Below are 55,595 nucleotides of genomic sequence, written 5' to 3' on the forward strand. Positions count from 1 at the left end.
ATTGCGAGGTCGTCGTGGCTGCTCTCGACTCTCTGGACGTGTCCATCCTGCGAGAACTCCTGACCCGGCCCCGAGCGGGGATGCGCGAGTTCGCGCGCACGCTCGGCATAGCCCGGGGAACGGTGCATACGCGGATGAGTCGCCTGGAGCGGCTCGGTGTGATCACCGACTACGCGCCCCGGGTCTCACCTGCGCAGCTCGGCTTTCCCATCCTGGCGTTCGTCCATCTCCACCTGGCGCAGGGCCAGCTGGCACGGGTGACCCGGGCCCTGGTGCTGGTCGACGAGGTCCTGGAGGCGCACACGACGGCCGGGGAAGGTGACGTGCTGTGCCGTGTCGCCGCCCGGGACACCGAGCACGTCGAGGAGATCATCCAGCGTTTCCTGCAACTGCCCGGTGTGGTGCGCTGCCGTACGGAGATCGTCCTCAGCGAGCGGCTGCCCAGCCGCGTCACCTCGTTGCTGTCCCTGGTCGCCCAGGATCTGGCGTCGAACGACACGAAGGCGGCTCCTCAAAGGCCGGACGCACCTCTGTCCTGAGCCGATGGATCACGTGGCCCAGTAATGGTGAGGTCGTTCTGATCCATCGGCTCAGTTCTCGGCGCTGCGAGCGGGCCACGGGCCCATGCTGGTGCAACTGTGCCCAGCGCAGCCATCTGCGCTCCTCAAGCATGAACAGGAGGCGAGATGACGACCTTCGCCAGTGCCGAATCCCGTTCGCACGAAGGTGAACGCGACGGGGTACCGGTCGACCCGCGACGGCGTTACCAGGCCACGGCCGGTCGCGTGCAGCTCACCGGCATACAGGCACTGGCGCGGCTGCCGATCGACCAGCACCGGCGCGATCTCGCCGCCGGCAAGGACGTCGCCACCTTCATCTCCGGTTACGAGGGTTCGCCGCTGGCCGGCTACGACCTGGAGCTGGGCCGTCTGCGATCCCTGCTGGACGCCAACGACGTGCGGCACGTGCCGGGCCTCAACGAGGAGGCCGCGGCGACCGCGGTGCAGGGCAGCCAGTTGGTCAACACCCTCGACGGCGCCACACGCGACGGCGTACTCGGCATCTGGTACGGCAAGGCACCCGGCCTGGACCGGGCCACCGACGCCCTGCGGCACGGCAACCTCATGGGCGCCCACCCCACGGGCGGCGCCCTGGTGCTCGTGGGCGACGACCCGGCCGCGAAGTCGTCCAGCGTGCCCTGTTCGTCGGAACTGGCGCTGATGGACCTCGCCGTCCCGTACCTCTACCCGGCCGACTCACAGGAGGTGCTGGACCTCGGACTGCACGCGGTGGCGCTGTCCCGCGCCAGCGGTCTCTGGGCCGGACTGAAGATCGTGACCGCGGTCGCCGACGGCTCCTCGCTCGTCGACCTCGGAACCGAGCGTCCGGCGCCGGTCCTTCCCGCGGGTTCGGGGCGTCATCAGCCGACCGCACGCCTCCTGCAGCCCACCCTCGGTCCGCTGGAACGGGATCTGATGACGACCCGGCTGCGGCTCGCCCGGGAGTACTGCCGACTCAACCGGCTCAACCGGATCGAACTGCGCGGCGACGACGACATCATGGGCATCGTCGCCTCCGGCCGCACCTACCGCGAGCTTCGTGCCGCGCTCGACCGGCTCGGCCTGACCGACGCACGGCTCACCGATGCCGGCATCCGCCTCGTCAAGATCTCGATGCCCTACCCCATGGACACCGAGACGATCGTCGACTTCGCCGACGGACTCGACCGGATCATCGTCGTCGAGGAGAAGCGCTCCTTCATCGAGACCGCGGTGCGCGAAGCCCTCTACGGGCGCCCCGGTGCGCCACGGGTCCTGGGCAAGGAGGACGAGCAGGGCAGGGAACTGATCCCGTCGTACGGCGAACTGGACGCCGACACCCTCGTGCGCCCCCTCGCCCGTGAACTCGCCGCCCAAGGCGTCCCCGTGAAGCGCCAGCACCCCGGGCGCATCGACGGCCGCACCCAGCTCCCGGTGATCAGCCTTCCCAAGCGAGCCCCCTACTTCTGCTCCGGGTGCCCGCACAACAGCTCCACCAAGGTGCCCGACGACTCGCTGGTCGGCGGCGGCATCGGCTGTCACGCCATGGTCCTGCTCATGGACGAGGAACAGGTCGGCGCCGTCACAGGCCTCTCCCAGATGGGCGGCGAGGGCCTCCAGTGGATCGGCATGGCGCCGTACATCGAGCGCGGGCACTACCTCCAGAACCTCGGTGACGGCACCTTCGACCACTCCGGCTCGCTGGCCATCAGGGCGGCCGTGGCCGCCGGGGTGAACATCACCTACAAGCTGCTCTACAACTCCGCCGTGGCCATGACCGGCGGCCAGAGCGCCGTCGGTGCCATGGACCTCCGCCAGATCGTGGACGTCCTGCGAGCCGAGAAGGTGGCCCGGATCATCGTCACCACCGACGACGTCCGCCGGACCCGGCGCGCGCGGCTGCCGCACGACGTGAAGGTGTGGGACCGAGGCCGGATGGACGAGGCCCAGCGTGAGCTGGCCGGGACGCCCGGCGTCACCGTCCTGGTGCACGACCAGGAGTGCGCCACCGAGAAGCGGCGCAAGTGGAAGCGCGGCAAGCTCGACAAGCCCACCACCCGAGTGTTCATCAACGAGCGCATCTGCGAGGGCTGCGGCGACTGCGGACACAAGTCCAACTGCCTGTCGGTCCAGCCCGTCGAGACCGAGTTCGGCCGCAAGACCCAGATCCACCAGGCGTCGTGCAACGTCGACTACAGCTGTCTGAAGGGCGACTGCCCGGCGTTCATGACGATCACGGGCGTCGAATCGGCGAAGAGCGCCGCCGACGGTACGTCCCACGATCCGCGGGTGCTCGGTGACGCCCCCCTTCCCGACCCCGTCCCCACCGTCACGGGCGACTTCGGCGTACGACTGACCGGAGTCGGCGGTACCGGCGTGGTGACCGTCTCCCAGATCCTCGCCACCGCGGGCCTGCTCGCCGGCTGGACGCCGCGCTCGCTGGACCAGACCGGACTGGCGCAGAAGGGCGGCGCGGTCGTCTCCGACATCCGCTTCCACCGTGCGGGGGAGGGGCGTACCAACAAACTGGGCGCCGGCGAGTGCGACCTCTACCTCGGCTGCGACATCCTGGTGGCCGCCGACGAAGCCAACCTCACCGTGACCTCGCCCGACCGGACGGTCGCGGTGCTCAACACCGCGCGGGTCGCGACCGGTCACATGGTCGCCGACGTCCGTCAGACCTTCCCCGACACCGCGGCCATGAGTGAGCGGCTGCTGGCGCGGGTGCGCCCCGGCGCGGAGGTCCTGGACGCGCGGGAGACGGTGCTGGCGCTGCTGGGCGACGACCAGTACCTCAACACCTTCCTGATCGGCGTCGGCTTCCAGCTGGGCGCCCTGCCGCTGTCGGCCGACGCCATCGAGGAGGCGGTCCGCATCAACGGCGTCGCGGTCGAGGCCAACCTCCAGGCGTTCCGCTACGGCCGGCTGTGGGTCGAGGACCGGAGCGCGGTGGCGGCCTCGCTTCCGGCCGATGACTCCCGTACACCGGCGGTCGCGCCCTTGGCCGCCGACACCACGCCGCTCGTGACGGGCCTAGTGCGCGAGTTGACGGCATATCAGGACGCGCGGTACGCCGCCCGCTACGCCGAGACGGTGGCCGCTGTCCGTGAGCGCGAGCGGGAGATCGTGCCCGGGGCCGAGGACCTGACCATGGCCGTGGCCACGAACCTGTTCAAGCTGATGGCCTACAAGGACGAGTACGAAGTGGCCCGTCTCGCCCTCGACGAGGGTGTCGCAGCCGAGGTGACCGAGCAGTTCGGCCCCGGGGCGCGGGCGCAGTGGAACCTGCAGCCGCCGGTACTGCGAGCCCTCGGCATGCGGCGCAAGATCCGGCTCGGCGGCTGGTTCCGGCCCGGGTTCACCGCCCTGTACGGCATGCGGCGACTGCGGGGAACCGCTCTGGACCCCTTCGGCCGGGCCCACGTGCGCAAGGTCGAGCGCGAGCTCCTCGACGACTACGCCGAGCGCGTCACCCACCTGCTCGCCGGTCTCACCCCCGCCAATCACGCGGTGGCCGTCCAGATCGCCTCGCTGCCCGACATGGTCCGCGGGTTCGAGGAGGTCAAGCTCCGCAACGTCGAGGAGTACCGCGTCCGTCTGCGGGAACTGATCGAGCGGTTCGACTGACACTGCGGGTCCGCCAGGGGCGGAAACCGGAACCCGTCCCAAGAGCCGCTCTGCCAGCGGCCCTTGGGACGGTCCCTTCGCGTCACGTAGGCTGATCCGTGATCCGCACGCGTGTCGGCCACCGTGCCTTCGCATGGGCTCCCGAGGATGTGCCGCCGGTGCCCCTGCCGGGAAACTCAGTGGCACCTTTCCCGGTCACCGCTGGAACATGGCCACGTGCAGCTTCCCTGACGGAGCAGAGGTGTCGCTGGAAACCGGGCTGGAACTGGTGCGCGTCATGTTGCGCGACGGCGGCGCCTGGTGCCGGCTGGAAGTGGAAGACACATTCGCGGTGAACGTCGGGTGGGACCAGTACCTCTACGTCGGCAGCGACCGGCCCTGCCACGGAGCACTCGCCCGCATCCGCGAGCTCGGGCTGTTCCCGGAGGCATGGATGCTTCTCCCGACGACTTCGAGCCCGAGGAGGGCGGCGTCCGACGGCCGGGCGACGACGACTTCTGGGCCGGCCTGCACGAGGCAGTCGTCCAGGGCAACGCCGCACTCCTGGAAGAGATCTACCTCCAGAACGCCTCTCGCTGGCATCGCCTCACCGGCGACACCATCGAAACGGTCCGTGCCGGGCTCGCTCCCCGTGGCCGACTGGCCGTATGGCCGGACCTCTCCAGGCCGACCGGGCCCTGGGCGACCTGGACCGATGAGCACTCGCGTCCAGCCAAAGGCTTCGGCCTCGTGGCGTCGCTCGACGACTGACGGGACAAACAAGCACGTGTGAGTGGGCACGGGACACATCTCCCCACGGTGCGAGTCCGTTTACGAAATCGAGATCACACCGCACGTCATCGCCCACAACCTCCTATGGGGCTCATGTGTCTAGGAACGACTCATGATCACGAACAGCTGCCTACGGCCGCCGCACCTCCTGGTCAGGTCGGGCCATACAGCACATGGCCGTGGTGTCAGCGTTCGAAGAGAGGACTTGCCGTGCCCGGTCTCAGAGGTACGTCGGTGACAGTGGTGGTGGGCGGAATCCTGCTGCTGGCAGGGTGCCAGGAATCGTCGGGCCCCCGTGCCGACGCCGACGCCCCCTCTTCGTCCTCCCCTTCACTGACCGGGTCGCCCAGCCCTTCTTCGAGCAGCGCGGCCACCGGCAAGCCCTCGCGGTCCGCCGTCGCCACCACAGCACCGGCGACCGCCGCACGTACACCGACGCCCACCTCTACCAAGGCGGCAGCCGCCACTCCGACGCGGGCGCCCGCCACGCCCGCGAGCCGGCCCGGCTGCCGCAATCTGGCGGCAAGTGTTGAGGTGAAAGCGGCCGTGACCGAGGCGTACCGGCGTGCCTTTCCACGTTTCGTCCATGTCCAGCCTGCGCCGGACCAGTTCTTCTACGGCCAGTGCGACGGCGTCCGTTACGCCGCCACCCGCTTCCAGGCCACCTCCGGCGCGACCCAGGAGGAACTCGTGGGCATGCAGGACGAGGGCAGCGTCACCAAGTACTTCCGCAGCGCGACCGGGAGCGGCTGGAGTTATCTCACCAGCGACGCGTTCCCCCGCGGCGCACACGGCTGCGGCGATGTGCCGGCCATCCCAGAGGCCCTCTCCGCAGCCTGGGGGAACTGCGCGATGTGACCATCCCCGGCTGCCGGCCCGGATCCTGATCCGGCTGCTGCGCGGCGCCGACGCCGCGGAGACCGCCGCCCCGCAGCCCGTTGGTGCCGCGGAACGACGTGAGCGTCCGACCGCGACCCACCGTCCGTCACCGGCGCTGCTGTTCCTGGAGTGAGCCCGGTCAAGCCCTCACAGGAATCGCCACAGATGATCGGCCGTGCCGTTGTCGTCGAACTGGACCACCTGTGCGCTGTCGGCGGTCGACATGCGGTCCACGCCCAGCACCTTGTTGCTGTTCTTGTTGAGGACGCGGTACCAGCCGTCGCCGTTGTCGATCAGCTTCCAGAGGTGATCGGCGGTTCCGTTGTCCTCGAACTGCACGACGACGGCGCTGTTCTGCGTGGACATGCGGTCGACGCCGAGGACCTTTCCGCTGTGGCCGTTGCGGATCAGGTACCAGCCGTCGCCCTTGTCGATGAGCTGCCAGGCGTGGTCGCCGGTGCCGGTGTTGGCGAACTGCACGACACGGGCGCTGTTGTCCGTCGACATCCCGTCCACGGCGGCGACCTTGCCGCTGTGCTGGTTCGCGAGACGCCGGAAGGGCGGTTCCGGGGTCCACTGCCTGCCGTCGGGGGCCGCCGTGGGGAACGAGGTGATTCGAAGCCGGGCCGCGCCCGAGGGGACGAGGGTGACTGTTTCCACGGCTGCGGAGCTGCGGGCCGGGCTGTCCTGGAGAGGGGCGACGACGTGCTCGTCGTCCGCGGTCCACTCGGGAATGCGCCGTGCCTGCGCCGAGATCCGTACGGGCGAGGCCTGGGGAGTGAAGGGTTGGTCCGGTACGGCCGAACCGGTCCGCGTGAAGTCGAGCTGCGTGTCCGGGACCAGGCCGTAGTTCCACGGGGTGGTGGCGTGGACCTCGTAGGCGGGGAAGATGTCGGTGCCGCCGATACGGTCGTAGCGTTCGCCGAGGTCCAGGGAGTATGTGAGCGGCCCTCTCTCGACGCTCACCGAACCGTGCTGACCGGGCCAGGTGCGCAGGCGGGTCTGCTGGGGGAAGCGGACGCGGACGACGTCGCCTTCGCGCCAGGTGCGTTCCACGCGTGCCCACGAAGGGCCGTCCGAGGCGGCGACCGCAGCGCCGTTCACGCGGAGCTCCGGACCGCGGCACCAGCCGGGGATGCGCAGGTGCAGGGGGAACCGCACCGGGCGGGGCGTGGAGACGGTGAGGGTGACCGTGTCCCCGAAGGGGTAGTCGGTGGTCTCGGCGATCGTCACGGTCGTGCCGCCCGCGACCTGGGTGCGGACGGTGTTGGGCGCGTAGAGCGCGGCGGCGAGTCCGCCGTCGGGGGTGCCGAGCCAGAGCTCCTCGGTGAAGTACGGCCATCCCATGCCGTAGTTGTGGGGGCAGCAGCGGTACTGGTCGACGCCGGCCTGGAACGCCTGCATGGCGAACCCGTTCTGGAACTGCCCCTGCGTCTTGGTCCGGTTGTCGAGGTCGATGCTGTTGGCGCTCGTGATGTAGTGGATGGATGTGCCACGCGGGTCGAGGGACGCGGGGAGCATGTTGAACGCCAGGTCCTCGCAGCGGTCCGCCCACACGGGATCACCGGTGATCCGCGTCAGCAGCTCGTGGCTGGCCATGAACTCGACGATGCCGCAGGTCTCGAACCCCTGGCGGGGGTCCGTGAAACCGGGCCGGTAGTTCTCGTCCCCGGCCATCCCGCCACCGGGGAACCTGCCGTACTCGGCCATGACGGAGTCGTAGGCCCGGTACGTCGCCCGGGTGAGGTCGGCGGACTCGACCAGCTGCGCGTACTGGGCGGGTTCACGGAAGCCCTGGGCGATGTTCACGTTGTGCCGGCTGGGCGTGGCGCCGGTCCAGTCGGCTCCGTAGGTGTGCATCTTGGCCGCGAGGTCGAGCAGGAACGCCTCACCGGTACGCCGGTAGAGCCATACGGCGATGTCGAGGCCGTCGCCCCAGCGATAGGACACCCAGCTGGTGTTGAAGGCACCCGGCCCCTGGGCGTTCATGAAGCGGAGGAAGCGGACCAGGAAGGGCACCACGCGCTGATCGCCGGTGTACTCCTCGTGGCTGCGCAGGGCTTGCAGCAGCGGCAGGAAGGGCCAGAAGTCGGGGCCGCCGTTGAGGGAGGTGCGCAGGGCGCGCGGTCCGAAGAACCCGTCGCTCTGCTGCGTGGCGAGGATGGCGTCCACCCATTCGCGCGATCTGGCCAGTGCGGCGGAGTCGCGTGTGGCGATGGCCAGCGGAATGTAGCCGCGCAGCCAGTAGGGGACCTCCTCCCAGGCATTGCGCTCGGGGTGCACCCAGCCGGTCGCCGAGAAGTCGAGGAAGTGGGAGCCGGACTCGAAGCGGCCGCACAGACCGTCGAGTTGAAGTCGGAGCTGCCCGGCGAGCCAGCCACGGGCGGTGACGCTGCCCGGCCGAAGCCTGTGGAACTTGTCGGGCACGCGGGTCTCCGCCGACGGAGCGGGCGCCGCGGCCGCGACTCCGGCGAACGGGGTGCCGAGAGCCACGGCTCCCAGCGAGAACGAGCCCGCGCCCAGCAACGCCCGTCTGCTGATGGACATGTGGATGACCTGCCTTCCGGAAAGGAGCCGGTGAGGGGGACAACGTTGTCTCGGCTTCAGGCGCACTGGCAGCGCGGCTGAAGCAGGCGCATTGGCGGCGCGCGTCTCTACAACGTTGGAAATGCGCGCCATTGGCATGACAGCATGCCCACAGGGACCTGTCCAGAGGTAGCGCACCAAAGCAGGTGCGGGCGGCCGGACGACTGCCCGACCGGCAGGAATGGCCGGCTACGAATCCGAGCGCAGCCCCAGCGCGCTGTGCTGAATCACCCCGGCGGGCGCGTCGGCCGCCCCGCGCTCCCGGCGCGTCAACTCGACCATCCTCGCGCGGAGGTCTTGCGCCGATTCGCCCAGCACAATGGCGCTGATCACCAGCTCCAGCATGAGGCAGTCGTAGGCGTCGTCCGAGTTTCGGTATCGCTTGGGATCGCGTTCCACGACCGCGCGAGCGATCCGCCAACCACCCCCGTCCACTGGTGCGAAGGTCGCCTCGAAGACACCGCGACCGGTCCAGCTCCGGTGCAGGAAGACGACCTCGCCTTCCGCGAAGACGTTCCACTTCTCGTCCATGTCCCGCGCCGCGTAGCCGTGCTGGATGCGCTCCCAGTCCTCATCCGACCAGATGCGCTCAGGCAGTTGCGGCATCGGCTGAGGGGTGGATATCGGCTTGAGGCGACGAGAAAGAGCGGACCGGGTCACACGTTCGGCAGCGGGCATGCGGTGATCTTACGTAACGAGCCGGCTGCTCCGGGGCGTGATGGTCACGGCCTGGGCGGGCTGTGGTTCGCCGGGGCGGGCCGGGACGCGCTCCAGGACTCCGCCGGCGAACACGTCGTAGAGCGGGAGCGTTTCGAGGTGGACGTAGCCGATGTGGCAGTCGCAGACCGCCAGTGGGCAGGGGCGGGGGCGCAGGGCGGCGCGGTAGGAGTCGTCGTAGAGGTTGCCGAGTTCGGCCCGTACGAAGTGGCAGCGGCGGACGGTGCCGTCCCCGTCGACCGAGATCACCGACTCTCCGGTGCGGCAGGGCAGGCCGCCGCTGGCGTGCGGGTGGCGGCTGTAGGGGAAGAGGGGGTCGAGCGCGGTCCAGTGGTCGGCCTCGGCGTCCTCGTAGGTGTGGCCCTCGGCTGCGTTGATCCAGAGGTAGACGTGTCCAGGTAGCTCGGCGCGAAGGCTGCGGGCCGCCTCCAGGTGTTCCGGCAGGCCTACGACGCCGACGCTGAAACGGAACCCGCGGTCTGCGAGGTCACGGCACTTGGCCAGGAAGCGGTCGTAGGGGGTCTGGCCGGGGTGGTAGGTGCACCACAGGGCCAGGGTTTCCGGGTCGGCGTCGGCGAGCCAGTCGGTGCGGCAGCTGAGGTTGGTCTGGATGGCGACGCGGCGGATGTGCGGCAGGTGCGACAACTCGGCGAGGGCGCGCCGGTACCAGGAACGGACCAGGCCCTCGCCCCACGGCGTGAACAGCAGGGACAACTGGTCGTCGCTGTCGGCTGCCCAGCCGGTGAAGCGTTCCAGGGCGGCCCGGTCGGCGCGCAGTTGAGCGGTGGAGTCGCGTCGCTTGGCGAACGGGCAGTAGGGGCAGTCGTAGTCGCAGGAGGCGAGCGGGCCGCGGTAGAGGACGGTCATATCCATGGCGGGCCGGTCACTTCCTTTCGTAGGCGGCCATGGCGGCCCGGACGGCAGGGGAGAACAGGTCGGGTCCGACGGCGTCCGAGTGGGCGAGCCCTTCGGGGGTGAGCCGCAGGTGCGCGGAGTCGGCCTCGGCCAGCCAGCCCCGGACGGCCAGGTGATGGAGTTCGGGCCCGAAGTCGTCGAGGGGTGTGGTGCCGAAGCGGGCCCGGTAGTCGTCGACGGGCAGGCCCTCGGCCTGGAGAAGGGACTGCAACAGGTGCCGGCGGCGCGCCTCGTGCGGGTCCATGCGGTAGCCGACCTCGGCGTGGGCGAAGTCGGTGGTGGCGACGTAGTCGTCGATGATTCCGCGGATCTCGTGCATGCCGACCGCGTAGTCGAAGGAATAGTGCACGTCGGCCGTGTACGAGCGGGCGCCGCAGCCCAGGCCGATCATGCCGTCGCTCTGGCAGGCGTAGTCGTCGGCGCCCTGCTGCGGCGCGTCGGTGCGGCGGAACATCCGCATCGACTGCTGGATGTAGCCGCGGGCGAGGAGATGGTCCCGGCCCGCGCGGTACAGGCTCAGCCGCTGGGCGTCCCAGGCCGGATCGGGGCCTTGAGCATCCGTGCGGTGGCGGTCGAGTCCGGTCAGCGGCCGGACGTAGAGCGGGTAGAGGTACAGCTCCTCCGGCTGCCAGGCGAGCGCCGCGTCCAGGGAGCGCAGCCAGGTCTGCTCGGTCTGACCGTCGATGCCGTAGATGAGGTCGATGTTGAGGACCGGGATGGTCGTGTCGCGGATCCGGGCCAGCGCGGCCTCGACATCGGCGCGACGCTGCGGGCGTACGGCGGCCCGGGCCTCGGAGTCGACGAAGCTCTGGATGCCGAGGCTCAGCCGGGTGGTGCCGCGCTCGGCCAGCACTGCGAGGCGGTCCGCGGTCGCCGTGGCCGGGGAGGCCTCGACGGACAGCGGGATCGCACGCAGGTCGGCACCCATGCCCTGCTCGGCGATGTCGCAGAGGCGTTCCAGCTCGGACGCGGTGAGGAAGGTGGGGGTGCCTCCGCCGAAAGCGGCCGTGGCGAACCGCACCGGCTCGCCGTCGCCGAGCGCCTCGCGTACCGCCTCGGCCTGCCGCTGAAGGGCGTCGAGGTAGGCGGTGGTCAGGCCGTCGGGCGCGCCGATGCGGGTGAAGAGATTGCAGAAGCCGCAGCGGACCTCGCAGAACGGTATGTGCAGGTAGAGGGCCATGGCGCTCTTGTCCTGCGCCGCCCACAGGGATTTCAGCGTGGGCCGGTCGGACAGCCGGCGGTAGGCGGTCTTGTGCGGGTAGGCGTACACGTAGTGCTGGTACGGGCTGGTGAGCTGGGCGGTCGTCATCGAGGGGCCTTGGCTGGGTCGAGGAAGAAGTGGGCGTACGGCACGGTCCACACGGACTCGTGGCCGAGGCGGTGGCCGGTGTAGCCGTCGTCGCCGTAGGCGGTGCCGTGGTCGGAGCAGACGATCGCGAAGCAGCGGCGCCGGGAACTCGCGGCGGCGAAGAGCCGTCCGATGTGCCTGTCGACGTACTCCAGCGCCGCCGCGTGCGTCTCGCGGGTGTCACCGGCCTCGCGGGTCGCGCCGGGCAGGTGGAACCAGTTGGGCTGGTGCAGGGCGGAGACGTTGACGAAGAGGAGCAACCGCTGCTCGGCAGGGAGGTCGGCGACGACCTGCTCGGCGCGGGCGACCTGGTTCTCGAATGAGTGCGGCGAGGTCACGCCGAACTCCCGCTCCCAGTGCGCCTCCTGGAACAGCCCGGGCAGTACGGTGCCGAGCGGACCTTGCTGGTTGAAGAAGCCGACGCCTCCGATGCAGACGGTCCGATAGCCCCGCTGGGCGAGCCCGGACACGAACTCGGGGGTGTCGTAGACGAAGGTGCCGTCGGCAGTGGTCTCGCTGCCGGCGAAGCTCGCCGCGAACAGCCGCGGATGCGGCCCCGGTTCGGCAGGCGTGGGCAGGAAGCCCGCGAAGATCGCCTGGTGCGAGGCGTAGGTGAAACTGCCGGGTGCGTGACGCTTCTCCCAGCGGCCGCCGGGCAGATGGCGGGCCAGGTTCGGGATGCGCCCCTCGGCCGCCAACTCCACGGCCACGTCGTGGCGCAGTGTGTCGAGGGTGACCAGGAGGATGTCGTGATGGCCGACGACCTCGTTCATGTCGGGCTCGGACATGAGGCCCTCCCGCAAGTCAGGTACAGGCGTGGGAAGTTTCTGCACGTCGGGCTCAGGCACGGGATGTTCCTGTTCTGTACGGTCCGCGCGGGGCCCTGCCGGAGGCAGCCGGGCGGGGCGGGTGGAGCTCACCGGGCAGGGCCGGCTCGCGCAGGGCGGCCCTTACCTGCGCGGCGTACGTGTCCAGGCCTTCCGCGCCGCTGCCCGGCAGCCCGGTCAGCCGGGGCAGCAGGTCCCCGAAGGCGTTGACCTCGCCGACGAAGGCCCTGCGCCAGCCAATCGCCGGCAGCAGGTCCACACCGACGCACAGGGTCCGCGGGAAGCAGGCCGCGGCCCGCTCGCACACCTCCAGTACGTCGGACCAACGGCCGCCTGCCGCGCCGACGGCGTCCCGGGCGACGGCCAGGTCGCCGCGGCTGCCGCCCAGGTGCAGATTGGTCAGCGGCGTGCGACTGGTGCGGACCACGGCGTGCGTGGCTCGCCCGCCCACCACGACCACGCGCAGGTCCGCGGCCCGGCCGTGCTGGGAGGCTTTCGGAACCCAGCGCTCCAGGTGCAGCCCGTCGGGTGCGAGCGCGTCGACGATGGTCGCGATGTCCCGCTCGCTGTCGTAGCGACGCACCCGGAGGGAGTTGTGCAACGACCCGTCCGCCGAGAGTTCGACGGACGTGGTGGCCCTGATCCGGCCGCCGCCCGACTCGACGGCGAGGACGCCGGACGCCGACGACCCGTGCGCGGGCTTGACGAACAGCCGGGGCATCCGGTGCTCGCGCATCAGCGCCCGTACGTCGTCCCAGCCGCGCACCGGCGCCCCGCCCGGCCCCGAGGTCGGCGAGGCGGGTACCGGCACACCGGCCGCGTCGAGCACGCCGTGGCAGGCGCGTTTGTCGAACAGCACGGCGAGATCGTCGGGGGCGTCGAGCCGGATGCCGCCGCGCAGGGTGCGCAGCGCGGCGGTGAAGCGGGCGTACCAGCGGGCCGAGCCCTCGACCCGGGTGGGATCCGTCGCGCCGCGCAACAGCCGGTCGACCTCGGGATTCTCGCCGGGGGAGTCGACCCGCACGATCTCGTCCGAGGCGAAGTCGGCTCCTCCTTCGAGCAGGACGTCGCTCCAGGCGACGATACGCGGGCCGGGCAGGCCGGCCGCGCGCACCGCGTCCGCGAAGAGCGACACCCGCCGGTTCTCGGGATTGCCGACCACGGCGAACCGCGACCCGGCGACACCGGAGGCCGGCGGGGCCACGGAGGGTGTGGTCACTCGCCCACCGCGACGTAGCGCCAGACCGTGCCGTCGTCCTCCGTGTCCTCCTCCGCGTCGTCGCGGTCGAGGTCGACCTCCACGCCCGCGGTCGCCATGGTCTGGCGCACCCGCTCCTCGACCGCCGCGCTCAGGTAGTGATGGTGCAGGTCGAGCGTCTTCAGGTGCGTCAGGGGCTGACCGCCCAGCAGCGCGGCGGCACCCTCGTCGGTCAGCACACCCATGGACAGGTCGAGCACCTCCAGGCGCTCCACCACGGGCGCGGACGCCACCGCCGCGGCCACCGCGTCCTGCATCTCGCTGTTGCGCAGCGCCAGATGACGCAGGCGCGGCAGCCGTGCGCCCGACAGGATCGGCTCCAGGTCGGAGGCCTCGCTGTCGCCGCCGTAGTCGGGCGTGCCGAGCCACAGGTCGAGGTGCTCCAGGGCGGGCAGGTCGCTCGCACCTATGCCGCGCACCACCTCGGCGGGCAGCCCGCCGGTCTCCACGACGAGCCTGCGCAGCCTGCTGTGGCTCAGTGCCGTGAACTCCAGCCCCGAGCCGCCCCGCACACCGAACTCCTCCAGCGCCCCGAACCCGGCGAGGAGCGGGGAGACGTCGCTCTGGTTGATCCAGGAGATCTCACACTCCTCCATCACCATGTCGCCGAGGAACAGCGCACGCAGCGCGGGGAAACGGTCCCGGGCGGCCACCAGCGCCTCGATGACGGGGGAGGGGTCGGAGTCGTACGCCTCCTGCCACGCCCCGACTATCAGCGCCCGCACCCGAGTGGTGTCGACGGCGGCGCAGAACCGGGCGAACGCCTTCGGCCACTCCTCGTCGGCGTCGTACACGTCGCTGGTGATCCGCCAGGCGACGGTGTCCGGCTCGGGGAGGTCGTCCGTCGTCTCGTCCGGGCCCGGAAACGTGTGCGCGGGCAGCCCGTGGAGCTGGTCGAGGTGGTCACCGATGGTCATGCGGCCTCTCCCGAGGAGAAAGAGTGAGCGGTCTGTGATGTCGGCAGTTCTACCAACAGCCACTGACAACCGCGTGCGGCGGGGCGGGGTTCGGGGCGTTGTCAGTGGTGCCGCCTACGGTCGTGGTCATGAAGCCGGTGCGCGGCGCACCCGGCGGTGAGGGGACAGCCATGTACCGACAGGGAGACGTGCTGATCGTGCCGGTGACGGAGGAGGCCGTCCCGGCACACGTGGCACACGCCCCGAGGGAGCAGCGCGACGGGCGGGGCCGGCTCGTGCTGGCGCTGGGCGAGGTCACCGGCCACGCTCACGCGATCGTCGGTCCGGGCGAACTGATACGGGAGCCGGGGCCGTTCGGCCCGCTGCTGCTGCGTCTTCCGCAGGGCGGCCGGGTCGTGCACGAGGAACACGCGGCGATCGCGCTCCCCAAGGGCTGGTACCGGGTGATCCGGCAACGGGAGTACGTGCCCGGGTCCGTGCGGATCGTGGCGGACTGAACGCCGAAGGCCGGAAGGGCAACGGGTGCGGGGGCAAAGGGTGCAGGGGCGAGAGGTGGAGGGGCGAAAGGTGGAGGGGCAGATGACCACGACGGACTTCGGATCCGCGACGGACATGGAGGGGACCGAGGTGACGGGGACGGAGGCGGCGGGGACCGAGGTGACGGGGACCGAGGTGGAGAACATGGCCTCCGGCGAGTTGGGGCCGTGGCGTTACTGGGCCTCGGCGACCGGTCCCGCCGACCGCGCTGGCGCCGAGGACGCTGTCCGAAGGGCCTACCGGCTGGCGGGACTCGCCGAACCGGAGCGCGTGGTGTGGGTGGGTTCGCCGCGAGCGGCCGTCACATTGCTCAGGGAAGACCTGGTGGACCGCGGCGAGAGCGTACGGGACGCGGTACGCAGCGCACCCTGGGCACGGCAAAGACGTTCCCTGTACGCCGAGTTGGGCGCCGCGGGCTGGTCCGCGCACTGGGCGGCGACGGGCGGACGGCTGTGGGAGTCCACCCAGGCCCTGGTGGACCGGATCCGCTCCGGCGTCATCGAGGACCTCGCCGGCCGGGACACCGGCAAGGAAGCCGCCGAGATCCGGCTGCTCCTCCTGGACGCCGTGCTCGGACAGCACGACGCGCCGTGGCTCGCCGCGTTCCCCGCGGACGACGGTCCCCTCGACGCACTGACGGCGGTCTGCCGCAACGCCGGCTGGTGGTGGCCCTACGCCCGAGTGGCCGTCCTCTCCGAGCGGCCCGTGGCCCTGCACCGCGACGAGGCCGGCCGACTCGACCACGGCGACGGCCCGGCTCTGGCCTACCCCGACGGCTTCGCCCTGCACGCCTGGCGCGGCATGCCCGTCCCCGCGGACTTCCTCGCCGGACTGGCCACCCTCACGCCGGACCGCATCCGCGCCGAGGAGAACGCCGAACTCCGGCGAGTGATGCTGGAGTACTACGGCTACGACCGCTATCTGACCGACTCGGGAGCCCGCCCCCTCCACCAGGACGAGACAGGCACCCTGTGGCGAATCGACCTGGTCGACGACGAACCCGTGGTGATGGTGGAGGTCCTCAACTCCACCCCCGAACCGGACGGAACACGACGCACCTACTGGCTACGCGTACCGCCCTCGACGCGGACGGCGAGGGCGGGAGTTGCTTGGACCTTCGGGCTCGCGGCGGAGGCGTACGCGCCGGCGGCGGAGACGTGAGCGGGCCGCGGACCCTGCCGGCCCCGTGACGAACCGGTGTTCAGGACGTGGTGCCGGCCAAGCCACCTCCACCGGTGGCAATGCCGCCGCTCGGCCTGGGAGTGGCGAAGGGAGGCGTGTCCTGAGCGAGGTGGCCGCCGCCGAACGGGCGAGTCGCTCGGGCACGGCGAAGCACTGTCATCAGTGACGGAGACCGATCTTTGGCCGGTGAGGGCGACCGTCGGTGCTCAGAGGCTGTCGGACCGGAAACCGTCGGCGCTGACGTTGGCCATCGCCCTGCTCGTCACTCGATAGCGGCCGTTGGGGACCTCGCGGGCCTTGGTGACGTGCACGGCCAGCGGTCCGGCCCATTCGTATCCGTGATGTTCGCCGTGTTGTGCCAGCTTGTCGGTGAGGGCCTGCCCCACATGGACGCCGTTGCGGGTGAGTTCGTCGTGGACGTGTTCCGCGAGCATCACGTCGTACGCGTTCGGGACCACGACACGGCTTTGACTGCACACCACGGCACTGCTGTCGCATTCACGCCTCAGCGCAGCCACCACATCGATGGGATCCCGGCGGATGAAATGCCCCCAGAGTGCCTCCTCGGCGCGCTCAAGGGCTCGTTCCCATCCGGTGAGCGTGCTCATCTGCCTGCGGCTCCTTCTGTCTCGTCGGCACTGTCGCCGCGGCGGCGGACGGCCGCGGCCAGGAGGGTGCTGTGTCACTGACTCCTGGCAAGCCGAGTGCCCAGGACTCGAATCCGCAGTGCCCTTGTTGCGGAAGCCGCCGACATCGTCCGTTGTCGCAGAAGCTGCCGACAGCCTCCGTCTGGCCACCCAGCGGCCCTCACCCTCCGGCCAGCAGTGCCTCGCCGAGTGGGGTGAGGGCGTGGAGGACGCGGCTGCCGTGGCGCACCGTCGTGATCAGGCCCGCCGCACGCAGCACGGTGGCGTGCTCGCTGGCCGTGGCCACCGAGACTCCGGCCCGCTCGGCGAGCGCCGTGGTTCCGGCGGGCGTGGCCAGAGATGCCAACACTCCGGCGCGGGTGCGGCCCAGCAGCGCTCCGAGCACGTCGCCTGGTGGTGTCGCGGTGTCGGTGACCGGCAGGGGGCGTACGAGTACCGTCGGCGCCGCCGGGTCGTAGATCAGCATCGCGCTCGAGGCGAAGTAGGAGGGCATCAGGTGCAGCCCCCGTCCGCACAGTTCCACGGTGTGGGAGGTGGCGAACGGGACGAGAAGGTCAGGAGGAGACCATCGCCAGCCCGGCTGCAAGGTCGCGAGCAGCGCCTCGACACCGCCACGAAGCAGGGTCTCCGAGCGCAGCGCGCGATCGGCAGCGGCCACGTTCAGTACGGCGGGCCAGAGCGGGGCGAGCGACGAACGGTGATAGCGCGTCAGGTCCTCGGCCAGGCTGCGTCGGGCCGTGGTCGAGCCCTGCGCCAGTTCCCGTGTCGCGGAGGCCCCGGCCACCGTGTGCAGTGGGTTGAGGTCGGAGGCCAGCTGGGGCGTCGGGGTCTGGGCCGCCAGTTCGGCTGCTGTGACGGCGTCCCGGGCCGTCGGCTGGTACAGGAAGTCCGGCAGATAGCCGGCGGGCGGGACCAGCCGGGCCAGGATCCCCGCGCGGGCCGCGAGCCCCGGCTTCACGGCCCGCCGCCAAGCCGAGAGTTCGCCACGGCGGGCTGCCGGACCCGAGGGCGGCGCGGCCAGATGCCGGACACTCAGGGCCGTCTCCAGCAGTACGTCGGGTGCGGCGGCGACGGTGACGCGGGCGAGGTCGGCCGGGCCGAACCGTATCCGTAACACGCGGTGCAGAGTACCGGAGCGCACCCGCATTTCGGCCCTGCCCGAAAGGACGGGCACGGAGGGCCGGCGGGCGGCAATTCTCGGGTGCGGAACGGACGCCCGCCGGGCGCCACCGACCCCCTGGAGGCCAGATGCCCGCACCCCGTCGACTCATCGCACCGGCGCTTGCCGCCGCGACACTGCTGACCTGTGCCGCGGCCGTCCCCGCCGAGGGCGCCTGCCGCCCCCTCCCCGATCGCTACGTCGTCTCCCGGACGGAAGGCGTGCTCCCCGAGGGGATAGACGTCCGTCCCGACGGCACGATGTACGTGTCCTCCGACGGAACGGGCGCCCTGTACCGAGGCCGGGTGACGGCACCGCAGATGCGGCCCTTCCGCGCCGACGGTGCGACCGCCCGCGGCAGCACGCGGGGCATTCACACCGACCGTACGGGCCGGGTGTTCTCCGTCGGCATGGGGCGGCTCGCCGTCCACGCCCCGAACGGCCGTCTCCTCGACTCCGTTGACGCGCCGAACGGTCCCCTCGGCGCCCCCGACCTCAACGACCTGGTCGTCACGCCCGACGCCGTCTACGTCACCGACTGGGCGAACCCGGTGGTCCTGCGCGCATCGTTGGACGGGGGCAAGGTCGGTTCGCTGGAGCCCTGGGCGGACGTCCGCGGTGCGTTCCCCGGATTCCCCGACCGTTACTGGCTGCTCAACGGGATCGTCGCCGATCCGACCGGGCGTATCCTCCTCGTCGCATCCAACGGGACCGAGGCCGTCTGGCGCATCGACACCGCTACCCGCGAGGTGAGCCGGCTCGACCTTGGGGACACCTCCTTCGGCGCGGACGGCATGGTGCTCCACGGCCGGAACCTGTACGCCGTACTCAACTACGGGGCCCCGCACGGCGTTTACATCGCCGGGCTGGACGCTGGGCTCCGCAGCGGAACGGTCGTCCACCGCATAACCGGTGACCGCTTCGACCTGCCCACCACCCTGGCCCGTAACGACTGCCGCCTCTACGTCGTCAACAGCCAGAACGACGAGCCACCCGGCGCCCCGCCTTACACCGTGACCGCCCTGGACGATCCGGTGTGCGAGGCGGACGGGTGATTCGCGGGGACGGCGTGCCGGGGTCGCCCTCCGCGGGGGAGCGGACGGCTCCGGCGCTGCCGTCCCCCTGCCAGCGCTCAGTCTTCTGCGACGCGAATGATCGTGCGGCCGGGGACGCGCTGCTTCGGAGCGAAGGCGTCGGCCGCCTCCGCCAGCGGCCGAACCGCGCCCACCTGTACCCGGAGCCGGCCCTCCCGCAGACGCTGGGCGAGGTCGGCGAGGCGTGCGCGGTCGGGCTCTACGACGAAGAAGAGGGCGTGTCCCTCGTCGGGGCGCACGGTGGGTGGGTGGGCGATGGTGACGAGCGTGCCGCCGGGGCGCACGAGGGCGGCCGAGCGGTCGAGGATGTCGCCGCCGATCACGTCGAACACGATGTCGACCTGGCCGGCGTCCTCCAGTCGGTCGGTCTCCAGGAACGCGTGCGCGCCCAGGCCGAGGACGGTGTCCCGGTCGGCGGCGCGGCCCGTGCCGACCACGCGGGCTCCCACCTCGTGAGCGAGCTGGACGGCGATGGAGCCGACGCCGCCGGCGGCGCCGTGGATCAGGACGGTCTGGCCGGTGGTGAGACGGGCGTGGTCGAACAGGCCCTGCCAGGCGGTCAGTCCCGAGATGGGCAGGGCGGCTGCCACCGTGTGGTCGATGTCGGTGGGGAGCGGCGCGAGATTGCGGGCTTCCACGGCGACGTACTCGGCCAGCGAGCCGTTGCGCGCCCAGTCGGTCGGTCCGAAGACGCGCTGGCCGACCGTGAGGCCGGTCGTTCCGTATCCGAGTTCCGTCACCACCCCCGAGACCTCGTGCCCTGGCACGCTCGGAGTGCGGTCGCGGCCGGCGCGGTCGGACCAGGTTCCGGGCCATTCGAGCTCTCCCCGGGTGAAGCCCGCGGCGTGCACCCGCACGATGACGTCGTTCTCGGCGGCGTGGGGATGAGGAAGGTCCTCGAGTGTCAGCCCTGTGATTCCGGCCTCGCGATCCCGGACAGTGATGGCTCGCACGAGCATTCCTTTCTTGGCGTGTGGGGGAGAGAGATACCGCTTGGGAGTCGGCTGCCGTCGGGTCACCGCGGCCAGGGAGCCTCGATGATGCGTTCCACCATGGACGTACGGCGGAAACCGGGAACGAAGTGTTCCAGGACGTCCGCATTGACGGTCCCGTAGGTGGTGTCCGGGCGGTCTTTGAGACCGTCCACGAATGCCTGTAGGAATTCCTTCTTGAAATCGCCGCGCGGATGAGCGGCGACGATCTCGTCCACCAGGTCGCTTTCCAGCCTGTCCAGTCCCCAGCCGATCGCGTCCGTCAGGACACCGTGATTCGTGGCGGCGACCTCGGGCTCCATCCGGCCGGGGATCCCCGGTGTCGTGTGCAGGGCGATCGCCCGCCAGACCACCTCGGCGGCGCTCTCGGAGAACCCGCGGTCGAGCAGGAACTTCCGTGCGTGGTCGGCGCCGTCCAGCTCGAAACGCTGCTGTGTGTCGGAGAACGGGATCGAGAGCCCCGCGTCATGGAACATCGCCGAGACGTAGAGCAACTCGGGATCGATCCGGAGATTAAGTTCACGCGCATGGAGGGAACCGAAGAGGAATACCCGCCGGGAGTGGTGGAAGATCAGAGGGATCGTCCTCTCCCGAAGAAACTCGGTGGCCCCCGTGACGGCCGAGGTCTCCGGGATTTCCACCCCTGCGATGATGTCGGTCATGATGTCCGTGCTTTCCGATTCGATTCACTACGAATGGACCTTGCGTCCGTTCTCCACGGTGCCGCCCACAAGGCCCCCGGCGCCGCCTCGGAACGGCCATGAACCACTCGAATCCAGTCACCCCAGGATGGGCCTGTGAGCTCCCGCACGCATCGGGTGGCGATCCTCGTCCACGACGGGGTCAAACTGCTGGACGTCGCCGGCCCCGCCGAGGTGTTCGGTGAGGCGAATCTGCTAGGCGCCGACTACCGGATCACCCTGGTGTCGACGACGGGCGCCGACGTCACCTCCTCGATCGGCATGCGCATCGCCGTCGACGGCAGCGCCGCCGAGGAGCCGGACCCCGACACGTTCCTGATGCCGGGCGGCGACGTCCACCCCAGAACCCCCGTCACCCGCGACCTGGCCGAAGCGGCCCGTGACCTGGCAGGCCGCGCCGGGCGGATCGCCTCCGTGTGCTCCGGCGCCTTCGTCCTCGGCGCCACCGGTCTTCTGGACGGCAAACGGGCGACCACCCACTGGAAGATCGCGGGCGAACTCGCCGCCAGGCACCCGAAGGCGCACGTCGAGCCCGACGCCATCTACGTGCGCGACGGCTCGACGTACACGTCGGCGGGCGTGACCGCGGGCATCGACCTCGCGCTCGCCCTGGTCGAGGAGGACCACGGTCCCGACGTCAGCCGGGAGGTGGCCCGCTCCCTGGTGGTGTACCTGCAACGAGCGGGCGGCCAGTCACAGTTCTCCGCCCCCTTGCAGGGCCCGCCGCCCCGGTCGCCGGCCCTGCGCAGCGTCGTCGACCTGGTCACCGCGGATCCCGGCGGCACCTACTCCCTCGCCGAGCTCGCCGGGCGACTCAACGTCAGTACGCGTCACCTGACCAGACTGTTCCGCGAGGAGTTGGGCACCACGCCGGCCCGCTACGTCGAGTCGATCCGCTTCGACATCGCGAAGTCGTTCCTCGACCAGGGGTACACCGCGACGCGGGCGGCATCCATGGCCGGCTTCCCGAGCTACGAGAGCCTGCGCCGCGTCTTCGCACGCGAGTTGGCCATCAGCCCGACCGCCTACCAGCGCCGCTTCGCCACCGCACGCCGCGAACAGGCTGAGTAGAAAACAAGCCGTGTGCCCAACGTCTGCCTCAATAAACAAGGCTCTATTGGTGAGTGAATTCAGGATCGCAGGGCATTCGGAGTGCGGGAGGTTGATAACTATGGTTCCGCTGCTTCTGGTTCTGCTTCTTGCCCTGATCCTTTTCGGTGCCGGCTTCGCGCTCAAGGTTTTGTGGTGGGTCGCCATCGCCGTTCTGGTGGTGTGGCTCCTCGGCTTTGTGATGCGTTCCACGAGCACCGGGGGCGGTCGAGGCCGTTGGTACCGGTGGTGACCTGAGCGCACCATGCGTTTCACAGAAGGGCCCGGCTCCGGCCGGGCCCTTCACGCATGCAGGAATGGAGGGCCTGCGACGGGGTAGATGGTGGGCCGACGACGGCCGCGGGCGGCCGCCGTCGGCATCGGGAGAGGGGAAGAACATGGTGCTCACGCAGGCGACGACCACTCGTACGCACACAGGCGATTCGTATGAGGTCGCAGACCCTGCCCACGTGTCGCCTCGGGATGCCCGTGAGCTGTCGCGGTGCTTCTTCGCCGAACTGGCGCAGTTGGAGGAGGGCACGGCCGAGCACAGCTACGCCCGGAACACGCTGATCGAGATGAACATGTCCCTGGTCCGCTATGCGGCCGGCCGGTTCCGCAGCCGTGGGCCGGAGGAGATGGAGGACATCGTCCAGGTCGGCATGATCGGCCTGATCAAGGCCATCGACCGTTTCGAGCTGTCGCGCGAGGTCGAGTTCACCACTTTCGCGGTGCCGTACATCGTGGGTGAGATCAAGCGGTTCTTCAGGGACACATCCTGGGCCGTGCACGTGCCCCGGCGGCTCCAGGAAGCCCGCTTGCAACTGGCCCGCGCGAGCGAGGAACTGAACAGCCGACTGGGCCGGACACCGACCGTCAAGGAACTGTCCGAACTGATGAGCCTGCCGGAGCAAGAGGTCGTAGAGGCCCAACTGGCGTCCAACGGCTACAACTCGGCCTCCCTGGACGCAGCCATCAGCACCAGCGATGACGGTGAAAGCGCCCTACAGGACTTCATCGGGGCGGAGGACACAGCGCTGGAGCTCGTCGAGAACGTGCACGCGCTGGCCCCGCTGATCGCCGGTCTCGACGAACGCGACCGGCAGATCATTCACATGCGGTTCGTGGAAGAGCTCAGCCAGGCCCAGATCGGCGCACACCTCGGCGTCTCCCAGATGCACGTCTCCCGTCTCATCTCCAGGCTCCTGGCCCGCCTGCGCGAAGGCATGCTCAGCACGGCCTGAGCCGCAGGCGAGCCAGACAATGGATCAGGCGCCGGGCAGAACGCCGGTGCGGGCCACCTCCGAGTACCAGCGGGCGCTGGCCTTCGGGATGCGGGTGCCGGTCGGGTAGTCCACGTAGACCGTCCCGAAGCGCTTGCTGTAGCCGTGCGCCCACTCGAAGTTGTCCAGCAGCGACCACAGGAAGTACCCGCGCACGTCCGCGCCGTCGGCGATGGCCTGGTGGACCGCGGCAAGGTGGCCGCGCAGGTAGGCGATACGCCCCGGGTCGTTGACCTGGCCGTCAGGGCCGGCGTAGTCGTCGAACGCCGCACCGTTCTCCGTGATGACCAGCGGCAGCCGCGGGAAGTCGGACGCCAGCCGGCGGAGCAGGTCGTACAGTCCCGTGGGGTCGACGGCCCAGCCCATGGCGGTGGTGTCGCCGGGTGGCTGGTGGAAGGCGACCTTGTCCGCCGCGGGCCACGGGCTGTGCGAGCTGTTGCCGTGTCCGTCCGAGGAGTGGCTGCCCGTGCTGCCGGCCTCCGAGACGAGGGTGGGCGTGTAGTAATTGACGCCGAGGAAGTCCAGCGGCTGGTTGATCTGCCGCAGGTCGCCGTCGCGGACGAAACTCCAGTCGGTCAGGGTGGCGGTGTCCTTGAGCAGGTCCTCCGGGTACTCGCCCTGAAGCATCGGACCGGTGAAGACCCGGTTGGCGAGCGCGTCGATCCGCCGTGCCGCGTCGGCGTCGGCCGGGTCGTCGGTCAGTGGCCGGACCTGGTGGATGTTCAGGGTGACCGAGCACTGGCCACCGGTGGGGAGCCGGTCGCGCAGCGCCTCGACCGCCATGCCATGCGCCAGGTTGAGGTGGTGGGCGGCGCGCAGGGCGGCGACCGGATCCGTGCGGCCGGGAGCGTGGACGCCGGAGCCGTAGCCCAGAAACGCGCTGCACCAGGGCTCGTTGAGGGTCGTCCAGGTCGTCACCCGGTCGCCCAGGGCGTCGGCGGCGAGGGCCGCGTACTCGGCGAAGCGCTCGGCCGTGACCCGCTCCGGCCAGCCCCCGCCGTCCTCGAGTTCCTGCGGCAGGTCCCAGTGATACAGGGTGGCGACGGGCTTGATGCCCTTCGCCAGGAGCTCGTCGACGAGGCGCCGGTAGAAGTCGAGGCCCTTCTGCACGGCGGGGCCGCGTCCGGTGGGCTGGATCCGGGGCCAGGCGAGGGAGAAGCGGTAGGCGCCGAGTCCGAGGTCGGCCATGAGGGCGACGTCCTCGCGCCAGCGGTGGTAGTGGTCGGTGGCGATGTCACCGGTGTCGCCGTTGCGGACCCGGCCGGGCGTCCTGGCGTATGTGTCCCAGATCGACGGCGTGCGGCCGTCCTCGGCGGCGGCGCCCTCGATCTGGTACGAGGCGGTCGCGGAACCCCAGAGAAAGTCACGGGGGAAGGTGCGGGCGCCGTCCATGCCGGACTCGCTCTGCTGTGCAGCGGTGACCACGTAAGTCCTTTCAGGAATGAGCCCGTTCGCGAGCAGGCGAAGGGGCGAACACGGTTGTACGGGCCCGTCGTTCGTCGCCCGGGCCGGTGTGCGAGGTCAGCCCTTGACGGCGCCGGCCATGATGCCGCTGACGATCTGGCGACCGAAGACGATGAACATCGCCAGCAGCGGAAGCGTGCCGAGCAGCGCGCCCGCCATGATCAGTGACTGATCGCGGACGTACCCGGCGCTGAGCTGGGTGAGGGCGACGGGGACGGTCGGGTTGGTCATGTCGAGGACCACGACCGGCCAGAAGAAGTCGTTCCAGGCGTGCACGAACGTGATCATGAACAGGACCGCCATCGCGGGCCGCGCCACCGGAAGCACGATGCTCCAGAAGATGCGCAGCGAGTGCGCCCCGTCGACGCGCCCCGCCTCGACGAGTTCGTCCGGCAGCGCCTCCGAGAGGTACTGCCGCATGAAGAACACCCCGACCGCGCTCACCAGCGTCGGGAAGATGACGGCGGGCAGCTGCTGCGCCAGCCCGAGTTCCGACATCATCATGAACAGCGGTACGACCCCGAGCTGGGGCGGCACCATCATGGTGCCGATCACCAGCATGAGCAGGATGTTGCGCCCCTTGAAGCGCAGCTTGGCGAAGGCGAAGCCCGCGAGGGTCGCGAACATCACCGTGGACAGCGCGATCACCCCGGCCACGATCGTGCTGTTGATCATGGCCTTGCCCATGGCCGCCTCGTCCCACGCGCGGGCGAGGTTGCTGAACAGATTGGGGCCGGGCAGGAACGGCGGCGGCGTCTGGCTGACGCGGGTGTTGTCCGTGGACGCCGCCACCATCGTCCAGTACAGCGGGAAGATCGACAGAATCGCCATGACGGCGAGCAGGACGTAGGCGAGCGGCCCCGCGTGATGCTGGCGGCCGGCACCCGGGCGCAGCAGCCGCCGGCCGAGGCGGCGGGGACTTTCGGGTTCCGTCCGGACCGGGATGTCGGGACGGACCGGGAGGCTGTTGACGGTCATGGGGGCTCCAGGTCAGGGCGTGCGGGGGCGCAGCCGGCGGATCAGGCGCTGCACCGCGAAGACGAGGATGAGCAGCAAGAACATCGCCCAGGCGACAGTCGCCGCGCGGCCCATCTGGTAGTTCTTCCAGCCCTCCTCGTACAGCAGCAGGCCGAGCGTCTGGTACTGGTTGTCCGCGCCGCCGGTGACTCCGTTGGGGCCCTGGCCGAAGATCAGCGGCTCACCGAAGAGCTGGGTGGCCCCGATCGTGGAGAGCACGATCGTGAAGACGATGGTGGAGCGGATCCCGGGCACGGTGACATGGGTGAACTGCTTCCACCGCGAGGCCCCGTCGAGGGAGGCGGCCTCGTATCGCTCGGCGGGGATGGCCTGCATCGCGGCCAGGTACAGCAGCGCGTTGTAGCCCGTCCAGCGCCAGATCACGATGGTCGAAATGGCGGCCTGGGCAGGCCACTTGTCGGCCTCCCAGTCCAGCGGGTCGATACCCACCACGCCCAGCATCCAGTTGATCATGCCGAAGTCGCGTTCGAAGAGCATGGTGAACACGAGAGCGGCCGCGCCGACGGACGTGGCGTAGGGGACCAGCGACGCCACGCGGAAGAACAGCGAGGCGCGCATCCGGTAGTTGAGCAGATGCGCCAGACCGAGCGCCATCAGCAGCTGCGGCACCGTGGAGATGACGCCGATGGTGAAGGTGTTCTGCAGCGCGTTCCAGAACCGGGAGTCGTTCACGAGGTCGACGTAGTTGTCCCACGCCACCCACTCCATGACGTCCAGGGTGGCGAGCTCCACCCTGTGCAGGGAGATCCACGCCGTATAGACGAGGGGGTAGAAGCTGAACGCGGCGAAGACGACGAAGAACGGCGCGACGAAGGCGTACGGCGCGCCCTTGAGGTCCAGCCGGTGCAGCAGGGCACTGCGTTGCTGACCCGTGCGCCCGTTGCCCGTCTTCGGGGACGGGCCTGGAGGCTCCTCGCCGGCCAAGGCGTTCGTGGTGGAGGTGGCCACCGGATTTCCTTCCTGACAGCGGATGTCCGAGCCGGACCCGGGGCGCGCCGGCAACAGGCGGGCGCGCCCCGGGCGGCCTGAGGCCGAGGGGTCAGCCGACCGCCTTCTCGATGCGTTCCGAGGTGGTCTTCCACGCCTTGTCACGCGAGGTGCCCTGCTCGACCAGGGCCAGACCCTGGGAGAAGGTGTCCTTGATCGTGCCGTCCTTGCGGCCCAGGACCTGCTTGTCCGGGATCTGCTGCGCGGCGGTACCGAAGATCTCGCCGATCGGGGCGTCGCTGAAGTACTCGGAGGTGACGTTCTTGACGTCGTCACGCTCCAGCGAGGTCCGGGAGGAGGGGAAGTTGCCCAGCTTCTCGAAGATGTGGGCCTGCTGCTCCGGCGCGGTCAGCCATGCGACGAGCTTCTGCGCCTCCGCCTTGACCGGGCTCTTCTCCACGACGCCGAGGAAGGAACCTCCCCAGTTGGCGCCCTTGGGAGCGTTGGCGACGTCCCACTTGCCCGCGTTCTCCGGGCCGGCCTTCTCACTGATGTGGCTCAGCATCCACGCCGGGCAGACGGCGGTGGCGAACGTGCCGTTGGCCAGTCCCGGATCCCAACCCGGCTGGAACTGACGGAGCTTGGCGCTCAGCCCGTCGTCCGCGGCGTCGGCGGCGAGGTTCCACGCCTCCTTGACGACCGGGTTCTTGGCGTAGATGAGGCCGCCGTCCTCGTCGTAGTACTGCTCCGGGTAGCCGTAGACCATGGCGTTGAACAGGCCGCTGGCCGAGTCCATGTAGGCGACCTTGTCGCCCTTGTAGTCCTTCTCGAAGGTGCGGCCGACCTCGACGTACTTCTTCCAGTCGCCCGCCCACAGCTTGCCGACCGCCTCGCGGTCGGTGGGCAGTCCGGCCTGCTCGAAGTAGTCCTTGCGGTAGCAGACGGCCATCGGGCCGCTGTCGGTCCCGAGACCCAGGACCTTGCCGTCCTTGGTGGTGATCTGCGACTGCTTCCAGGGCAGGAAGTGGTCGGTGCCCGCGATGCCGGCGAAGTCCGCGAACTTGGCCGACTGGGTCTCCGTGACCTCCTTCGCACGGCCGATCTCGATGCCCTGGATGTCCTTCAGACCGTTGCCCGCGGCGAGATGGGTCTGGAGCGCGGTGTAGTACGTCTGCTCGTCACCGGCTATCTCGGCCTGGATGTCGACGTCGGGGTTCTCCTTCTCGTACTGCTCGAGCAGGCCCGACTCCTTGAAGCCCATCACCCCGTACATGCCCATGGTGATGACGACCTTGCCGTCCTTCTTGCCGCCGCCCGTGACCGAGCCGTCGCCACTGCTGCAACCGGCGACGAGTGCCAACGCGCCGACCGCCGCGGCTGCTGCCGCCAGCCTTCTCCCGCGCGACGTACCGAGACTGCTCATGAATCTTCTCCCTACGGCCGGCGCAGTCGTATCGGACGGACACGAAAGCGGTGACCAAGCGGCTCCGGTGAGTAGTGGGAACGTGCCCACTCCTGGGTGGGCACGTTCCCACCGACGGGAAGCAGACTCACGGCAGCGAGCGGATCTGTCAATGACTTGAACGCGATCAGCGGCCGATTCCGGGTTCCTGCGTTCATCTTTCGTGGCGGACCGGCCGCCTGCCCGGCCTCGCCGTCTGCCAGAATTGGCGCTGGTCACCAACGCGGTCGACACTGCCGCGGCTTCAGGGAGGGGAGTGCATGGCTGGAAACCGCCGTCCGACGATCAAGACGGTCGCCGCCCGTGCCGGTGTGGGCCGGACGACGGTCTCCCGTGTCGTGAACGGCTCGCATCTGGTCAGCGCCGACGCCCGGTCCCGGGTCCTGGCAGCGATCAAGGAGCTCAACTACGTACCCAACTCGGTCGCCCGCGGCCTCGTGACCAGCCGCACCGACGCGGTCGCCCTGGTCATCCCGGAATCGGCGAGCCGACTCGGCTCCGAACCCTTCTTCGCCGCACTGATCAGAGGCGTCAGCCAAGCCCTCGCCGACCGTCGCACCCAGCTCCAGCTGATGCTCGTCCGCGACCAGGCCGAACGGGAGCAGCTGACCGAGTCGGTTGCGGAGCGCCGGGTGGACGGGGTCCTGCTGGTGTCCGTCCACTCCGACGACCCGCTGCCCGCCATGCTTGAGGAGATGGGGCTGCCCACCGTGCTCGCCGGCCGCCGCGACGCGGACGAGCGCCTCAGCTACGTCCACGCCGACAACGCCGGGGGAGCCACCGAGGCGGTCCGCCACCTGCTGCGCAGCGGACGGAAGAAGGTGGCCACCATCGCCGGACCGCTGGACATGGACGTCGGCCGCAGCCGCCTCGAAGGCTGGCGGGTGGCACATGAAGAGGCCGGTCTCTCCGCGCCCGAAACTCTCGTCGAGGTAGGCGACTTCAGCTGGGAGAGCGGGAGCCAGGCAATGCGTTCGCTTCTTGAACGTGCCCCGGATCTGGACGCCGTGTTCGCCGCCTCCGACCTCATGGCGATCGGCGCGCTGGAGGAACTGCGCCGCCAGAAGCGGCAGGTGCCCGGCGATGTGGCGGTCGTCGGATTCGAGGACTCGCCGCACGCCCGCTGGACCAATCCGCCGCTGACGACGGTGCGTCAGCCGGTGGAGGAGCTCGGCAGCACCATGGTCCGCATCCTCGCCGACATCACCGAACCGGGCGCGGAGAGGCAGCAGTTGATGCTGCCGACGGAGTTGGTGGTGCGGGAGTCGTCGGGCGGGCCGGGGATCTGACGAGGCAGGGGCCAGGAACCGGAACCCGCGAGGTCGGCGGGTGTCTCAGCCGCGGAACTCCGGCCCTCGCTCCGGCGCGGCGGCCGCCAGCGCCTCGGTGACCCCCTTGGAGTCGGCTCGCAACCCGTACACCGGAGTGCCGGGCTGCTGACGCCAGGCGTCATCGAGCCCGCCGGCGTCCACCGTGTCGAACCCCATCTCCCCGATGAGGGCCATCACCTTGCGCTTAGCGTCCTCATCGTCGCCTGCCACCGGCAGAGCCATCCGATCCGTGGAACCCTCCGGCCGGGCGCGATCCAGGAGGTCCTGAGCGAAGGTGCCGTTGAACGCCTTGATCACGGCATGCCCGATCTGACGCTCGGTCCAGCGGCTCTCGGTCAGCCCCTCGTCCTCGATCGCGTCGATCCTGCCGTCCCGCTGCTTCGGGTAGTAGTTGCCGGTGTCGACGACAGCGACACCCTCGGCCGCCCCGTCCAGCAGCCCGGACGGCAGGTTCGGTACGGCCTTCATGGGGACGGTGACGACGACGATCTCGGCACTGCGGGCCGCGTCCTCCACCCGCACCGCGGTGGCACCGGTCTCCTCGGCCAGCTCCGTCAGGGTCTGCGGGCCGCGCGAGTTCGCAACCGAGACGTCATGCCCGAGCGAGGTGAGGCGACGCGTGAGGTTACCGCCGATGTTGCCCGCGCCGATGATGCCGATCTTCATGACTGGCCTTCCGGATCAGAGAGCTCGTGACCACGGCACCAACCCCGGCACGAGTACGGCTATTCCGAGCCGGCCGCTGAACGGGGGTCGTCTACCGCCATCGGGCACGCAGACTCGGGCCGCGTCCCGCTCGAAGATCCATCTCCGACCGGCACCACGCAGCACGCAACGCCGTCCTGGCCCTCTGCTCCACCCGTCCAGCTGTTAGTGGCGGCGGTTCGGGAGCCGTGCAGGGCTCCGGACAGCGGACGTCCGCAGGCCCCCCGATGGCTGCTGCCAGGATGCGGGACCTTCCTGCAGTGACCAGGGTGGACGTCATGGCAGAAGAGCGTCGCTCCCACGCGAGGAAATCCTCGACCGCGTCCACCCGCCGCACAGCATCGGCTCGCGGTCCGGAACACGCCGCGCGTGCCGCCTGCCGCAGCCTGGAGGGGCTGATCGACCATCCCACCGAGGGCGTGTCGGCCGTCACCCGGCAGGACGACGGATGGTGCGTCGTCGTGGACGTCCTGGAACTCCCCCGGATCCCGGATACCACGAGTCTGCTCGCCTCCTACGAGGTGCAGGTCGACCAGAACGGCGAACTCTTGGAATACCGCAGGGTCCGCCGCTATCGGCGCGGCTCCGCCGACGAGTGAGCCCGTTTCCCCCGACGACCGGAAGGACGCCCCATGCCTGCGACCACCTACTCCGACGAGGTAGTGGCGTGCCCCCCGCGCGCCGGCACGTTGTACGACGTGCTGGAACTCATCCTCGACCGGGGCATGGTGATCGACGTGTTCGTCCGGGTCTCCCTGGTCGGCATCGAGATCCTCAAGATAGACGCGCGCATCGTCGTGGCCAGCGTGGACACCTATCTGCGCTTCGCCGAGGCCTGTAACCGGCTCGACCTGGAACGGGATTCCGGAAGCACGACCGTTCCCGAGCTGGTAGGCGGCGGGGTCGCCAAGTCGGTCGGCAAACGCAAGGTGCGCAAGGCGGCGGAGACGGTGGGCGACACCGTACGCAAGGCTGTCGGTGGTCGACACGAGGAGTCCGAGGAAGAAGAGGAGGAACGTCCGAGCAAGCGGCGTGCCTCCTCGGGCAGCGGTAGTAGCCGACGACGCTCGGAGGCATGAGCTGTGTCCACCGGTGGTGTGTACGTCTACGCGATCGTCCCGACCGATGCGGTCCTGCCCGCTGACGCCCGCGGCGTGGGCGGACCGGCCGCTCCGCTGCGGACGATCAGGCAAGGTCATGTCGCGGCCGTCGTCAGCGACGCGCCGGACAAGCTGCGCGCCCGGCGACGCGATCTGCTGGCCCACCAGGAACTACTGCAGCGCCTCGCGGACGACGGGCCCGTACTGCCCATGCGCTTCGGCATGATCGCACCGGACGAGGACACGGTGAGCAGGCAACTCGCCGACGCCGGCAGGGACCACACCGCCGCCCTGGAACGTATCTCCGGCGGCGTCGAGGTCAACCTGAAGGCCTTCCCGGCGCAGAACGCGCTCGCGACCCTCGTCACGGAGGACAGGAAGGTCCGCCGGCTACGGGACGAGGCGCGCCGCCGCCCCGGCTACGAGGCCAGTCTGCGACTGGGTGAGGCCGTGGCCTTCGCCCTGGCCGCCCGCGCCACCGAGGCGGGGCGCCGCATCCTTCGCGAACTGACCCCCCTGGCCCGCGAGGTGGCCGCGGGACCGGACGTCGAGGGCTGCGTCCTCAACGTGTCGTTCCTCGTCGACCGGGGCGCGCACGAGCGCTTCCGCGCCACGGCCCAGCGGTTCGCCGACGGACACCGTGAACACGTGGAACTGCGCCTCGCGAGCCCTCTGCCCTGCTACAGCTTCGTCACCGCCGTACCGGCTCGGACCACAGGAGTCTGACATGGGGCTCATCACAGGACTGCTCACCCTGCCCATCGCCCCGGTGCGCGGTGTCGTCTGGGTGGCCGAGAAGCTCCAGGACGCCGCCGAGCGAGAACTGCACGACCCGGCCGTCCTGCGCACCCAACTGGCCGTACTCAACAAGGAACTCGAAGACGGCTTCATCAGCCTCGAAGAGTTCGAACGGGAAGAGGAACGGCTGCTCGACCGGCTCGATGCCGCCACCGCCCGCCCCGCGCCCAGAGATCGAAGGTGACTCACTCATGGATGACCAGGCCAAGCTCACCCTCGCGGCGGCACTCATGGGGGGTTACGTCCTGGGGCGGACGAAGAAGGGCCGGCTCGCTCTGACCGTCGCCACCTATTTGGCGGGCAGACGGTTCGGCCTCGAACCCCGTCAGCTCGCCGCCGAAGGAATGCGCCGACTGGGGGAGGTCCCTCAGGTCGCCGAGTTGCAGGGACAGCTAAGAGGCGAAGTCCTCGAAGCGGGCCGCAAGGCCGTCACGGTCGCGGCCGACCGTGGCATGGCGACACTCGCCGACGCCCTCAGCGACCGTACGGCCCGCCTCCGCGAGCGCGACGAGGACGAGGCGGGAGAGGCGGAGGAGGAGTACGAGGGCGAGGGCGGGCCGGAGGGGGAGCACGAGGAGGAAGAAGAACCGGAGGAGCCTGCCGGGACGCGCGCCGGCCGGCGTGGCACTCGGCAGCCGAGCCGGTCTCGAAAGGCGTCCACCACGTCCGCCAAGAAGAAGGCGCCGGCCAAGCGGACGGCGGCGAAGAAGACAGCCGCGAAGAAGACCACGGCAAAGAAGACGACCTCGTCGAAACGAGCAGCGTCTCAGGGCGCCGGACGCCGGAGGTGACCCGCCATGGCCAAAACGGACACGGATGAACCCGAGGCGGCGGAGTCGGGCGTGGACCGCCTCCGCGCGGAGTTGTCCGACTACCTCGGTGCCCAGCTGGAGCGGATGACCGAGAAGGCGGGCGACAGGCTGACGGACATCACCGGCAAGCTCACCGACGTGGCCGAGAACGGTGGATCGCTTCCCAAGATCGGTACCCGTGTCCTGCAGGGGGCGTCGCCCCTGAAGGCGTTCCTCGGGGACAAAGCCACCAGCCTCAAGGACAGCACCGTGGACAAGGCGAAGCAGGCGTTCGGCGGCGGGGGCAAGGGGAAACGCAAGTCCGGCAGTGACAAGGTCACGCACATCTTCGAAGTCCAGGACGTGGGAGTGCCGCTGCGCAGGGCCTACGACCATTGGACGCAGTTCGAGAACTTCAGCAGCTTCGCCAAGGGCGTCCGCGACGTCTCAAAGGGCGATGAGGTGAGCAGCGACTGGAAGGTCAAGGTCGGCCCGTCCTCGCGTGCCTTCAAAGCGACCGTGCAGGAGCAGGTGCCCGACGAACGGATCGTGTGGACGTCCGAGGGAGCCAAGGGCACGACACGGGGTGTCGTCAGCTTCCACGAACTGACGCCCAACCTGACGCGGATCGTCCTGGTCGTGGAGTACTACCCCTCCGGGTTCTTCGAGAAGACGGGAAATCTGTGGCGCGCTCAAGGGCGCCGCATGCGGCTGGACTTCAAGCACTTCGTGCGCTTCGTCACGCTCACCGAGGAGGAAGCCGAGGGGTGGCGCGGCGAAATCCGTGACGGCGAGGTCGTCGTGTCCCACGAGGAGGCCCTGGAGCAGGAAGAGGCCGCTGACCAGGAATCGCCGGACGAGGACGAGCCTGAGGACGAGGAGGACGGCGAGTACGAGGACGAAGAGGAGGTCGAGCCTGAGGACGAAGAGGACGGCGAGCCTGAGGCCGAGGACGAGTATGAGGACGACGAGGAGCAGGACGAAGTCGAGGAGGAAGAGGACGAGGAAGCGCCTCCCAAGGGGCGCGGAACGAGCAGGCGGCGCCGTGGCTGAACTCGACTTCCGAGGGGCGGCCCAGCCGGTGGCAGGACCCCCGGCCGCCAGCCTCGCCGACATCCTCGAGCGCGTACTCGACAAGGGCATCGTCATCGCCGGAGACATCAAGATCGACCTCCTCGACATCGAGTTGCTCACCATCCGGCTCCGGCTGTTCGTGGCCTCCGTGGACACCGCCAAGAAGGCCGGGATCGACTGGTGGGAGACCGATCCGGCGCTCAGTTCACGTGCGGCTCGCGACGCCCTGCGCGAGGAGAACAACGAGTTGCGGCGTCGCCTGGAGGCACAGGAGGCGGGGGAGGACGAGGCACCCCGTGCGGTTGACGCGCCAGGCGCGGACAGCGCGGCCACACAAGGAAAATGAAGGAGAGCACAGGCACATGACGGAGCATGGCCCTGCGGTTCCGGGGACTCAGGCCACCTATGTCTTCGCGGTCTGCCGTGATGTCGACCCGGCAGCCGTCCGCGATCTGCCCGGCGTCGATGCCGCGGAGCCCGTGCGAGCACTGCCACTCGGGACGCTGACGGCGGTCGTCCAGTCCGTCCCGGCGGCGGACTTCACCGATGAGGCCTGGCAGTCGCGTCTCTCCGACCAACGCGAGCTGGAACGCTACGCGCGCGCCCATCACGAGGTGGTGTCCGCGGCGGCCGCCGGCTCACCCACCGTCCCGCTGCCGCTCGCCACGCTGTATCACGGCGACGAGCGAGCGCGGCAGGCTCTCGCCGAGCAGGCGGACCGGTTCCATTCCGCACTGAGGCGTACGGCGCGCCACGCCGAGTGGGGGGTGAAGGTGTACGCGCCGGCAGAGCCGTCGGTCGACCCGGTCCCCGTCGCGCCCCCGCCGGTGGCCCGGTCGGGCCGGACGCGCCCGGCCGCTGGGGCCGGCCTCGCCTACCTGGAGCGCAAGCGGGGGATGCACCGGCGGCGGGAGAGCCGCCACGACGACGCCCTGCGCACGGCCGAGGCCGTGGACGCCGAAGTGAGCCGCCTGGCCACAGGGTTCCGCAGACTCCGGCCGCACGGCGCCCAGCAAACCGGGCAACGGGATGTCCAAGTCCTCAACGCCACGTACCTCGTGGCAGACCATCGAGCCGCCGAGCTCGTACAGCTGACCCGCACGTTGCAGGAGCGGACCGGGACGCGGATCGAGCTGTCCGGGCCGTGGGTCCCGTATTCCTTCGTCGGCGAGGTGTAGGCGATGGCGAGGTGCGGGCGATGACGGGGGCGGTGGTGCCCTGGGACGACCCCGAGCCCCTCAGTGGCCCCGTGGGAGTGCCACTCGTGGATCTACTGGACCGGGTCCTGGCGACCGGAGTGGTGATCAGCGGAGACCTGGTCATCGCGATCGCGGAGGTACCACTGGTACGGCTGTCGCTGCACGCCTTGCTGTCGTCGGTGAACGAGCGCGTTCCGGCACCCTGGGCTGACGGGGGACCGCTGTGACCGACGGCGGCGGACGGGGGAACCCTGTAACCGATGGCGGTGGACTGGGAAGCCCTGCGACCGACGCCGGCGGAGGCGGGACCCCTGCGACCGACGGCAGGCGGCTCGACCTGGGCCCGGACCAGGTGGGCCGCGACCTCGTAGCGCTCGTCCTGACCGTGGTGGAACTCCTTCGCCAGCTGATGGAACGCCAGGCGATCCGGCGGGTGGAGCAGGGTGATCTCAGCGAGGAGCAGATCGACGAGATCGGCACAACCCTCATGCTGCTCGACGAGCGCATGACGGAACTCTGCGAGCAGCACGGCTTGCGACCGGAGGACCTGAACCTCGATCTCGGCCCCCTCGGCACCCTGCTGCCCCGAGACTGAACGTCCCGCCGCTGAGCGTGCCCAGATACTGGGTATATCCGGAAGCGGACCACAAGAACGCGTGTGGGGCCCGTTGGTGTACCGCGTCGGCCCGCTCAGCTCTGGACACGTCATCGATCAAGACAGGCTGTCGGGCTCATTGGCGCCGGAGAGTGTCTGCTCGGCCCAGATCGTCTTCGCCGGAGGCGTGAAGCGGGTCCCCCACGCCTGCGCCAGCTGCGCGGTGATGAACAGCCCGCGTCCGCCCTCGTCGACCGTGCCGGCGTGGCGCAGATGTGGGGCGGCCGAGCCCGCGTCCCGCATCTCGCAGGTCAGGCTGCGGTCGTGGATGAGGCGGAGTTCGAAGGGTGGGCTGCCGTAGCGGATGGCGTTGGTGACGAGTTCACTGACGATGAGCTGGGTGTCGTATGCGGTCTCGTCGTCCACGTTCCATTCAGCGAGTTGTCCTCGGGTACGGCGCCGAGCCTCGGCAACAGCCGCCGGGGCCGCGTCGATCGGCCAGGCGGCGAACCGGTTGGACGGGAAGTCCTGGGCACGTGCGACGATCACCGCGGCGTCATGCACGCCCATTCCCGCCGGGATCGCGTAGACGAGGGCGTCGCAGAGATCCTGCAGCGGGCGGTCGGCGTAGTCGGACGGCGTAGCCAACGGGCCCGGGTTTTCGGCCAGATAGGAGGTGAGAAGCGGGTCGCTGGTGAACACCAGGACGCTTCCGGCCGGTGCGTCGATCTCGACGGCTGCAAAGGGTGTGCCGTCCGAACTCCCCAGTCTCGGCCCGGCCGCTGCGGCGGCGGAGACTGTCCCGTCCGGGCGCACGATGAGGGGGGTCAGATGGCCGGCCGCCGCCATACTGCACACGCCGGTCAGGGGATCGTGGACGGCGTAGGCGCAGTCGGCTCTGAGCTCCTCGTGGCGCAGCGGATCGCCGTACGGCAGATGAGCCCGTTCCGCGGCAAGCCGGTTCGCGGTGTCGTGCAGGCGGGCGAGCAGTTCGTCCGGGGTGAGTTCGAATGCGGACATGGAACGGACGGCGGTGCGCAGTTGACCCATGGTCGCTGCCGCGTTCAGACCGCGGCCGGCCACCTTGCCGACAACGATGGCTGTGCGCGCGCTGGCCAGCGCGGTCGTGTCGTACCACGCGCCCGGGTCGGCGCCGGTAAGGGAGAGGTATGCGGTCTCCAGCCACGCGTGCGCTTCAGGGCGGCGGGGCAGTAGCCGACGCTGGACCGTGGCGGCGATCGTGTGCTCGTGCGTGTAGCGCCGCGCATTGTCGATGCACAGCGCCGTGTGCGTCGCCAGCTCCACCGCGAGCGCGCGGTCATCCTCGTCGAAGGCCGGCGAGTCCTCCGTCCGATACAGGCTCACGATGCCGAGGGCCGCATCGCGCAGTGTCAGAGGAACCACGAGGAGGGAATGAGCTCCCGATGCCCGGATCGCCTCCGCGAGCGCCGGATCGGCTGCCAGCCATGGAGCGGCCGTACCCAGCCGTTCCAACCTCGGCCGCAAGTCGGCCAGGGCCTGCGTGAAGGGGGTCGGGCCGGCAAGGCAGCGGACGTCTCCCACCGAGTGGGCCTCCGGTGGCCGTGGATGGGCACTGCGAAAAGCGGTGCGTACAACGAGTGTGCCCGTGGGCAGCGGGGCCAATGGTGCGTCGTCGCCGCGGATCACGGAGTCCACAACCTCCACGATGGCGATGTCGGCGAATGCGGGGACCAGCGTCGCGCTGAGTTCCTCGCCGGTTACCGCCGGATCCAGGGTGCGTCCCACGTTGCCTCGGACCGCGTCGAGCAGTTTGGTGTGAGCGTGGGCGCGCTCGCGTTCCGTGACGTCGACCGCGGAGACCCCCACCCCGAGCACCTTCCCGTGTGGATCCTCCAGGCGCAGCGCGTTGACTTCGAAGGTCCGCTCCTGCGGCTCTCCCCCTTCGACATGTGCTCGGACCATGTGTTGCCGTACGGGGATTCCGGTGTCGAGCACTTCGCGCAGGAGCGCTTCCGCGTCTTCCTCGACGAGCGGGTAGACGTCACGGACGCGGCGCCCGCGCAGGTCGTCCAGGGATGCGTTGCGCATGAAAGGAGTGGCGGTGTTGACGCGCAACACCCGCAGGTTCGAGTCGAAGAGGTGGAGGCCGATCGGTGACTGAGCGAACAGCGCCTCCAGCATCGACGCAGCGGCCTCGTCGACCCGTCCGACGGGATCACTGTGCGCCACGGAGACCACCTCCGAGGTCCGTACTGCACCCGCTCGGGGCGCGGGCCTCCGCATCCCAGCGTGCCTCCCGGTCAACGGGATCGCACCCGCTGACTGCCAGCGGGGTGCCGGATGCCAGGTGACCGCCGCCTATCTTGTTGCCCGCACTTGGCCAGATCGCAACGGGCTGTCACATGATCGACAGGACGGGCCCTAGGCGGCGACTGCCGAGCGAGTTTGCGGAGGTAGGTGGAAGGCTTGTGGCATGGCCCTTCGAGCGTGGGTGGATGTGCGACGTTCCTGGCGTCCGGGGCATGCACCGGCGCTGGTCGTGATTCCGCTGGGGCTGATCGTCACAGTCTGTGTGGTGGATGTTCTGGCTCCGCCGCATATTCACCTTGGCCCACTGCTGGTGGCGGCGCCCGCGATCACGGTGGCGTTCGCCGGCGCCCGTGCGACGGCGTTGATGGGGGCGCTCGCGGTGGCGGCCCAGGTGCTGATCGGTGTGCTCAGAGGGGTTCTGACCACGGCGAACATTCAGGCCCAGATCGCTGCGCTGATCGTCGTCTCGATCATCTGTGTCACGATCTGCGTCGTGCGGGACCGGCGCGAGCGGCAGATGCACCGTGTGCGGTCGGTGGCCGAGGCGGCGCAGAGTGTGCTGCTGCAGCCGCTGCCCACACACGCCGGCCCGCTGCGGATCGCCGGCCTCTACCTCCCGGCAGAGGAAGAGGCCGAGCTGGGCGGAGACCTGTACGCGGCCGCACGGACGGACCACCACAGCACCCGGCTCCTCATCGGAGACGTACGCGGAAACGGCATGGCCGCGATCAGCAACTCCGCGCTGCTGCTCGGAGCCTTCCGCGCAGCAGCCCATCGGCAGGCCACTCTTCCCCGCCTTGCCGTCCACCTGGACGGCGCGTTCCGCTGGGACACCAGCCAGTGGCGATCAGAGGCTGCGCAGGACACGAGCGAGGACTTCGCCACCGCGATCCTGCTCGACATCCCCGACCATGATCCGGTCGTCCACCTCATCGCCTGCGGTCACCCACCGCCACTCCTCCTTCGCGGGCAGCAGCTCACCCCACTCACCACCGAGGACACTCACCTACCGATCGGCTTCGGCGGAGCCTTCGGAATTGGCACATACGACGTCCAGACTTTCCCGTTCGAGGTCGGCGACCTGCTGCTCCTCTATACGGACGGTGTCATCGAAGCGCGGGATGCCGCCGGTGTCTTCTACCCGTTCACCGAACGGGCGCGGGACTGGACCACGGACGACCCCGAGCAGCTGCTGCACCAGCTTCGGGAGGACTTGCTGGCCCACGTCCAGGGACACCTCGATGACGACGCGGCCGTGGTCGCGATCCGCCGCCAGGCAGTCTGAACCCCTCGCACCGGGGTGCGTGGCAGGCCTGGTGCACTCGTCCGTGATGCCTGCTGCTCAATGTTGTGCAGCGCTTATTCGCTGCGGTCGGCGTCAGGGTCGCCGACCGGTGCATCGAACTCCAGGTGCAGGATGCTCTCGTAAGCCGGGGCTGCGGATGACTGCTGAGCGGCCGCCACCCCGGGACGGTCGTCTCCGGTCCAGACGGCGACGGCCCGGTAGTCATATCCGTCTTGCCAACCGCGCTCGAACTCGAACGACACCGTCTGACCCGCGCTGAGCGCCCGGTAGCCGGGCGTCAGTACGCTGCCGAAATGGGCCCAGCAGCCGCCCGGGGTGGTCTCGGATTCGATGACTCCCCAGCCCTCGTCGCCATGCCACTCCCGCACGATGCCGATACCCCTCATTGGATCAGTCTTGCATCCGGTACTCGTGGCAGGGTTCCGAGGGCGAAATCGTGAGCGCCGGTCGCGCCCTGGCGGCATTCATGGTGAAGGCGATGAGCACGGCTCCACGCCGGGCAGCCGGATGCTGGGGTGGCGTCCCAGGTAGTCGGCCGTCGGCAATCGCAGCTGGCTGGCCCCATCCACCGAGTGGTACCGGACTTTCAGCCGATGCGGCTCGGTTACAGATCCCGCACTTGCTGGTGGCTGGGAGGTGAGCTGGTCATGATGGGCGTATGACGTTGGCAGCGCGTGCCCTCGCGCAACTGGCGGCCTGGCCCGACCTCTCCGAGGCGGAGCCGAGCTGTGGCGTTGGTCGAGCCCTTCGTGCGGCTGACGGTGAGATCGTCCATTTCCACTCCGACGATCACGTTGACCTGTACCTCACGGCACGGGCCATCAAGCGGTTCGAAGAACACCTCACGGCCACGACCGCCGTCCAGCTGGTGCCCGGCTCGCAGTGGGCGACGCTGCGCATTGACGTCACTGCGGATATTCATCTGCTCATGACGCTGGTCAGCCTCGCCCTCCAGGCACATCAGGCGTGGCCGGTTCCGGACGACGTTCCGCGAGCGCAGTGCAATGATCATCTCAGCTCGGCACGTCCGCGTGAGAATCTCGGCGGAGGCTGAGAGGCACCATTTCAGGCAGGTGGAGCTGTGGCTGACAGGGCACGCGAGGACGAAGCCATCCATGGGGTCGTCGAGCGTCTGACAGACGCTTTGAGTGCGACGCGCAGCCCGGCCGAGGTCGAGGCCGCCGTAGCCAAGGCTCACGCATCCTTCACGGGCCGGCCCGTGCGTGAGTTCGTGCCCGTACTGGTCGAACGCAAGGCACGCGCGCTGCTGAGCGACTCCCGTGCCGGGCAATAGGGAAAGCCACCTACCGCAGCCGCACTCAGTTCTTCAGGGCGAGCAGTACGCCGGCCCCGGCGAAGACTGCTCCGCCCAGCAGCGTCCACATCGCCGACCCCATCATGTACTTCCGCATGTTCACGCGTGCCGTGTGAGGTTTGCCGTCCTCGTACAGCACCTGGACCTCAAGCCCCTTCTCCAGGTTCATCCCGGTCCCGCGCACATGGGGCGAGAACCGCACGCGGTGTCCCTGCTGGTCGACAAAGGCGATGACCGGCACCAAGTTGTGGCCGTCGGACCAGTCGTCCCGCGTGTTGTCGACCACGAGTCCCTGGGCGCGGATACCGGCCCGTTGAAGCCGCCGCACCACCAAGCCTTCCCGCACAGCGAAGCCGAACAGGAGCAGAGCAACTGCTCCGCACACCACGACACCCGCCGAATCGCTCACCGTAGATTGCCCTTTCCGTTTCGCCCGGCACTCCGAGCCCTCGCACCTGGAGGGACGCCGCACCCCCGAGACCGGTTGCGTAAGCGGACGCCCCGACTCCCGTCTCGCCGCCCGTCGCCGAGCAGCACGGTGTACTGCGGCTGAGCACAGAACTGAAGCCTTCGGTCTCACGGAACAGGGAGCCATCGATCGCTGGTGGTCACAGCTCCCCGGCGCAGGCTTGCGCGAGAGTCCGCACCGGGGCCGACGCGGCGCGGACCGGTAGAACAGGGGCGTCCGGTCTGGAACCGCGGCCGGGCCGGGGCACGTCCCCTACCGGGACCGTTGAAGGGACGCCATGAGCATCGACGCACGCCGCCCGTCCGGGCCGTCGCCGGCCGGAAGGCCGCGGCCCGCGGGCGATCCGCCGCGGCCGTACACGCCGCTGTGGCGACGTCTGCGTGAGGACGAATGGCCCCCGCTGGGTGAGGTGTTGCGCGGGCGGCGGGAGCAGGTGCCCCAATGGGTGGTGCTGGTGCTGTTCCTCCCGTGCCTGTGGTGGCTGACCGTGCCGCTGCTGGTCGGCTACCAACTGGCCCGCACCGCCCGGCGTTTGGCGCGCCGGATCTTTCCCGTACGCCCGCAAGGGCTCGTCGAGGATCCCCAGGTGCTCCGCGTGCAGCGGGTGCGGGCCTGGCTGGCCCTCGCCATGTCGGGGCTGCTGCTGGCCGCGTTCGGCGGCTGGGACGACCTGGCGGAGGCGCCGGGCCAGGTCCTGCTGCGGCTGCTGTACGCGCCCTGGTTGGCGCTGTTGACTGCGGCGTTGGTGGTGACGCTGCTCTTCTTGGCGGCCAGGCCCGGGACGCGGCGGGCCATGCGAACGCGGCTGTGGCCCGCAGGCCGGTCAGCCCTCTGGTACTTCGGTGCCTGGACGCTGGTGCCGCTGCTGTTCATGGCGGCGGCCGAGGGGATGGGGCTGCTGCCCAGCGGCGTCAACGTGCTGCTCTGGGCATCCGTGATGTTCGTCTGCTGGGCGCCGTTCTGGTGGGTGATCTTCTTTCTCGGCTTCGCCTCCGGTCCGGCACTGCGCCACGCCTTCAACCTGTCCGCCCTGCATGCGGCGCTGCCCGCACTGGTCACGTCCGTCCTGGTCTGGGTGTTCGCCTTCCTCGGCCTGTCGACGGGTGGTCTTCCGCCGGGCCCGCTGCCTCTCGCGGTGTGTGCGTTCCTCGGCGGCCCGGTGTCGGTGACAGCGGTGGCCTGGTGGGAGATTCACCGGCTACGGCTTCGGCACGGAGTGCGGTTGCGGGGTTAGCGCCGCGGGGCTGGGCGCTCTGTCGGGCGGGAGTTTGCGGCCGGTGCCGAGGCCAGGAGAAGCACCAACGGCCGAACACATGCCCATCTTCCTTGCAAGCGCGGTCGCCACATCGGGCAAGCATCCGGCCCGAGGACCAGATGGCCCATGGGGGGAATCTCTTCCGCCGTTCGGGACGGGCAAGTGCTGTCCTTGGGAGCGGCCGGGGTGCAGGTGGGCCGGTGAGCTGTTCCACACGATGCTTCCGGGCGCGGGTATGTAGGTAGAGGGGTCGCCCACCGCCTCGAATCGCCGAGACGGTGGGCAACGGCCATTGACCGAATTCCGGCTCTCGCCCTGTCTAACCGAGAGTGCTTCGGAACGGGTCAGCGCACAGTCCGCGCCGCCTTCTCGATGATTCGGGTGACGGCGTCCGGGTGGGACACGGTCACCGCATGGGAGGACCGGATCTCCTCGATATGGGCGTTGGCGCGCTCGGCCATGAAGACCTGGAGCTCTCGCGGGATGATGCGGTCGTTCGAGCCGACCAGAGCCCAGGAGGGGATGGTCTTCCAAGCGGGCTCGCCGGAAGGTTCGTTGAGGGCGGTGCCGGTGCCGGGGCGCTGAGTGACCGCCATCATGCGGGCGGTGTTCGCGGAGACATCGGCGCCGAAGGCTTGGTGGAACTTGGACTGGTCGATGTAGAAGTCGAAGTCCTTGGAGCCGTCGGGCTTGGTGATCGGGACGGGCCGTAGAACGTCGCCGATGACACTGCCCTCGAACCTGCTCGCCAGCTCGTTGACGCTCTCGCCCGTGTCGGGCAGGAAGGCATCGGCGTACACGAGCGCCTTGACGTTGTCGGCGCCACGGGCTGCGTTGCTGATCACCGCTCCGCCGTAGGAGTGCCCGACCAGAACCACCGGCCCGTCGATGGAGGCCAGCAGGTTCTTCACGGCTGCGGCGTCGCCGCTCACACTTCGCAACGGGTTGGCCGCGGCCAGCACCGGATAGCCGTCTTCCTTGAGCTGCTTGATGACGCCGTTCCAGCTCGAGGAGTCCGCGAACGCGCCGTGGACGAGTACGACGGTCGGCTTGGCACCCTTTGGAGTGGTGGTGCCCTTGCTGGCGCTCGCCGACCCGACCGACGTGGCCACGAGGGCCGAGGCGATGGCTGCGGTGGCCAGGAGGGTGAGGGGCGTGCGGGCATGCCGAAGACGTGAATGGCGGTACATGAGAAGCCTTTCGAGGCAGAGGTTGCAACCAAGTCCTGGGAAGTGGACATGGATGGATTTACGGCAGGGTGCTGCCGCAGTTCAGAGGGAGACGGGCCATGGGCGGCAAGCGGGATCACGTCCGAGGCTTGCCGGCAGCGGCGTACGACCGACGCACGACCGTACTGACTGGCCCGCTCAAGGTGCTCATCGCGTCGCTGGGATCGATGCGCAGGGGAAAGGAACGGATGATCCACGTTCTATGCCTGCGGAGTCCACGCGCACGGAAGCAATGATCAGTACGGCTGATCTCGCAGCGCTGCTGCTGGTGCAGCGCAGGACTCTCAGGCGCTGCGGAGGGCGGTGCTCAGGGCGTGAATGGCCAGCTCCATCGCGGCAGTTGTCGCCTGCGTGGGACGCAGCGGGTTGAGCATCATGAAGTCGTGCAGGGTGCCGTTGATACGGATACTCATGGTGGGCACAGCCGCCTGGATCAGCTTGGCCGCGTACGCTTCGCCTTCGTCACGCAGCACATCGTTCTGGTCGACGATGACGAGCGCCGGCGGCAGGCCCTGAAGGTCATCCAGGCTCGCCCACAGCGGTGAAGCGGTGATCTCCGTCCGCTGGGCGGGGTCGGTGGTGTAGCAGTCCCAGAACCAGGCCATGGACTTGGCGGTGAGGAAGGGGCCGTCCGCGAACTCCCGGTAGCTTTCGGTGTTCTGGGACGCGTCCGTGACGGGGTAGTACAGCGACTGGTGCACGAAGGTCACGTCACCGCGCTGCTTGGCCATGAGGGTGAGGGCTGCGGTCATGTTGCCGCCGACGGAGTCGCCGGCCACCGCCAGGCGTGACGCGTCCAGGCCTTCCTCGGCACCCTTCGCGGTGATCCATCGAGCGGTCGCGTACGCCTGCTCGATGGCGACCGGGTACTTGGCCTCCGGCGAGCGGTCGTACTCGACGAAGGCGACCGCGACCTGTGCCCCGACGGCGAGCTCGCGCACCAGGCGGTCATGCGTGCCGGCGTTGCCGAGGACCCAGCCGCCGCCGTGCACGTAGAGGACGACCGGCAGTGATCCCTGGGAGCCGATGGGCTTGACGATGCGTACCTGCACATCCCCCACGTCGGCGGGCACCGTGATCCACTTCTCCTCCACATCCGGTTTCTCCACCGGCGCCGCCTGAAGGTCGTCGAGCACCTTCCGGGCGCCCTCCGGACCGAGTTCGTAGAGGAAGGGCGGGTTGGCCGTCGCATCGGCCAGCTCATGAGCCGCAGGTTCCAGAACGTGCTTGGTCATGGTTGCACTCCTTAGGTCGGCAGGCCCTCTTACCTGCTTTAAACCTAATGACCAGGTAAAGGTGAAATGTGTGACAGGTCTGGAGGTAAACGGCTGTGACCTGCGGATTCGCGAGCGACGAGTACGCATACTGCTCGCAGGGTGCGATGCGTATCGGTCTGCTCACGATGCGCGAGCGCGGCACGTCGGGCAACGCGTCGACATCGTGATCGTCATGCGAGCAGCCGCGTTCCGCCGCGGACTCGATTGCACGTGCTGCAGGTCAGACGTACAGGGTCGACAACCACATGGAGCGGACGGCCCAGATCTCCCTGGACGCGATCACGAAGGCGAGGGCCAAGAGCCTGCTGGTGCGCGGTACCGGGCGGAGGTGCATTCTGAGAAACGGAGCGCCCAGGCCAGTGAGCTTGCTCAGCGGGCGCATACGAGGTGAAGGCACTGCACCTCAACAGGGTCGCCGTAGTCGTGTGGTCCGGCGATGTCGAACGCTCAACCCTTATCTCAGTGTGCGGTTGCCCCCTGTCGTCCGCTGCCTCGGGCGCCGCCGCCATTCCCGACCCCGGGGAAACGCATGAACACCTATCGAGCTGCGCAGGTCGACACCGCGAACGGGTCCTTCCGGATCGTCGAGCGGGAGGTACCGCATCCAGGCCCTCGCCACGTAAGGGTTGCCGTCGAAGCCTGCGGAATCTGCCACAGCGACGCCGTCTTCGTGGGCGCCGGCATGCCCGGCGTGCGGTTCCCTCTGGTTCCGGGCCACGAGGCCGCCGGGCGCATCGAGGAACTCGGAGAAGGGGCCGAGGTCGGAGGCTGGAACGTGGGGGACCGCGTCACGGTGGGCTGGTTCGGAGGGAGTTGCGGTCGCTGCATTCCCTGCCGCCAGGGCGACTTCATCGTCTGCGACAACCTCAAGATTCCCGGCTACGCGTACGACGGCGGTTTCGCCGAAGCCATGATTGCGCCGATCGACGCCCTCGCCCGGATCCCCGAAGCTCTGAAGGCGTCCGACGCGGGACCCATGGCCTGCGCCGGCGTCACGTCGTACAACGGTCTGCGACGCAGCTCCGCCCGGCCCGGCGACCTCGTGGCCGTACTCGGTATCGGTGGCCTCGGCCACCTGGGCGTCCAGTACGCGGTAGCCATGGGATTCGAGACCGTGGCCATCGCCCGAGGCGCGGAGAAGGCCGAGTTTGCCAAGCAATTGGGAGCACACCACTACATCGACAGCACAGCAGCGACAACGGTCGCGGAATCCCTGCTCTCCCTGGGCGGCGCCAAGGTCGTACTCGCCACGGCGGGAAGCTCCGACGCCATCGCGGCAACGGTTGACGGCATGACGCACCGCGGCGAACTCGTCGTCATCGGAGTGAGCCCCGACCCGCTGGGCATCAGCCCACTACAGCTGATTCTGCGCGGCAGGACTGTACGCGGCCACCCGTCCGGCACCGCACAGGACGTGCAGGACACCATGGCGTTCAGCACCCTGCACGGCATTCGCCCGACGGTGGAGACCGTGCCGCTGGCAGAAGCCGACGCGGCCTACCAGAAGATGCTGTCGGGAGCCGCACGCTTCCGCATGGTGCTCACCACCGGCTGACACCGCGTGCCGACGCCGAGATGCGCACGCCAGTCCATCGATTCCAGACAGCCCAGGACCGTGCCCGTATGGGAGTTCCATGACCTCAAAGGGTTCCGGGAAGCAGCCATCACTCGCACGCGCTGTCGTCGTGGCGCGGCACGGGAAGATCTGGCTGGTGCCGACCATCCTGTCCGCACTGGTGGCCCTGTGCCTGACGCTGCTCTACATGGGCGGCATCCTCAACCCGAACGGCAACCTGCGCCATCTGCCCATTGCGCTGGTCAACTCGGACCAGGGCCCACCGCTGCCGGGACAACAACAGACCTTGGGCACACAGGTGAGCCGGTCGGTCGCTGCAGCGACCCCAGCAGACGCCGTGCAATGGCGCCGGCTCAGCCAAGCTCAGATGCAGGACCAGCTCGCGTCGGGCAAGATCTACGGCGCTCTGGTGATCCCGAGCGACTTCACCGCCTCGGTGGCGGCACTGACAACCAGCCAGGCCACAACGCGCCCCGCCCTCACCGTCCTGACCAACCCCGGGCTGGGCAGCCTCGGCTCATCCCTGGCCAGCCAGATCACCCAGCGCGCGGCTCACCAGGCATCCCTGACGATCGGCAAGCAACTGGCAGCCCACGCCTCCGAACAGGGCGCCAACACCACCACCCAATCCCTCCTGGGCGACCCTGTCACCGTCACCACCAAGGTGGGTCATCCCATCGGAGGCCACAGCGGCCTTGGTCTGAGCGGCTTCTATTTCACACTGCTGCTGGTCCTGACCGGATTCGTCGGCGGAAACATCATCAACAACGGCGTCGACGCGGGCCTGGGATACACCGACAACGAGATCGGGCCCTGGCACACCCGACGCCCCACCGTGCCCATCAGCCGCACGCAGACACTGCTGCTGAAGATGCTCATGTCCGCGGGCATCTCTGTGTTGACCACCAGCCTGATCATGGTCGCCGCGATCGGGATCCTGGGCATGGACGCCTCCCACCTGCCCCTGCTGTGGATCTTCTCCTACTGCGCGAGCCTGGCCGTGGGCCTGGGAGTGCAGGCCATCAACGCCGCCTTCGGCGGGATCGGCCAAGTGGTCTCCATGTTCGTGTTCATCGCCCTGGCCCTGCCGTCCTCAGGGGCGACGATTCCCCTCCATGCCGTACCCGGTTTCTACCGCTTCCTGGCGCTGTTCGAACCGATGCGGCAACTGAGCGAGGGCGTACGGGCCATCCTCTACTTCGACGCCCGAGCCGACGCCGGCCTGACCCGCGGCTGGGTCATGATCGCCATCGGCAGCGCTCTCGCCCTGCTGTTCGGGTTCGCCATGACGCTGTACTACGACCACAGGGGACTGCGCCGTTTGACCGCACGCCCTGCACCCCCCGCGTCCACCGGCACACCGGAGTCGTCATGACCCTCGCCTACCCGTCCATCCGGACCCGGCATGAAGACGGCGTTCTGTTTGCCACCCTCGACGCCGGGCCCCTCAACCTCCTCGGCGTAGACCTCGTGCGCGACCTCGTCGCCCTGGTGAACATGCTCCACACCGACCCCGGCGACATGCGCGTCGTCGTCATCGACAGCGCCTCACCGGACTACTTCTCAGCACACGTAGATCTCTCGGCGGTTCCGCAGTACACCGCCGAAGCGGCCATGGCCGGCGGGCCCGGTGACGCCTCCCTCGGCATGTTCCTGCACCGGCTGGCACGCGTCCCAGCGATCACCATCGCCAAGGTGCGCGGCCGCGCTCGCGGCGGCGGCAACGAACTCGCGCTGGCCTGCGACATGATCTTCGCCTCGCGAGAAAGTGCGGTCTTCGGCCAGTTCGAATCCGGCACCGGCGCCCTGCCAGGCGCCGGCGGCATCCAGCACCTGGCACGGCGCCTCGGCCGGACTCGCGCCATCGAGGCCATCACCGCAGCGGACGATTTCGACGCCGACCTCGCCGAACGCTACGGCTGGATCAACCGCGCCCTGCCCGACGCCGAACTCGACGGCTTCGTCGAGCAGCTGGCCAAGCGCATCGCAGGCTTCCCGCCCGCGGGCGTCAATGCAGCCAAGCGCGCCATCAACGACCTCACGCTGGCAGAACCCGCACACGTCCGCTCCGACGCCGCCACCTTCCAAGGCCTCATCACCCTGCCCGAAACCCGCGAGCGCCTGGACTACCTGGCCGCCCACGGCCTCCAGGAACCCGGTGACCTCGAACGCGACCTCGGTAAAGCGGTAGATGAGTTCCGCCGCTGACGTCCGCCTCCCGGACCACCTGGTGGAGGAGCAGGGTGCGGACCTTCTCCGCCTTGACCTCTGTCTCGGCCTGCTCGTGGAGATAGAGGTCTTCCTTCGTGAGCGGATCACGCCCGGCGTACCCCCGGACCTGGAAGCCGGCCCCGTTGGGGCGAATGCTGCCGGGCTGACGTCGCTTGCTCTTGGTGTTCGCCATGGTCCTGGAACCTATTCATGGTTAGTGCCACGGCTACGACGAACAGCGCGCCTACCGGGAGAGGTAACGCGCTGGTCAGGCAGTGTTGCCGTCCGGCACAGTCGATGTCACTCGTGGATGTCAGCCTGGGCTTCACGCCGCTTCACCCTTGCTGTTGGCTCATCACGCTCCGCACCCGTCCCGGGGCGGCCGTCGCTAGGTCCGCGTCACCCGGTAAGGTGGCGATCTTCGGCCGGCGGAAGCCGTACGGAGTCCTCGAAGGCCGGGCACATGATGCATCTAGCCGACCATCCGGTACGCCGCCGCCTCAGCGCCGCCCTGGGCAATCTCGCCGTCACTTTCCGCGGCATGACCGCGCATCCGGACGAGCACAACTGTGAATGCCACTGGGGCAGTGCGGAGGAGCTGTCTCTTCTGAAGACACCGGACGTGGAGCTGGAGCCGGATCTCCTGCGCCGGGCGTGGCAGGCCACCGACTGGACCGATCACGCGGCCGTGCTGCGCCGCGTCTTGCCGCAGTTCGCCCAGGTCCTGGTCGCCGGTCGCGCGGAACCCCTGTTCGGCGGCCTGGAAGAGGCCGGCTCTTCCTTCGCCCGCGGCCGCTGGCAGCAGTGGCCCGACCACTGCGCCGGTTCGGTACGCGAGTTCCTGCATGCCTGGTGGGAGCACAGCCTCACCGATCCGGATGCGGTCGTCCCGGCGCATCAGGTCTTCGTGATGTGTGCCGAGGCATCCGGATCGGTCCGCCCGTGGCTTGCCGAATGGGAGAAGCAGACCGGGTACCTCAGCGACCGACGTCTCGCCGAGGCAGCGGCGGAATGGGAGTACGAACTCCTGGGAGACAACCTCCCGTGGAACGTCGGCTGGTACGAGCACCACGAGGAGGAGATGCGCGCCGAACTGGTCGCCTGGCTCCTCGGCCACGCCGCGGTGCGGCTCCGCGAGTCGGGCGCATCGGCGGAGCTGCAGCACCGCATACGGCTGCTCGGACTCACCGACGAGGACCGCTGGACGGATCCGCACTGGCCCGGCCACCGCTACTGACGACGAGCAGGCGCGACGGCTCGCGTGGCTGCACGCCCGGTTCCGACACGACCTCGGCGCCGGGCCGCGCCATGGCTGGGCTGCAGAGACCGGCTGGCCACGGCGGACGGGCCACACCGGCCATGGACCCCGATGAACGAGGCGGAAACTGCGACTGGGCGACTCCGGTCTCACGAGTTGCGACAGCCGGAGGCGGCCGATACACGATCCGGTGTGCGCCGTGGACGGAGGTGAATGCCTCGCCCGTGGGGAGCAGTGAGGGTCAACTCCTCGCTGATGCGCTGCTGCGCGACCCGCTGCAGTACCGCACACACTGCCCGCTCAAGACTTGCGTGCCAGCCCCGCCGTGATGAGGTGCTCCCAGACGGTGAGTTCCCGTCCGGCGGCGTCGGCCCACTGGCTGTCGACCGGCTCGGGGCGCCACAGGGGCGCGGGAACGATGCCGGGGTCGAGGATCTCCAGGCCGGTCAGCAGGTGCTCGATCTCCTCGTCGCTGCGCCACCGACCACGGCCGAAGGTCTGTTGCAGAACCTTCTCCGCTTCTCGCGTCTCCGAGTTGTTGCCGGAGCGGAAGTGACTCACGAAGAAGTAACTCCCGGACGGCACACGGTCGCGCCAGTAGCGGACGATCCGTGCCGGGTCCTCGTCGTCGTTGACGTGGTGAAGGATGGCGCTGAACATGACGGCCACCGGGCGATCGAAGTCGATCAGTTCCCGGGTGTCCGGGTGCTGATAGACGTCTTCGGGATTGCGGACGTCGGCGGCGACGACGCGGGTCCGGTCGTTCTGTTCCAGCAATGCGCGGCCGTAGACCAGGACTTGGGGATCGTTGTCGACGTACACGACGCGGGACTCCGGAGCGTGCCGCTGTGCCACCTGGTGGACGTTGTCGGCCGTCGGCAGACCACTGCCCAGGTCGATGAACTGCCGTACGTCGGTCGTCGTAACGATTTCCTTCACCGCCCGCGTCAGGGCAGCGCGGTTGGCGAAGGCGATTCCCACCGAGCCGGGAAGGTCCCGTTTGAAGACATCGCCGATCTCCCGGTCTACGGCGTAGTTGTCCTTCCCGCCCAGCAGATAGTCGTAGACACGCGCGATACTGGGCGTGGTGGAGTCGATCGAGATGCCCTCATCCGTCATGAGCACCATCTTCGCCCGTGGCCGACCCTCCTGACCACTCGCATGAGGGACAGGGAGCCCATAGCGCTACCGTCCCTACCAGGCAAGCACCGCTCACCCGAAGGTGTGACAACGTACTGCGGACTCGGCAGAAGCCGCAGAACGACGTACTGTCATATGCCGGTTGCCTACGGCATGCAGGCAACCGGCATCACCGGTCCAGGGGAGAGGACGGCATCACAGATGGCGGGCACCGACTGGAGTGAGCGTGGACTGTGCCGGACGGCCAACCCTGACGACCTGTTCGTCGAAGGGGCGGCACAGAACCGAGCCAAGGCACTTTGCGGCGGCTGCGGCGTACGAACCGAGTGTCTCGCCCACGCCTTGGACGAGCGCATCGAGTACGGCGTGTGGGGAGGCATGACCGAGCGGGAACGCCGGGCTCTGCTACGGCGCCGGCCGACCGTCACGTCTTGGCGACGCCTGCTGGAAACGGCCCGCGCCGCACACGAGCGCACCGCCGTCACTCTCAAGGCGAGTTGAGCCCCGGGTCGGCCGGCCGCCGATGCATTCGGTCTGCGGCCGGGGTGCCCGAGGGCGCCGGTTCACGAGGGGGCTAGGACGCAGAATTCGTGGCCCTCGGGATCGTTCAGGCACGTCCACGGGGCGTCGCCCTGGCCGAGGTCGAGGTCGGTGGCGCCCAGGGCCCGTAGCCGCGCCACCTCCGCCGCCTTGTCGTCACCGGGGTACGGCAGCAGGTCGAGATGGACTCGGTCCGGCGCGGTCTTCGCGCCGGACGTGCGGATGAACTCCAGATAGGGGCCGACACCTTTGGCGGAGCGCAACGCCGCCTGATCTTCGGTCACTTCGTGCAGGACCCAGTCCGTCGCCTCGCCCCAGAACCGGGCCATGGCCCGCGGATCCGCACAGTCGACCACCACCGCGGCGATCGGCCCGGTGTCCCGGTAGACCTCCCGAGGCTCCAGCACACAGAACTCATTGCCCTCCGGGTCGGCGAGGACCGTCCACGGCACCTCGCCCTGGCCCACATCGGCGGGCGTCGCACCGAGAGTCAGAAGGCGGGCGACCAGTTCCTCCTGATGGGCCGCGGAGGTGGTGGCGAGATCGAGATGCATACGGTTCTTCGTCGCCGTCTTGGCTTCCGGGACGGGAACGACGTCGATGCCGACGACGACCGGGTCCGGCCAGACGAGTCCACCGGGAGGCCCGACATAGGTGGTCACGCCGGCGCTGTAGGCACTCCAGCCGAGCGCCTCCGCCCAGAACCGACCGACCGCCGAGGCACCGAGTGCCTTGATGTTCACGTGTACAGGTCGCAGCGCCATGGCCGCGATCCTATGCACCGCCGGGCAAGGACACCTTCACCCTCGCCGAGCGGACGAGGCACCCGGTTCTCGTGACCGTCAGGGAGCCCTGACGGTCGACGGTCGTCCGCGCTCGTCCCCGACTACTTGCCGGCGTCCTCGGCGAGGGTGTGGGCGACGAGGGCGTTGGCGTGGCCGTGGCCCAGGCCGTGCTCGGACTTGAGCCAGTTGACGAGCTCCATGTGCTTGGTGAGCGGAGAGGTGCGGATGAGTTCCTTCCACTCGGCGATCGGGCGGCCGTACTTCTTCTCGATGGACGGGAAGTAGGCGGCGGGGCCCTTCACTTCGGCGGTCATGGGTGTCCTCATTTTCTGCCTGTTGACGTGTTGTCGATCATTCGACCGGGGACGGCCACGAAAGTCATCGCTGCGTGCGGTGTGTGCTGGGTCACGGACATGCGAGCGGAGGTGACATTGCCGAAGGGCGACGGCGCTACTCTGCTGTGTCGTGCAGGAGACGCGCCTGAGCACTGCCCGGATCCGGGCGGCCCGCCGAGTGATCGACCCGGTCTTTCTCGACACGCCGCTGTACCGCTGCGAGGCCCTGGAGCCCGTCCTCGGGTGCACGGTGAGCATCAAGCTCGAGACGGCGAACCCGGTCCGCAGCTTCAAGGGCCGCGGCACCGAGGTGGTCGCGAGCCGGCTCGCAGAGCATGGCCCGCGAGCCGTGGTGTGCGCCAGCGCGGGCAACCTCGGTCAGGCTCTTGCCTGGTCCGGCCGAGGCCGTGGGCTCGACGTCAGCGTCGTGGCGTCCCGCTTCGCGACCGCGGCCAAGCTTGATCGCATCCGCTCGCTGGGCGCCAAGCTGGAACTGGTGGACGGCGACCACGAGATGGCGCGCGAGCGGGCCGCGGCCATCGCCCGCGACGACGGCATTCGGCTGGTCGAGGACAGCCTCGACATCGAGACCTGCGAAGGCGCGGCGACCATCGGACTGGAGCTGGTGGACACCGTGCCGTCCTTCGACACCGTGTTGATCGCCCTCGGCGGCGGGGCACTGGCCACGGGGGTGGGGCATGTGGTGAAGACCTTGGCGCCCGAGGTCGAGGTGATCTGCGTCCAGCCGCAGGGCGCACCGGCGATGACCCGCTCGTGGCACGGGCGGCGCGTCGTCACCACCGACTCGACCGACACCATCGCCGACGGCGTCGCCGGCCGATACCCGATCCCGGCCGTCCTGGACGACCTCCTCGTGGTCGCCGACGACGCGGTACTGGTCCGGGAGGCGTCGATCATCGCCGGCATGCGGCTGCTCCTCGACCACGCCGGCCTCGTCGTCGAACCGTCGGCCGCACTCGGCATCGCGGCGCTCCTCGAGAACCGTGACCGCTTCGCCGGCCGGCACGTGGTCACCATCGTGTGCGGCAGCAACGTCGACATGGACGCGTATCACCGCTGGGTCGGCCGATGAGTTTCCGACGCCCGGACAGTCGTAGACGCGACGACCACCTAGACCGGAAGGCCGCCCGATGAGCGCTCTGCACGACACCCTGCACCGGTACGTCGACGACGGGACGGTGCCGGGCGCCGTCGGCCTCGTGGCCCGTGGCGAGGACGTGGAGGTGGTGACCGCCGGTTCGGTGGACTTCGACGGCACCGCCCCCATGGCGAGGGACTCACTCTTCCGGATCGCGTCCATCACCAAGCCCATCACGGCGGCCGCCGTTCTGATCCTGGTGGAGGAGGGGCGACTCGCTCTGGAGACGCCGGTCGAGGAATGGCTGCCGGAGCTCGCGAAGCCGAGCGTGGTGCGCACGCCCGACGCGGCAGTCGAGGACGTCGTCCCCGCGGTCCGTCCGATCACCGTCGAAGACCTGCTCAGCTCCCGCACCGGCTGGGGCTTCCCTTCCGACTTCTCACTCCCGGCCGTGCAGTCCCTGTTCACGGTGCAGAAGGACGGCCGCGCCCTACAGGACTGGCCCGACGCGGACACCTGGCTGAGCCTCCTCGCACAGGTACCGATGCTCCACCAGCCTGGAGACGCCTGGCTGTACGGCACCTCGTCCGACCTCCAGGGCATCCTGGTCGCCCGTGCGTCGGGCCGCACACTCCCCGACTTCCTTGCCGAACGGATCTTCGAGCCGCTGGGCATGACCGACACGGCCTTCGAGGTGACCGAGTCGAAGCGGCACCGCTTCACCTCGCTCTACACCCCGACCCCCGACGGCCCTCCGCAACTGACGGACACCCCCGACGGGCTGTGGAGCCGCCTCCCACGCTTCCACTCGGGCGGCGGCGGCCTCGTCTCCACGGCCGACGACTGGCTGGCCTTCGCCCGCATGCTGCTGAACAGCGGCGAGGGCAACGGCCACCGCATCCTCACCCCCACCTCGGTCAGCCGCATGACGACCAACCACCTCACGGCCGAGCAGCGCGCCGACGCCACGCTCTTCCTGGAGGGGCAGGGCTGGGGCTACGGCGGCCAGGTCGACGTCACCCCGGCCGACCCCTGGAACGTCCCCGGCCGCTACGGCTGGGTGGGCGGCACCGGCACGACGGCGAACATCGTCCCGACCACGGGAACGATCGCGATCATGCTCACCCAGGTGGGGATGACGAGCCCGACACCGACGCCACTGATGCGGGACTTCTGGCGGAGCGCGGCGGGGAGCTAGGGACCGTCGGCCACGTCGGCGGGCTTCAGGTACGCGGCCGCTGTGCCACCGGCCCTTCTGGAATACCGTTGCCGAGCAACGAAAGGCCAACTAGATTCTCCGAGCCGTCCGCGTCACCCCCGGACCGGCACCGTCGACGAGGAGGTGTGGAGCACATGCGCAGGAGTGCCCAGCAGTACAGCCCGCGTACCGACCCTAACCACCTCCTCACGACGGAGACACCTTGTCGCTTCGCATCACCCCACTGACCGACCCCGACGACGGGCCGCGCAGCCGGTCGCTCGTCTGGCTGGCGTCCGACGCCGCCTCCATCCCGCTCGGGACGGCCTTTCTGCGCCTGCACGCCGATTCCGGACAGAAGCACCTGGCCGAACTGACGCTCCAGGTCCATCCCGCCGAGCGGCGCAAGGGCGTCGGTTCGCGGCTCCTCGATGCCGCCGTGGCAGCCGCCCGGGACGCCGGCCGACGCTGCGTCATAGCGCAGGCCGACGCCGGATCGCCCGGCGACGGCTTCCTGGCGGCGGGCGGGTTCCACAAGGTCCTCACCCTGCGGTTCTCCCGCCTGCCACTGGCCGACGTGGACACCGCCGCTCTCACCGAGATCATCGAGCGACCGCATCCGGGCTACCGACTGGCCCACTGGCAGGGAACCGTCCCCGACGACCTGGCGCACACCTTCGCGGCTTCGCGTCGTGCCATGGACGACATGCCCATGGACGACACCGACTACGGCACCGTGACCTGGGACGTGGACCGGG

General features: G+C 69.4%; 58 protein-coding genes (1 of these 58 running past the window's edge). 34 read left to right on the forward strand and 24 right to left on the reverse strand.

Translation table 11 applies throughout. From position 1 onward, the window contains the following. Positions 1-14 precede the first annotated feature (14 nt). From CP983_RS42865 to CP983_RS42885, 5 genes are all read left to right on the forward strand, one after another. Complete coding sequence (locus tag CP983_RS42865) at positions 15-539, forward strand: Lrp/AsnC family transcriptional regulator (RefSeq protein ID WP_255345984.1); 525 nt, start codon at positions 15-17, stop codon at positions 537-539. 147 nt (positions 540-686) lie between these two features. Then, a complete protein-coding gene (locus CP983_RS42870; protein ID WP_150505993.1) occupies positions 687-4,166 on the forward strand; it encodes an indolepyruvate ferredoxin oxidoreductase family protein in 3,480 nt (1,159 codons plus the stop codon). 429 nt (positions 4,167-4,595) lie between these two features. Next, the gene (locus tag CP983_RS44530; RefSeq protein ID WP_189748891.1) at positions 4,596-4,916 is read left to right on the forward strand and encodes a hypothetical protein; all 321 of its coding nucleotides are present in this window, start codon (positions 4,596-4,598) and stop codon (positions 4,914-4,916) included. 293 nt (positions 4,917-5,209) lie between these two features. Continuing rightward, positions 5,210-5,470 (forward strand): hypothetical protein, encoded by a 261-nt coding sequence (locus CP983_RS44220; RefSeq protein WP_167537846.1) that lies wholly within the window; start codon positions 5,210-5,212, stop codon positions 5,468-5,470. A 13-nt stretch (positions 5,471-5,483) separates the two neighbouring features. Continuing rightward, positions 5,484-5,795 (forward strand): hypothetical protein, encoded by a 312-nt coding sequence (locus tag CP983_RS42885; protein ID WP_150505995.1) that lies wholly within the window; start codon positions 5,484-5,486, stop codon positions 5,793-5,795. Between the two features lie 168 nt (positions 5,796-5,963). Here CP983_RS42885 and CP983_RS42890 read toward each other — a convergent pair whose 3' ends face one another. From CP983_RS42890 to CP983_RS42920, 7 genes are all read right to left on the reverse strand, one after another. Continuing rightward, positions 5,964-8,363, reverse strand: coding sequence for a beta-L-arabinofuranosidase domain-containing protein (locus tag CP983_RS42890; RefSeq protein WP_150505997.1), 2,400 nt, complete (start codon positions 8,361-8,363; stop codon positions 5,964-5,966). Positions 8,364-8,591: 228 nt separating this feature from the next. Further along, the gene (locus CP983_RS42895; RefSeq protein ID WP_150507242.1) at positions 8,592-9,008 is read right to left on the reverse strand and encodes a hypothetical protein; all 417 of its coding nucleotides are present in this window, start codon (positions 9,006-9,008) and stop codon (positions 8,592-8,594) included. Positions 9,009-9,089: 81 nt separating this feature from the next. After that, complete coding sequence (locus CP983_RS42900; protein WP_229914901.1) at positions 9,090-9,992, reverse strand: STM4011 family radical SAM protein; 903 nt, start codon at positions 9,990-9,992, stop codon at positions 9,090-9,092. A gap of 10 nt (positions 9,993-10,002) precedes the next feature. Then, positions 10,003-11,343, reverse strand: a complete 1,341-nt coding sequence (locus CP983_RS42905) for an STM4012 family radical SAM protein (RefSeq protein WP_150505999.1) — start codon at positions 11,341-11,343, stop codon at positions 10,003-10,005. Then, entirely contained in the window at positions 11,340-12,155 is an 816-nt protein-coding gene (locus CP983_RS42910; RefSeq protein ID WP_189748936.1) for an STM4013/SEN3800 family hydrolase, read from the reverse strand. The genes CP983_RS42905 and CP983_RS42910 overlap by 4 nt, the downstream gene beginning before the upstream one ends. A gap of 67 nt (positions 12,156-12,222) precedes the next feature. Further along, positions 12,223-13,428 (reverse strand): STM4014 family protein, encoded by a 1,206-nt coding sequence (locus tag CP983_RS42915; RefSeq protein ID WP_150506003.1) that lies wholly within the window; start codon positions 13,426-13,428, stop codon positions 12,223-12,225. Further along, the gene (locus CP983_RS42920; RefSeq protein ID WP_150506005.1) at positions 13,425-14,384 is read right to left on the reverse strand and encodes an STM4015 family protein; all 960 of its coding nucleotides are present in this window, start codon (positions 14,382-14,384) and stop codon (positions 13,425-13,427) included. The genes CP983_RS42915 and CP983_RS42920 overlap by 4 nt, the downstream gene beginning before the upstream one ends. A 170-nt stretch (positions 14,385-14,554) precedes the next feature. Between CP983_RS42920 and CP983_RS42925 the strand changes: the two genes are divergently transcribed. Both CP983_RS42925 and CP983_RS42930 read left to right on the forward strand, forming a co-directional pair. After that, positions 14,555-14,881 carry a hypothetical protein gene (locus CP983_RS42925; RefSeq protein ID WP_107906371.1) on the forward strand — a complete coding sequence of 109 codons (327 nt, stop codon included), beginning with the start codon at positions 14,555-14,557 and terminating at the stop codon, positions 14,879-14,881. 115 nt (positions 14,882-14,996) lie between these two features. Further along, the gene (locus tag CP983_RS42930) at positions 14,997-16,082 is read left to right on the forward strand and encodes a DUF6745 domain-containing protein (RefSeq protein WP_150507244.1); all 1,086 of its coding nucleotides are present in this window, start codon (positions 14,997-14,999) and stop codon (positions 16,080-16,082) included. Between the two features lie 227 nt (positions 16,083-16,309). On the opposite strand, the gene CP983_RS42935 is transcribed toward CP983_RS42930, so the two are convergent. Together CP983_RS42935 and CP983_RS42940 are read right to left on the reverse strand one after the other, a co-directional pair. Continuing rightward, positions 16,310-16,711 carry a DUF3662 domain-containing protein gene (locus CP983_RS42935; protein WP_150506007.1) on the reverse strand — a complete coding sequence of 134 codons (402 nt, stop codon included), beginning with the start codon at positions 16,709-16,711 and terminating at the stop codon, positions 16,310-16,312. A 199-nt stretch (positions 16,712-16,910) separates the two neighbouring features. Beyond that, entirely contained in the window at positions 16,911-17,867 is a 957-nt protein-coding gene (locus CP983_RS42940; protein ID WP_150506009.1) for a winged helix-turn-helix domain-containing protein, read from the reverse strand. A gap of 131 nt (positions 17,868-17,998) precedes the next feature. Between CP983_RS42940 and CP983_RS42945 the strand changes: the two genes are divergently transcribed. Beyond that, the gene (locus CP983_RS42945; RefSeq protein WP_150506011.1) at positions 17,999-18,964 is read left to right on the forward strand and encodes an SMP-30/gluconolactonase/LRE family protein; all 966 of its coding nucleotides are present in this window, start codon (positions 17,999-18,001) and stop codon (positions 18,962-18,964) included. Positions 18,965-19,041: 77 nt separating this feature from the next. Here the strand turns inward: CP983_RS42945 and CP983_RS42950 are convergent, their stop codons facing one another. Both CP983_RS42950 and CP983_RS42955 read right to left on the reverse strand, forming a co-directional pair. Beyond that, positions 19,042-19,956 (reverse strand): NADP-dependent oxidoreductase, encoded by a 915-nt coding sequence (locus tag CP983_RS42950; RefSeq protein ID WP_150506013.1) that lies wholly within the window; start codon positions 19,954-19,956, stop codon positions 19,042-19,044. A gap of 62 nt (positions 19,957-20,018) precedes the next feature. Beyond that, on the reverse strand, positions 20,019-20,657 hold the full coding sequence (locus CP983_RS42955; RefSeq protein WP_167537847.1) for an HD domain-containing protein: 639 nt from the start codon (positions 20,655-20,657) through the stop codon (positions 20,019-20,021). Between the two features lie 135 nt (positions 20,658-20,792). Between CP983_RS42955 and CP983_RS42960 the strand changes: the two genes are divergently transcribed. From CP983_RS42960 to CP983_RS42970, 3 genes are all read left to right on the forward strand, one after another. Continuing rightward, positions 20,793-21,767 (forward strand): GlxA family transcriptional regulator, encoded by a 975-nt coding sequence (locus CP983_RS42960; RefSeq protein ID WP_150506015.1) that lies wholly within the window; start codon positions 20,793-20,795, stop codon positions 21,765-21,767. Between the two features lie 100 nt (positions 21,768-21,867). Continuing rightward, complete coding sequence (locus CP983_RS42965) at positions 21,868-22,038, forward strand: hydrophobic protein (RefSeq protein WP_107906367.1); 171 nt, start codon at positions 21,868-21,870, stop codon at positions 22,036-22,038. Between the two features lie 145 nt (positions 22,039-22,183). Further along, positions 22,184-23,029: an RNA polymerase sigma factor SigF gene (locus CP983_RS42970; protein ID WP_150506017.1), complete on the forward strand. Its 846-nt coding sequence runs from the start codon at positions 22,184-22,186 to the stop codon at positions 23,027-23,029. A gap of 24 nt (positions 23,030-23,053) precedes the next feature. Here the strand turns inward: CP983_RS42970 and CP983_RS42975 are convergent, their stop codons facing one another. The 4 genes from CP983_RS42975 to CP983_RS42990 form a co-directional block, all read right to left on the reverse strand. Then, positions 23,054-24,493, reverse strand: coding sequence for a GH1 family beta-glucosidase (locus CP983_RS42975; RefSeq protein WP_150506019.1), 1,440 nt, complete (start codon positions 24,491-24,493; stop codon positions 23,054-23,056). A 96-nt stretch (positions 24,494-24,589) separates the two neighbouring features. After that, positions 24,590-25,510: a carbohydrate ABC transporter permease gene (locus tag CP983_RS42980; RefSeq protein WP_150506021.1), complete on the reverse strand. Its 921-nt coding sequence runs from the start codon at positions 25,508-25,510 to the stop codon at positions 24,590-24,592. Between the two features lie 12 nt (positions 25,511-25,522). After that, positions 25,523-26,518, reverse strand: coding sequence for a carbohydrate ABC transporter permease (locus CP983_RS42985; RefSeq protein WP_150506023.1), 996 nt, complete (start codon positions 26,516-26,518; stop codon positions 25,523-25,525). A gap of 91 nt (positions 26,519-26,609) precedes the next feature. After that, a complete protein-coding gene (locus tag CP983_RS42990) occupies positions 26,610-27,920 on the reverse strand; it encodes an ABC transporter substrate-binding protein (RefSeq protein WP_150506025.1) in 1,311 nt (436 codons plus the stop codon). A 299-nt stretch (positions 27,921-28,219) separates the two neighbouring features. Between CP983_RS42990 and CP983_RS42995 the strand changes: the two genes are divergently transcribed. Next, positions 28,220-29,248: a LacI family DNA-binding transcriptional regulator gene (locus CP983_RS42995; protein ID WP_150506027.1), complete on the forward strand. Its 1,029-nt coding sequence runs from the start codon at positions 28,220-28,222 to the stop codon at positions 29,246-29,248. A gap of 45 nt (positions 29,249-29,293) precedes the next feature. Here CP983_RS42995 and CP983_RS43000 read toward each other — a convergent pair whose 3' ends face one another. Continuing rightward, positions 29,294-29,956, reverse strand: a complete 663-nt coding sequence (locus CP983_RS43000; protein ID WP_150506030.1) for an NADPH-dependent F420 reductase — start codon at positions 29,954-29,956, stop codon at positions 29,294-29,296. Positions 29,957-30,273: 317 nt separating this feature from the next. On the opposite strand from CP983_RS43000, the gene CP983_RS43005 reads away from it, so the two are divergent. From CP983_RS43005 to CP983_RS43050, 10 genes are read left to right on the forward strand one after another with little or no spacing between them, the layout of a single operon-like run. Continuing rightward, a complete protein-coding gene (locus CP983_RS43005) occupies positions 30,274-30,594 on the forward strand; it encodes a gas vesicle protein GvpO (protein ID WP_150506032.1) in 321 nt (106 codons plus the stop codon). A gap of 33 nt (positions 30,595-30,627) precedes the next feature. Continuing rightward, positions 30,628-31,074, forward strand: coding sequence for a gas vesicle structural protein GvpA (locus CP983_RS43010; RefSeq protein ID WP_126897672.1), 447 nt, complete (start codon positions 30,628-30,630; stop codon positions 31,072-31,074). A 3-nt stretch (positions 31,075-31,077) separates the two neighbouring features. Then, positions 31,078-31,821, forward strand: a complete 744-nt coding sequence (locus tag CP983_RS43015; RefSeq protein WP_150506034.1) for a GvpL/GvpF family gas vesicle protein — start codon at positions 31,078-31,080, stop codon at positions 31,819-31,821. A gap of 1 nt (position 31,822) precedes the next feature. Then, a complete protein-coding gene (locus tag CP983_RS43020) occupies positions 31,823-32,077 on the forward strand; it encodes a gas vesicle protein GvpG (RefSeq protein ID WP_125524069.1) in 255 nt (84 codons plus the stop codon). 7 nt (positions 32,078-32,084) lie between these two features. Further along, positions 32,085-32,684 (forward strand): hypothetical protein, encoded by a 600-nt coding sequence (locus CP983_RS43025; protein WP_150506035.1) that lies wholly within the window; start codon positions 32,085-32,087, stop codon positions 32,682-32,684. A 6-nt stretch (positions 32,685-32,690) separates the two neighbouring features. Next, positions 32,691-33,737 carry an SRPBCC family protein gene (locus CP983_RS43030; RefSeq protein WP_150506037.1) on the forward strand — a complete coding sequence of 349 codons (1,047 nt, stop codon included), beginning with the start codon at positions 32,691-32,693 and terminating at the stop codon, positions 33,735-33,737. Next, positions 33,730-34,104, forward strand: coding sequence for a gas vesicle protein (locus CP983_RS43035; RefSeq protein ID WP_229914900.1), 375 nt, complete (start codon positions 33,730-33,732; stop codon positions 34,102-34,104). The genes CP983_RS43030 and CP983_RS43035 overlap by 8 nt, the downstream gene beginning before the upstream one ends. Before the next feature lie 16 nt (positions 34,105-34,120). After that, on the forward strand, positions 34,121-34,936 hold the full coding sequence (locus CP983_RS43040) for a GvpL/GvpF family gas vesicle protein (protein ID WP_150506041.1): 816 nt from the start codon (positions 34,121-34,123) through the stop codon (positions 34,934-34,936). Between the two features lie 20 nt (positions 34,937-34,956). Continuing rightward, entirely contained in the window at positions 34,957-35,184 is a 228-nt protein-coding gene (locus CP983_RS43045; protein WP_107906354.1) for a gas vesicle protein, read from the forward strand. 44 nt (positions 35,185-35,228) lie between these two features. Next, entirely contained in the window at positions 35,229-35,552 is a 324-nt protein-coding gene (locus CP983_RS43050) for a gas vesicle protein K (RefSeq protein ID WP_373309853.1), read from the forward strand. Between the two features lie 117 nt (positions 35,553-35,669). On the opposite strand, the gene CP983_RS43055 is transcribed toward CP983_RS43050, so the two are convergent. Next, entirely contained in the window at positions 35,670-37,715 is a 2,046-nt protein-coding gene (locus CP983_RS43055) for a SpoIIE family protein phosphatase (RefSeq protein WP_229914899.1), read from the reverse strand. Positions 37,716-38,007: 292 nt separating this feature from the next. On the opposite strand from CP983_RS43055, the gene CP983_RS43060 reads away from it, so the two are divergent. Further along, the gene (locus tag CP983_RS43060) at positions 38,008-39,129 is read left to right on the forward strand and encodes a PP2C family protein-serine/threonine phosphatase (RefSeq protein WP_150506045.1); all 1,122 of its coding nucleotides are present in this window, start codon (positions 38,008-38,010) and stop codon (positions 39,127-39,129) included. A gap of 74 nt (positions 39,130-39,203) precedes the next feature. Here CP983_RS43060 and CP983_RS43065 read toward each other — a convergent pair whose 3' ends face one another. Beyond that, positions 39,204-39,536 carry a S1 domain-containing protein gene (locus tag CP983_RS43065; RefSeq protein ID WP_150506047.1) on the reverse strand — a complete coding sequence of 111 codons (333 nt, stop codon included), beginning with the start codon at positions 39,534-39,536 and terminating at the stop codon, positions 39,204-39,206. A 272-nt stretch (positions 39,537-39,808) separates the two neighbouring features. On the opposite strand from CP983_RS43065, the gene CP983_RS43070 reads away from it, so the two are divergent. Both CP983_RS43070 and CP983_RS43075 read left to right on the forward strand, forming a co-directional pair. Continuing rightward, positions 39,809-40,204, forward strand: a complete 396-nt coding sequence (locus CP983_RS43070; protein WP_150506049.1) for a luciferase domain-containing protein — start codon at positions 39,809-39,811, stop codon at positions 40,202-40,204. Positions 40,205-40,231: 27 nt separating this feature from the next. After that, positions 40,232-40,444: a three-helix bundle dimerization domain-containing protein gene (locus CP983_RS43075; RefSeq protein ID WP_150506051.1), complete on the forward strand. Its 213-nt coding sequence runs from the start codon at positions 40,232-40,234 to the stop codon at positions 40,442-40,444. 25 nt (positions 40,445-40,469) lie between these two features. On the opposite strand, the gene CP983_RS43080 is transcribed toward CP983_RS43075, so the two are convergent. Then, entirely contained in the window at positions 40,470-40,874 is a 405-nt protein-coding gene (locus CP983_RS43080; RefSeq protein WP_167537849.1) for a DUF3592 domain-containing protein, read from the reverse strand. Positions 40,875-41,211: 337 nt separating this feature from the next. On the opposite strand from CP983_RS43080, the gene CP983_RS43085 reads away from it, so the two are divergent. Further along, positions 41,212-42,168, forward strand: a complete 957-nt coding sequence (locus CP983_RS43085; protein WP_229914898.1) for a hypothetical protein — start codon at positions 41,212-41,214, stop codon at positions 42,166-42,168. A gap of 365 nt (positions 42,169-42,533) precedes the next feature. Here CP983_RS43085 and CP983_RS43090 read toward each other — a convergent pair whose 3' ends face one another. Beyond that, positions 42,534-43,379 carry an alpha/beta fold hydrolase gene (locus tag CP983_RS43090; protein ID WP_150506055.1) on the reverse strand — a complete coding sequence of 282 codons (846 nt, stop codon included), beginning with the start codon at positions 43,377-43,379 and terminating at the stop codon, positions 42,534-42,536. Between the two features lie 323 nt (positions 43,380-43,702). Then, complete coding sequence (locus CP983_RS43095) at positions 43,703-44,653, reverse strand: alpha/beta hydrolase (protein ID WP_150506057.1); 951 nt, start codon at positions 44,651-44,653, stop codon at positions 43,703-43,705. Positions 44,654-45,224: 571 nt separating this feature from the next. Between CP983_RS43095 and CP983_RS43100 the strand changes: the two genes are divergently transcribed. The 4 genes from CP983_RS43100 (at position 45,225) to CP983_RS43115 (ending at position 49,719) form a co-directional block, all read left to right on the forward strand. Then, the gene (locus tag CP983_RS43100) at positions 45,225-46,250 is read left to right on the forward strand and encodes an alcohol dehydrogenase (RefSeq protein WP_150506059.1); all 1,026 of its coding nucleotides are present in this window, start codon (positions 45,225-45,227) and stop codon (positions 46,248-46,250) included. Between the two features lie 79 nt (positions 46,251-46,329). Next, the gene (locus tag CP983_RS43105) at positions 46,330-47,646 is read left to right on the forward strand and encodes a YhgE/Pip domain-containing protein (protein ID WP_150506061.1); all 1,317 of its coding nucleotides are present in this window, start codon (positions 46,330-46,332) and stop codon (positions 47,644-47,646) included. Next, complete coding sequence (locus CP983_RS43110; RefSeq protein ID WP_150506063.1) at positions 47,643-48,479, forward strand: enoyl-CoA hydratase/isomerase family protein; 837 nt, start codon at positions 47,643-47,645, stop codon at positions 48,477-48,479. The genes CP983_RS43105 and CP983_RS43110 overlap by 4 nt, the downstream gene beginning before the upstream one ends. A 469-nt stretch (positions 48,480-48,948) precedes the next feature. Beyond that, positions 48,949-49,719, forward strand: a complete 771-nt coding sequence (locus CP983_RS43115; protein ID WP_150507250.1) for a hypothetical protein — start codon at positions 48,949-48,951, stop codon at positions 49,717-49,719. A gap of 321 nt (positions 49,720-50,040) precedes the next feature. Here CP983_RS43115 and CP983_RS43120 read toward each other — a convergent pair whose 3' ends face one another. Further along, positions 50,041-50,859: an SAM-dependent methyltransferase gene (locus tag CP983_RS43120; RefSeq protein WP_150506065.1), complete on the reverse strand. Its 819-nt coding sequence runs from the start codon at positions 50,857-50,859 to the stop codon at positions 50,041-50,043. A 222-nt stretch (positions 50,860-51,081) separates the two neighbouring features. Between CP983_RS43120 and CP983_RS43125 the strand changes: the two genes are divergently transcribed. Continuing rightward, positions 51,082-51,381 (forward strand): WhiB family transcriptional regulator, encoded by a 300-nt coding sequence (locus CP983_RS43125; protein WP_030966824.1) that lies wholly within the window; start codon positions 51,082-51,084, stop codon positions 51,379-51,381. A gap of 62 nt (positions 51,382-51,443) precedes the next feature. On the opposite strand, the gene CP983_RS43130 is transcribed toward CP983_RS43125, so the two are convergent. Together CP983_RS43130 and CP983_RS43135 are read right to left on the reverse strand one after the other, a co-directional pair. Further along, complete coding sequence (locus CP983_RS43130) at positions 51,444-52,184, reverse strand: VOC family protein (protein WP_150506067.1); 741 nt, start codon at positions 52,182-52,184, stop codon at positions 51,444-51,446. Between the two features lie 122 nt (positions 52,185-52,306). Continuing rightward, positions 52,307-52,519, reverse strand: coding sequence for a DUF4287 domain-containing protein (locus tag CP983_RS43135; RefSeq protein ID WP_125524087.1), 213 nt, complete (start codon positions 52,517-52,519; stop codon positions 52,307-52,309). Between the two features lie 151 nt (positions 52,520-52,670). On the opposite strand from CP983_RS43135, the gene CP983_RS43140 reads away from it, so the two are divergent. The 3 genes from CP983_RS43140 to CP983_RS43150 form a co-directional block, all read left to right on the forward strand. Then, positions 52,671-53,633, forward strand: a complete 963-nt coding sequence (locus CP983_RS43140; protein WP_150506069.1) for a threonine ammonia-lyase — start codon at positions 52,671-52,673, stop codon at positions 53,631-53,633. 58 nt (positions 53,634-53,691) lie between these two features. After that, a complete protein-coding gene (locus CP983_RS43145; RefSeq protein ID WP_150506071.1) occupies positions 53,692-54,837 on the forward strand; it encodes a serine hydrolase domain-containing protein in 1,146 nt (381 codons plus the stop codon). Positions 54,838-55,060: 223 nt separating this feature from the next. Continuing rightward, positions 55,061-55,595, forward strand: partial view of a GNAT family N-acetyltransferase gene (locus CP983_RS43150; protein WP_150506072.1) — the 5' portion only. 347 nt of this gene lie beyond the right edge of the window; the window shows 535 of its 882 coding nt (coding positions 1-535); its start codon is at positions 55,061-55,063; its stop codon lies off the right edge, out of view.

The organism is Streptomyces chartreusis, from assembly GCF_008704715.1.
GTDB classification, from domain to species: Bacteria; Actinomycetota; Actinomycetes; order Streptomycetales; family Streptomycetaceae; genus Streptomyces; species Streptomyces chartreusis.

Coding starts and splice junctions, on each gene's coding strand:
- CP983_RS42870 (WP_150505993.1), top strand. CDS start 687: ATGACGACCTTCGCCAGTGCCGAATCCCGTTCGCACGAAGGTGAACGC.
- CP983_RS44530 (WP_189748891.1), top strand. CDS start 4,596: ATGGATGCTTCTCCCGACGACTTCGAGCCCGAGGAGGGCGGCGTCCGA.
- CP983_RS42890 (WP_150505997.1), bottom strand. CDS start 8,363: ATGTCCATCAGCAGACGGGCGTTGCTGGGCGCGGGCTCGTTCTCGCTG.
- CP983_RS42895 (WP_150507242.1), bottom strand. CDS start 9,008: ATGCCGCAACTGCCTGAGCGCATCTGGTCGGATGAGGACTGGGAGCGC.
- CP983_RS42900 (WP_229914901.1), bottom strand. CDS start 9,992: ATGGATATGACCGTCCTCTACCGCGGCCCGCTCGCCTCCTGCGACTAC.
- CP983_RS42905 (WP_150505999.1), bottom strand. CDS start 11,343: ATGACGACCGCCCAGCTCACCAGCCCGTACCAGCACTACGTGTACGCC.
- CP983_RS42910 (WP_189748936.1), bottom strand. CDS start 12,155: ATGAACGAGGTCGTCGGCCATCACGACATCCTCCTGGTCACCCTCGAC.
- CP983_RS42920 (WP_150506005.1), bottom strand. CDS start 14,384: ATGACCATCGGTGACCACCTCGACCAGCTCCACGGGCTGCCCGCGCAC.
- CP983_RS42925 (WP_107906371.1), top strand. CDS start 14,555: ATGTACCGACAGGGAGACGTGCTGATCGTGCCGGTGACGGAGGAGGCC.
- CP983_RS42930 (WP_150507244.1), top strand. CDS start 14,997: ATGGAGGGGACCGAGGTGACGGGGACGGAGGCGGCGGGGACCGAGGTG.
- CP983_RS42935 (WP_150506007.1), bottom strand. CDS start 16,711: ATGAGCACGCTCACCGGATGGGAACGAGCCCTTGAGCGCGCCGAGGAG.
- CP983_RS42945 (WP_150506011.1), top strand. CDS start 17,999: ATGCCCGCACCCCGTCGACTCATCGCACCGGCGCTTGCCGCCGCGACA.
- CP983_RS42955 (WP_167537847.1), bottom strand. CDS start 20,657: ATGACCGACATCATCGCAGGGGTGGAAATCCCGGAGACCTCGGCCGTC.
- CP983_RS42965 (WP_107906367.1), top strand. CDS start 21,868: ATGGTTCCGCTGCTTCTGGTTCTGCTTCTTGCCCTGATCCTTTTCGGT.
- CP983_RS42970 (WP_150506017.1), top strand. CDS start 22,184: ATGGTGCTCACGCAGGCGACGACCACTCGTACGCACACAGGCGATTCG.
- CP983_RS42980 (WP_150506021.1), bottom strand. CDS start 25,510: ATGACCGTCAACAGCCTCCCGGTCCGTCCCGACATCCCGGTCCGGACG.
- CP983_RS42990 (WP_150506025.1), bottom strand. CDS start 27,920: ATGAGCAGTCTCGGTACGTCGCGCGGGAGAAGGCTGGCGGCAGCAGCC.
- CP983_RS42995 (WP_150506027.1), top strand. CDS start 28,220: ATGGCTGGAAACCGCCGTCCGACGATCAAGACGGTCGCCGCCCGTGCC.
- CP983_RS43000 (WP_150506030.1), bottom strand. CDS start 29,956: ATGAAGATCGGCATCATCGGCGCGGGCAACATCGGCGGTAACCTCACG.
- CP983_RS43005 (WP_150506032.1), top strand. CDS start 30,274: ATGGCAGAAGAGCGTCGCTCCCACGCGAGGAAATCCTCGACCGCGTCC.
- CP983_RS43010 (WP_126897672.1), top strand. CDS start 30,628: ATGCCTGCGACCACCTACTCCGACGAGGTAGTGGCGTGCCCCCCGCGC.
- CP983_RS43020 (WP_125524069.1), top strand. CDS start 31,823: ATGGGGCTCATCACAGGACTGCTCACCCTGCCCATCGCCCCGGTGCGC.
- CP983_RS43025 (WP_150506035.1), top strand. CDS start 32,085: ATGGATGACCAGGCCAAGCTCACCCTCGCGGCGGCACTCATGGGGGGT.
- CP983_RS43030 (WP_150506037.1), top strand. CDS start 32,691: ATGGCCAAAACGGACACGGATGAACCCGAGGCGGCGGAGTCGGGCGTG.
- CP983_RS43040 (WP_150506041.1), top strand. CDS start 34,121: ATGACGGAGCATGGCCCTGCGGTTCCGGGGACTCAGGCCACCTATGTC.
- CP983_RS43045 (WP_107906354.1), top strand. CDS start 34,957: ATGACGGGGGCGGTGGTGCCCTGGGACGACCCCGAGCCCCTCAGTGGC.
- CP983_RS43055 (WP_229914899.1), bottom strand. CDS start 37,715: ATGCTGGAGGCGCTGTTCGCTCAGTCACCGATCGGCCTCCACCTCTTC.
- CP983_RS43060 (WP_150506045.1), top strand. CDS start 38,008: ATGGCCCTTCGAGCGTGGGTGGATGTGCGACGTTCCTGGCGTCCGGGG.
- CP983_RS43065 (WP_150506047.1), bottom strand. CDS start 39,536: ATGAGGGGTATCGGCATCGTGCGGGAGTGGCATGGCGACGAGGGCTGG.
- CP983_RS43070 (WP_150506049.1), top strand. CDS start 39,809: ATGACGTTGGCAGCGCGTGCCCTCGCGCAACTGGCGGCCTGGCCCGAC.
- CP983_RS43085 (WP_229914898.1), top strand. CDS start 41,212: ATGAGCATCGACGCACGCCGCCCGTCCGGGCCGTCGCCGGCCGGAAGG.
- CP983_RS43090 (WP_150506055.1), bottom strand. CDS start 43,379: ATGTACCGCCATTCACGTCTTCGGCATGCCCGCACGCCCCTCACCCTC.
- CP983_RS43095 (WP_150506057.1), bottom strand. CDS start 44,653: ATGACCAAGCACGTTCTGGAACCTGCGGCTCATGAGCTGGCCGATGCG.
- CP983_RS43100 (WP_150506059.1), top strand. CDS start 45,225: ATGAACACCTATCGAGCTGCGCAGGTCGACACCGCGAACGGGTCCTTC.
- CP983_RS43105 (WP_150506061.1), top strand. CDS start 46,330: ATGACCTCAAAGGGTTCCGGGAAGCAGCCATCACTCGCACGCGCTGTC.
- CP983_RS43110 (WP_150506063.1), top strand. CDS start 47,643: ATGACCCTCGCCTACCCGTCCATCCGGACCCGGCATGAAGACGGCGTT.
- CP983_RS43115 (WP_150507250.1), top strand. CDS start 48,949: ATGCATCTAGCCGACCATCCGGTACGCCGCCGCCTCAGCGCCGCCCTG.
- CP983_RS43120 (WP_150506065.1), bottom strand. CDS start 50,859: ATGACGGATGAGGGCATCTCGATCGACTCCACCACGCCCAGTATCGCG.
- CP983_RS43125 (WP_030966824.1), top strand. CDS start 51,082: ATGGCGGGCACCGACTGGAGTGAGCGTGGACTGTGCCGGACGGCCAAC.
- CP983_RS43130 (WP_150506067.1), bottom strand. CDS start 52,184: ATGGCGCTGCGACCTGTACACGTGAACATCAAGGCACTCGGTGCCTCG.
- CP983_RS43135 (WP_125524087.1), bottom strand. CDS start 52,519: ATGACCGCCGAAGTGAAGGGCCCCGCCGCCTACTTCCCGTCCATCGAG.
- CP983_RS43145 (WP_150506071.1), top strand. CDS start 53,692: ATGAGCGCTCTGCACGACACCCTGCACCGGTACGTCGACGACGGGACG.